General features: G+C 70.5%; 59 protein-coding genes (1 of these 59 only partly in view). 33 read left to right on the forward strand and 26 right to left on the reverse strand.

Annotation, left to right across the window (positions count from 1 at the left end; genetic code table 11):
• Together flhB and cckA are read left to right on the forward strand one after the other, a co-directional pair.
• Positions 1-920, forward strand: partial view of a flagellar biosynthesis protein FlhB gene (gene flhB, locus D8I30_RS08150; protein WP_121482304.1) — the 3' portion only. The gene continues 157 nt to the left of window position 1, outside the view; the window shows 920 of its 1077 coding nt (coding positions 158-1077); the start codon falls outside the window, past its left edge; the stop codon is at positions 918-920.
• Positions 921-1142: 222 nt separating this feature from the next.
• Entirely contained in the window at positions 1143-3227 is a 2085-nt protein-coding gene (cckA, locus tag D8I30_RS08155; RefSeq protein ID WP_205570678.1) for a cell cycle histidine kinase CckA, read from the forward strand.
• A gap of 194 nt (positions 3228-3421) precedes the next feature.
• Here the strand turns inward: cckA and D8I30_RS08160 are convergent, their stop codons facing one another.
• Positions 3422-3610: a hypothetical protein gene (locus tag D8I30_RS08160; protein ID WP_121482305.1), complete on the reverse strand. Its 189-nt coding sequence runs from the start codon at positions 3608-3610 to the stop codon at positions 3422-3424.
• 182 nt (positions 3611-3792) lie between these two features.
• On the opposite strand from D8I30_RS08160, the gene D8I30_RS08165 reads away from it, so the two are divergent.
• The gene (locus D8I30_RS08165; protein WP_121482306.1) at positions 3793-4404 is read left to right on the forward strand and encodes a superoxide dismutase; all 612 of its coding nucleotides are present in this window, start codon (positions 3793-3795) and stop codon (positions 4402-4404) included.
• A 245-nt stretch (positions 4405-4649) separates the two neighbouring features.
• Here D8I30_RS08165 and D8I30_RS08170 read toward each other — a convergent pair whose 3' ends face one another.
• Positions 4650-6134, reverse strand: a complete 1485-nt coding sequence (locus D8I30_RS08170) for an amidohydrolase family protein (RefSeq protein WP_121482307.1) — start codon at positions 6132-6134, stop codon at positions 4650-4652.
• Positions 6135-6408: 274 nt separating this feature from the next.
• Between D8I30_RS08170 and rpsD the strand changes: the two genes are divergently transcribed.
• Both rpsD and D8I30_RS08180 read left to right on the forward strand, forming a co-directional pair.
• Positions 6409-7026: a 30S ribosomal protein S4 gene (rpsD, locus tag D8I30_RS08175; RefSeq protein WP_121482308.1), complete on the forward strand. Its 618-nt coding sequence runs from the start codon at positions 6409-6411 to the stop codon at positions 7024-7026.
• Positions 7027-7165: 139 nt separating this feature from the next.
• A complete protein-coding gene (locus D8I30_RS08180; RefSeq protein WP_162938836.1) occupies positions 7166-7561 on the forward strand; it encodes a hypothetical protein in 396 nt (131 codons plus the stop codon).
• Between the two features lie 18 nt (positions 7562-7579).
• Here the strand turns inward: D8I30_RS08180 and D8I30_RS08185 are convergent, their stop codons facing one another.
• Entirely contained in the window at positions 7580-8695 is a 1116-nt protein-coding gene (locus tag D8I30_RS08185) for an oxidoreductase (RefSeq protein ID WP_121482310.1), read from the reverse strand.
• A gap of 149 nt (positions 8696-8844) precedes the next feature.
• Between D8I30_RS08185 and D8I30_RS14935 the strand changes: the two genes are divergently transcribed.
• Entirely contained in the window at positions 8845-8976 is a 132-nt protein-coding gene (locus D8I30_RS14935; RefSeq protein ID WP_276118556.1) for a hypothetical protein, read from the forward strand.
• Positions 8976-9359, forward strand: a complete 384-nt coding sequence (locus tag D8I30_RS08190) for a hypothetical protein (RefSeq protein ID WP_121482311.1) — start codon at positions 8976-8978, stop codon at positions 9357-9359. Before D8I30_RS14935 ends, D8I30_RS08190 begins: the two co-directional genes overlap by 1 nt.
• A gap of 176 nt (positions 9360-9535) precedes the next feature.
• Here the strand turns inward: D8I30_RS08190 and D8I30_RS08195 are convergent, their stop codons facing one another.
• The 5 genes from D8I30_RS08195 to D8I30_RS08215 all read right to left on the reverse strand — a co-directional run bounded on the left by D8I30_RS08195 (position 9536) and on the right by D8I30_RS08215 (position 13163).
• On the reverse strand, positions 9536-9961 hold the full coding sequence (locus D8I30_RS08195; protein ID WP_121482312.1) for an acyl-CoA thioesterase: 426 nt from the start codon (positions 9959-9961) through the stop codon (positions 9536-9538).
• Positions 9962-9967: 6 nt separating this feature from the next.
• Positions 9968-10318, reverse strand: coding sequence for a Grx4 family monothiol glutaredoxin (gene grxD, locus D8I30_RS08200; RefSeq protein ID WP_121482313.1), 351 nt, complete (start codon positions 10316-10318; stop codon positions 9968-9970).
• Positions 10319-10403: 85 nt separating this feature from the next.
• Entirely contained in the window at positions 10404-11651 is a 1248-nt protein-coding gene (locus tag D8I30_RS08205; RefSeq protein ID WP_121483453.1) for a hypothetical protein, read from the reverse strand.
• A gap of 150 nt (positions 11652-11801) precedes the next feature.
• A complete protein-coding gene (locus tag D8I30_RS08210; RefSeq protein ID WP_121482314.1) occupies positions 11802-12140 on the reverse strand; it encodes a hypothetical protein in 339 nt (112 codons plus the stop codon).
• A 120-nt stretch (positions 12141-12260) separates the two neighbouring features.
• Complete coding sequence (locus D8I30_RS08215) at positions 12261-13163, reverse strand: LysR family transcriptional regulator (protein WP_121482315.1); 903 nt, start codon at positions 13161-13163, stop codon at positions 12261-12263.
• A gap of 54 nt (positions 13164-13217) precedes the next feature.
• On the opposite strand from D8I30_RS08215, the gene D8I30_RS08220 reads away from it, so the two are divergent.
• The 3 genes from D8I30_RS08220 (at position 13218) to D8I30_RS08230 (ending at position 15846) form a co-directional block, all read left to right on the forward strand.
• A complete protein-coding gene (locus D8I30_RS08220) occupies positions 13218-14369 on the forward strand; it encodes an MFS transporter (RefSeq protein WP_121482316.1) in 1152 nt (383 codons plus the stop codon).
• Positions 14370-14404: 35 nt separating this feature from the next.
• Positions 14405-15004, forward strand: coding sequence for a YczE/YyaS/YitT family protein (locus tag D8I30_RS08225; protein WP_240387184.1), 600 nt, complete (start codon positions 14405-14407; stop codon positions 15002-15004).
• A 77-nt stretch (positions 15005-15081) separates the two neighbouring features.
• On the forward strand, positions 15082-15846 hold the full coding sequence (locus D8I30_RS08230) for an SDR family oxidoreductase (protein ID WP_121482318.1): 765 nt from the start codon (positions 15082-15084) through the stop codon (positions 15844-15846).
• Between the two features lie 3 nt (positions 15847-15849).
• Here the strand turns inward: D8I30_RS08230 and D8I30_RS08235 are convergent, their stop codons facing one another.
• On the reverse strand, positions 15850-17478 hold the full coding sequence (locus tag D8I30_RS08235; RefSeq protein WP_121482319.1) for a peptide chain release factor 3: 1629 nt from the start codon (positions 17476-17478) through the stop codon (positions 15850-15852).
• A 158-nt stretch (positions 17479-17636) separates the two neighbouring features.
• Between D8I30_RS08235 and D8I30_RS14940 the strand changes: the two genes are divergently transcribed.
• Positions 17637-17768 carry a hypothetical protein gene (locus D8I30_RS14940; RefSeq protein WP_276118559.1) on the forward strand — a complete coding sequence of 44 codons (132 nt, stop codon included), beginning with the start codon at positions 17637-17639 and terminating at the stop codon, positions 17766-17768.
• Here the strand turns inward: D8I30_RS14940 and D8I30_RS08240 are convergent.
• The 4 genes from D8I30_RS08240 to D8I30_RS08255 all read right to left on the reverse strand — a co-directional run bounded on the left by D8I30_RS08240 (position 17765) and on the right by D8I30_RS08255 (position 20961).
• On the reverse strand, positions 17765-18121 hold the full coding sequence (locus tag D8I30_RS08240; protein ID WP_162938837.1) for a hypothetical protein: 357 nt from the start codon (positions 18119-18121) through the stop codon (positions 17765-17767). The genes D8I30_RS14940 and D8I30_RS08240 overlap by 4 nt on opposite strands.
• Positions 18122-18242: 121 nt before the next feature.
• Positions 18243-19802, reverse strand: coding sequence for a tetratricopeptide repeat protein (locus D8I30_RS08245; protein ID WP_162938838.1), 1560 nt, complete (start codon positions 19800-19802; stop codon positions 18243-18245).
• Positions 19803-19872: 70 nt separating this feature from the next.
• A complete protein-coding gene (locus D8I30_RS08250; protein ID WP_121482322.1) occupies positions 19873-20253 on the reverse strand; it encodes a hypothetical protein in 381 nt (126 codons plus the stop codon).
• 378 nt (positions 20254-20631) lie between these two features.
• Complete coding sequence (locus D8I30_RS08255) at positions 20632-20961, reverse strand: DUF1491 family protein (RefSeq protein ID WP_121482323.1); 330 nt, start codon at positions 20959-20961, stop codon at positions 20632-20634.
• Between the two features lie 55 nt (positions 20962-21016).
• On the opposite strand from D8I30_RS08255, the gene D8I30_RS08260 reads away from it, so the two are divergent.
• Positions 21017-21904, forward strand: a complete 888-nt coding sequence (locus D8I30_RS08260) for a hypothetical protein (protein WP_121482324.1) — start codon at positions 21017-21019, stop codon at positions 21902-21904.
• On the opposite strand, the gene D8I30_RS08265 is transcribed toward D8I30_RS08260, so the two are convergent.
• Positions 21901-23574: a sensor histidine kinase gene (locus tag D8I30_RS08265; RefSeq protein ID WP_240387185.1), complete on the reverse strand. Its 1674-nt coding sequence runs from the start codon at positions 23572-23574 to the stop codon at positions 21901-21903. The genes D8I30_RS08260 and D8I30_RS08265 overlap by 4 nt on opposite strands.
• A gap of 141 nt (positions 23575-23715) precedes the next feature.
• Between D8I30_RS08265 and D8I30_RS08270 the strand changes: the two genes are divergently transcribed.
• The 3 genes from D8I30_RS08270 (at position 23716) to D8I30_RS08280 (ending at position 26098) form a co-directional block, all read left to right on the forward strand.
• Positions 23716-24168 (forward strand): SufE family protein, encoded by a 453-nt coding sequence (locus D8I30_RS08270; RefSeq protein ID WP_121482325.1) that lies wholly within the window; start codon positions 23716-23718, stop codon positions 24166-24168.
• A 62-nt stretch (positions 24169-24230) separates the two neighbouring features.
• Complete coding sequence (gene dsdA, locus D8I30_RS08275) at positions 24231-25598, forward strand: D-serine ammonia-lyase (protein WP_205570679.1); 1368 nt, start codon at positions 24231-24233, stop codon at positions 25596-25598.
• A 206-nt stretch (positions 25599-25804) separates the two neighbouring features.
• A complete protein-coding gene (locus D8I30_RS08280) occupies positions 25805-26098 on the forward strand; it encodes a hypothetical protein (protein WP_121482326.1) in 294 nt (97 codons plus the stop codon).
• A 4-nt stretch (positions 26099-26102) separates the two neighbouring features.
• On the opposite strand, the gene D8I30_RS08285 is transcribed toward D8I30_RS08280, so the two are convergent.
• Together D8I30_RS08285 and D8I30_RS08290 are read right to left on the reverse strand one after the other, a co-directional pair.
• Positions 26103-26819 carry a DUF6456 domain-containing protein gene (locus D8I30_RS08285; RefSeq protein WP_121482327.1) on the reverse strand — a complete coding sequence of 239 codons (717 nt, stop codon included), beginning with the start codon at positions 26817-26819 and terminating at the stop codon, positions 26103-26105.
• Entirely contained in the window at positions 26816-27187 is a 372-nt protein-coding gene (locus D8I30_RS08290; RefSeq protein ID WP_121482328.1) for a chromosomal replication initiator DnaA, read from the reverse strand. Before D8I30_RS08290 ends, D8I30_RS08285 begins: the two co-directional genes overlap by 4 nt.
• Positions 27188-27560: 373 nt before the next feature.
• On the opposite strand from D8I30_RS08290, the gene ctrA reads away from it, so the two are divergent.
• Positions 27561-28262 carry a response regulator transcription factor CtrA gene (ctrA, locus tag D8I30_RS08295; protein WP_121482329.1) on the forward strand — a complete coding sequence of 234 codons (702 nt, stop codon included), beginning with the start codon at positions 27561-27563 and terminating at the stop codon, positions 28260-28262.
• A gap of 227 nt (positions 28263-28489) precedes the next feature.
• On the opposite strand, the gene D8I30_RS08300 is transcribed toward ctrA, so the two are convergent.
• The 4 genes from D8I30_RS08300 to D8I30_RS08315 form a co-directional block, all read right to left on the reverse strand.
• Positions 28490-29557, reverse strand: coding sequence for an endo-1,4-beta-xylanase (locus D8I30_RS08300; RefSeq protein WP_121482330.1), 1068 nt, complete (start codon positions 29555-29557; stop codon positions 28490-28492).
• A gap of 49 nt (positions 29558-29606) precedes the next feature.
• Positions 29607-30014, reverse strand: a complete 408-nt coding sequence (locus tag D8I30_RS08305; RefSeq protein ID WP_121482331.1) for a flagellar export protein FliJ — start codon at positions 30012-30014, stop codon at positions 29607-29609.
• 123 nt (positions 30015-30137) lie between these two features.
• Positions 30138-31481 carry a flagellar protein export ATPase FliI gene (gene fliI / locus D8I30_RS08310; protein ID WP_121482332.1) on the reverse strand — a complete coding sequence of 448 codons (1344 nt, stop codon included), beginning with the start codon at positions 31479-31481 and terminating at the stop codon, positions 30138-30140.
• 75 nt (positions 31482-31556) lie between these two features.
• Positions 31557-32480 carry an EamA family transporter gene (locus D8I30_RS08315; RefSeq protein ID WP_240387186.1) on the reverse strand — a complete coding sequence of 308 codons (924 nt, stop codon included), beginning with the start codon at positions 32478-32480 and terminating at the stop codon, positions 31557-31559.
• Positions 32481-32664: 184 nt separating this feature from the next.
• Between D8I30_RS08315 and cysK the strand changes: the two genes are divergently transcribed.
• From cysK to D8I30_RS08330, 3 genes are all read left to right on the forward strand, one after another.
• Positions 32665-33657 carry a cysteine synthase A gene (gene cysK / locus D8I30_RS08320; RefSeq protein ID WP_121482333.1) on the forward strand — a complete coding sequence of 331 codons (993 nt, stop codon included), beginning with the start codon at positions 32665-32667 and terminating at the stop codon, positions 33655-33657.
• A 49-nt stretch (positions 33658-33706) separates the two neighbouring features.
• A complete protein-coding gene (locus tag D8I30_RS08325) occupies positions 33707-34921 on the forward strand; it encodes a DUF2336 domain-containing protein (protein ID WP_121482334.1) in 1215 nt (404 codons plus the stop codon).
• 185 nt (positions 34922-35106) lie between these two features.
• Positions 35107-35529, forward strand: a complete 423-nt coding sequence (locus D8I30_RS08330) for a MucR family transcriptional regulator (RefSeq protein WP_121483457.1) — start codon at positions 35107-35109, stop codon at positions 35527-35529.
• Between the two features lie 85 nt (positions 35530-35614).
• On the opposite strand, the gene D8I30_RS08335 is transcribed toward D8I30_RS08330, so the two are convergent.
• The 5 genes from D8I30_RS08335 to D8I30_RS08355 all read right to left on the reverse strand — a co-directional run bounded on the left by D8I30_RS08335 (position 35615) and on the right by D8I30_RS08355 (position 39760).
• A complete protein-coding gene (locus tag D8I30_RS08335; protein WP_121482335.1) occupies positions 35615-36757 on the reverse strand; it encodes a DUF2336 domain-containing protein in 1143 nt (380 codons plus the stop codon).
• Positions 36754-37482, reverse strand: coding sequence for a hypothetical protein (locus tag D8I30_RS14945; RefSeq protein WP_121482336.1), 729 nt, complete (start codon positions 37480-37482; stop codon positions 36754-36756). Before D8I30_RS14945 ends, D8I30_RS08335 begins: the two co-directional genes overlap by 4 nt.
• An 80-nt stretch (positions 37483-37562) precedes the next feature.
• Complete coding sequence (locus tag D8I30_RS08345) at positions 37563-38558, reverse strand: ABC transporter substrate-binding protein (protein ID WP_121482337.1); 996 nt, start codon at positions 38556-38558, stop codon at positions 37563-37565.
• A 187-nt stretch (positions 38559-38745) separates the two neighbouring features.
• The gene (locus D8I30_RS08350; protein ID WP_121482338.1) at positions 38746-38937 is read right to left on the reverse strand and encodes a hypothetical protein; all 192 of its coding nucleotides are present in this window, start codon (positions 38935-38937) and stop codon (positions 38746-38748) included.
• Positions 38938-39082: 145 nt separating this feature from the next.
• A complete protein-coding gene (locus tag D8I30_RS08355) occupies positions 39083-39760 on the reverse strand; it encodes a DUF6624 domain-containing protein (protein WP_162938839.1) in 678 nt (225 codons plus the stop codon).
• A 165-nt stretch (positions 39761-39925) separates the two neighbouring features.
• Between D8I30_RS08355 and D8I30_RS08360 the strand changes: the two genes are divergently transcribed.
• The 8 genes from D8I30_RS08360 (at position 39926) to D8I30_RS08390 (ending at position 45119) form a co-directional block, all read left to right on the forward strand.
• Positions 39926-40471 carry a hypothetical protein gene (locus tag D8I30_RS08360; protein ID WP_121482340.1) on the forward strand — a complete coding sequence of 182 codons (546 nt, stop codon included), beginning with the start codon at positions 39926-39928 and terminating at the stop codon, positions 40469-40471.
• A 27-nt stretch (positions 40472-40498) separates the two neighbouring features.
• Positions 40499-41293, forward strand: a complete 795-nt coding sequence (locus D8I30_RS08365; RefSeq protein WP_121482341.1) for a YgfZ/GcvT domain-containing protein — start codon at positions 40499-40501, stop codon at positions 41291-41293.
• Between the two features lie 105 nt (positions 41294-41398).
• On the forward strand, positions 41399-41851 hold the full coding sequence (locus D8I30_RS08370) for a hypothetical protein (protein ID WP_121482342.1): 453 nt from the start codon (positions 41399-41401) through the stop codon (positions 41849-41851).
• Positions 41848-42048, forward strand: coding sequence for a helix-turn-helix transcriptional regulator (locus tag D8I30_RS08375; protein ID WP_121483458.1), 201 nt, complete (start codon positions 41848-41850; stop codon positions 42046-42048). The genes D8I30_RS08370 and D8I30_RS08375 overlap by 4 nt, the downstream gene beginning before the upstream one ends.
• A gap of 32 nt (positions 42049-42080) precedes the next feature.
• Positions 42081-42230 (forward strand): hypothetical protein, encoded by a 150-nt coding sequence (locus tag D8I30_RS14405; protein ID WP_162938840.1) that lies wholly within the window; start codon positions 42081-42083, stop codon positions 42228-42230.
• Between the two features lie 104 nt (positions 42231-42334).
• Positions 42335-43303 (forward strand): TraB/GumN family protein, encoded by a 969-nt coding sequence (locus tag D8I30_RS08380; protein WP_121482343.1) that lies wholly within the window; start codon positions 42335-42337, stop codon positions 43301-43303.
• Positions 43304-43455: 152 nt separating this feature from the next.
• A complete protein-coding gene (locus D8I30_RS08385; protein ID WP_121482344.1) occupies positions 43456-44073 on the forward strand; it encodes a DNA-3-methyladenine glycosylase I in 618 nt (205 codons plus the stop codon).
• 716 nt (positions 44074-44789) lie between these two features.
• Positions 44790-45119, forward strand: a complete 330-nt coding sequence (locus D8I30_RS08390) for a hypothetical protein (RefSeq protein ID WP_121482345.1) — start codon at positions 44790-44792, stop codon at positions 45117-45119.
• A gap of 234 nt (positions 45120-45353) precedes the next feature.
• On the opposite strand, the gene D8I30_RS08395 is transcribed toward D8I30_RS08390, so the two are convergent.
• Positions 45354-47171 (reverse strand): ABC-F family ATP-binding cassette domain-containing protein, encoded by a 1818-nt coding sequence (locus D8I30_RS08395; RefSeq protein ID WP_240387187.1) that lies wholly within the window; start codon positions 47169-47171, stop codon positions 45354-45356.
• A gap of 115 nt (positions 47172-47286) precedes the next feature.
• Between D8I30_RS08395 and D8I30_RS08400 the strand changes: the two genes are divergently transcribed.
• The 6 genes from D8I30_RS08400 to D8I30_RS08420 all read left to right on the forward strand — a co-directional run bounded on the left by D8I30_RS08400 (position 47287) and on the right by D8I30_RS08420 (position 53725).
• Positions 47287-47769, forward strand: coding sequence for a YcgN family cysteine cluster protein (locus tag D8I30_RS08400; protein WP_121482347.1), 483 nt, complete (start codon positions 47287-47289; stop codon positions 47767-47769).
• Between the two features lie 43 nt (positions 47770-47812).
• A complete protein-coding gene (locus D8I30_RS08405) occupies positions 47813-50221 on the forward strand; it encodes a PAS domain-containing protein (RefSeq protein WP_162938841.1) in 2409 nt (802 codons plus the stop codon).
• A gap of 273 nt (positions 50222-50494) precedes the next feature.
• Positions 50495-50671, forward strand: coding sequence for a hypothetical protein (locus D8I30_RS14410; protein WP_162938842.1), 177 nt, complete (start codon positions 50495-50497; stop codon positions 50669-50671).
• Positions 50672-50739: 68 nt separating this feature from the next.
• Positions 50740-51999, forward strand: coding sequence for a DNA-packaging protein (locus tag D8I30_RS08410; RefSeq protein ID WP_240387188.1), 1260 nt, complete (start codon positions 50740-50742; stop codon positions 51997-51999).
• 166 nt (positions 52000-52165) lie between these two features.
• On the forward strand, positions 52166-53332 hold the full coding sequence (locus tag D8I30_RS08415) for a phage portal protein (RefSeq protein WP_240387189.1): 1167 nt from the start codon (positions 52166-52168) through the stop codon (positions 53330-53332).
• Between the two features lie 165 nt (positions 53333-53497).
• Positions 53498-53725 (forward strand): hypothetical protein, encoded by a 228-nt coding sequence (locus D8I30_RS08420; protein ID WP_346426475.1) that lies wholly within the window; start codon positions 53498-53500, stop codon positions 53723-53725.
• The last annotated feature ends 14 nt before the right edge of the window (positions 53726-53739 follow it).

Consider the following 53739-nt stretch of genomic DNA (forward strand, 5'->3'; position numbering starts at 1 on the left):
GGTTCTCGACGCAGATCGCGGAGCAACTGACCCCCTTCCTGGCCCAGCCGCACGCCATGATCGGCGGGCTGGAGGCGGGGGCGGGGGTCGAGATCGCCATGCGCGCCGTCTGGGCGGCGGCGCCCTTCCTGGCGGCGCTGATGTTCGCGGTCATCCTGGGCGGGGTGGGCGGCAACCTGGCCCAGTCGGGCCTCATCTTCACCGTCGAGAAGATCAAGCCCAAGTGGTCCAAGGTGAACCCGCTGGAGGGGGTCAAGCGCATCTACGGCCCGGACGGCCTGGTGCAGTTCCTCAAGACCTTCATCAAGCTGGTGGCCATCGGCGCCGTCTGCTGGTGGGTGCTGAAGCCGCACACGCGCGAGCTGGAGAACCTGGCCGCCATGAGCCCGGCCGCCATCCTGCCCTTCGCCCGCGACCTGGCCCTGGCGCTGATGATGTCGGCCCTGGTCTTCCTGGGGCTGACGGCGGGGGCGGACTATCTGTGGCAGAAGATGCGCTTCGCCAAGCGGATGCGGATGACCAAGGAAGAGCTGAAGGAAGACTTCAAACAGTCCGAAGGCGACCCGCACGTGAAGGCCAAGCTGCGCCAGATCCGCATGCAGCGCGGCCGTCAGCGCATGATGCAGGCCGTGCCCGACGCCACCGTCATCGTCACCAACCCGACCCACTATTCGGTCGCCCTGCGCTATGAGCCGGACCAGGGCGACGGCGCCCCGGTCTGCGTCGCCAAGGGCGTCGACGCCCTGGCCCTGCGCATCCGCGAGGTGGCCAGGGAGCACGATGTGCCCATCGTCGAGAACGTCCCCCTGGCCCGCGCCCTCTATGCGGCGGTGGAGGTCGACGACATCATTCCGCGCGAACATTTCGAGGCGGCGGCCAAGATCATCGGCTTCGTCATGCAGCAGCGGAAGCGGCGGTGAGGGGAGAGAGGCGCGGCGCCTCTCCCTCCCCGTCCCGGGGAGGGTGGTCGCGCAGCGACCGGGTGGGGGCGGCTTGGCTGATCAAGCGCCGCGCTCCCCATCGCCCGGCCCTCCCCACCCGGCTTCGGCCTGACGGCCGCAGCCACCCTCCCCGGGACGGGGAGGGAGAGGCGTCGTGCTAGAACTATGCTGACGAACCCTGATTCGCGCGGGCGAGGCGCCATGACCATTTCCCGACCGCAAGACCGGTTGAAGGCGCGGACCACGCGCCGTCCGACGTTCGACCCCCTGCTGGTGCTGATGGCCCTGGGCTTCGCCCTGGCGACCGCGGCCATCGCCTATCCGGCGTTCCGGGCCAGCGCCTTCACCGCGCCGGGACTGATCCTGATCTTCGCGGCGGGGGCGACGGCGCTGATCTGGCTGTTCGCCTTCGGCCGGGCCGAGGTGCGGCGCGCCAGCGGCGACACGGCGGTCGAGATGCTGGACGCCATGGCCGAGCCCGCCGCCCTGGTGTGGCCGTCGGGCCAGGTGCTGGCCTACAACGCCGCCTGGGCCGAGGAGAACGGCGCCGTCACCACCCTGCCCCGGGCGGGCAAGGGCGGCGGCAAGTCGGCCCAGGCCCTCTACATGGCCTTCGCCCAGGCGCGCGAAGGGCATCAGGGCCGCGCCATCGTCCAGATCGGCGCGCGCGAGAAGGAGGTGCTGATCGGCCAGGCGGGGCAGGGGCGCTTCCTCGTTCGTGCCGCGCCCGACGCCTTCCTGCCCCTGGCTCCGCCGCCGCCCGCCGCGCCCCAGGCCGCCGCCCCGACCGGCGAGGCCCGCGCCATGGCCGCCGGCGCCCCCTTCGGCTCGGCCGTGATCGGCGGCGAGGACCTGTTCGCCGGCCGGGTGGAGGAGCCGAACGCGGCCCTGTCCCTGCTGACCGGCCCGGCCGCCTCGGGCGACGCCGCCTTCGGCCATCTGTTCGACCCGGCGGGCGTCGCCGAGGCCAAGACCAAGCTGGAGGCCGGATCGTCCGGCCCGATCGAGCTGATCGCTCGCGCCCACCCGGACCGCCACCTGCACCTCTATGTCGCGCCCGAGGGCGACAAGCGCCGCATCTGGCTGTTCGACGTGGCGGCGCAGAAGTCGATGGAGCTGCAGCTGTCGCAGGCCCAGAAGATGCAGGCCGTCGGCCAGCTGGCGGGCGGGGTGGCGCACGACTTCAACAACCTGCTGACGGCGATTCAGCTGCAGCTTTCCGGCCTGCTGGAGCGCCACCCGGTCGGCGATCCCTCCTACGAAGGGCTGAACGAAATCCGCCAGACGGCCATCCGCGCCGCCGATCTGGTGCGCAAGCTGCTGGCCTTCTCGCGCAAGTCGACGGTGCGGCGCGAGCGGCTGGACCTGGGCGAACTGGTCGGGGAGTTCGCCGTGTTGCTGCGCCGTCTGCTGCGTGAGGACGTGCGGCTGGAGACCGACTACGGCCGCGACCTGCCGCTGGTGCTGGCCGACAAGAGTCAGCTGGAGACGGCGGTGATGAACCTGGCCGTCAACGCCCGCGACGCCATGCGCGGCGTGGTCGAGCCGGGCGCGGGCGTCGTCACCATCCGCACCCGCCGCCTGACCGGCGCCGAGGCGCGCGGCCTGGGCTGGCGTGAGGCCCCTGAGCAGGTCGCCCTGATCGAGGTCTCGGACACCGGCCCCGGCGTGCCGCCGGCGCTGCTGGACAAGATCTTCGAGCCCTTCTTCACCACCAAGGCGGTGAACGAGGGAACGGGCATGGGTCTGGCCACCGTCTATGGCATCGCCCAGCAGGCGGGCGGCCACATCACCGTCGCCAATCTTGAGAATGCGGGCGCCGCCTTCCGCATCTTCCTGCCCGCCGCCACGGCCGAGGAGCTGGTCGAGGCCCCGGTGGTCGAGAAGGTCGTCAAGGCGCCGCGCGACCTGTCGGGCGCCGGCCGCATCCTGTTCGTCGAGGACGAGGCCGCCGTGCGCGGCATCGCCGCCCGCCTGCTGCGCCAGCGCGGCTATGAAGTGATCGAGGCCGCCGACGGCGAGGAGGCCCTGATCCTGGCCGAGGAATGGGCGGGACAGATCGACATGCTGATCTCGGACGTCATCATGCCGGGGCTGGACGGCCCCTCGCTGCTCAGGAAAGCACGGCCCTTCCTGGGCGACGCCCCGGTGATGTTCATCTCGGGCTATGCCGAGAGCGACTTCTCGGACCTGCTGCAGGACGAGGTCGGGGTCTCCTTCCTGCCCAAGCCGCTGGACATCAAGACCCTGGCCGAACGGGTGAAGCAGCAGCTCCACGCGGTCTGACGCTGCCTTTCCTCCCCATGGAATGGGAGGTGGACCGCGTAGCGGTGGAGGGGCGAGGACGGCGGAACCAAGCCGCCCCTCCGTCTCGTCGGCTGACGCCGCCGATCCACCTCCCCATGTCATGGGGAGGAGAAGAAACGCCCCCTCTCCCTCCCCGTCCCGGGGAGGGAGAAAGCAGCGCTGCGCCTTTCCCCCTACGCCCTCAGATCCGGCCGTTCAGCAGGCGTCCAGCGCCGCTCGCGGGCGGCCTGGTGCAGGGTGTCGGCGAGGTCGAGTAGGTGATGGCGCCGCAAGCGAGGGACGACCTCCAGCAACTGCAGGCGCAGGCTCTCGGCCTCCGCGTCCGAGAGCGGGGTGGCGCGAGAAGTGACGCGATGGGGCATGGCGGCTTCCCTTTCTGGCGATCGTTCCAGCGATCATGGGAAACGGCCGTTTCGCCCGTCGAGTTCCGAAAATCGGCCGCGCGGCGAGAAATATGAACAAAGGCGCCGCTCAAGGCTTGGGTATGACGCGCGCGGCCCTAGATAGGGGCCAGAGGAATCACACGCCTAAAAGGAGTCTCCCCATGGCCTTCACCCTGCCTCCGCTGCCCTACGCCCATGACGCGCTGGAGCCGGCCATCGACAAGGAGACGATGGGCTACCACTACGACAAGCACCACCAGACCTACGTCGACAACCTGAACAAGGCCGTGGCCGCCGCGGGCGTCGAGGGCCAGTCGTTCGAAGAGCTGTTCGCCAAGATGTCGACCCTGCCGGTCGCGGTGCGCAACAACGCCGGCGGCGTGTGGAACCACACCTTCTTCTGGGAAGGCCTGGCTCCGGTCGGCACGGGCGGCGAACCGTCGGCTGAGCTGGCCGCCGCCATCGACGCCGACCTGGGCGGCATGGACGCCTTCAAGGAGGCCTTCAACACCGCGGGCCTGGGCCGCTTCGGTTCGGGCTGGGCCTGGCTGATCGTGCAGGACGGCAAGCTGAAGATCATCTCGACGCCGAACCAGGACAACTCCCTGATGGACTTCGCCGAGGAGAAGGGCGCGCCCCTGCTCGTCGCCGACGTGTGGGAGCACGCCTACTACCTCAAGTACCAGAACCGCCGCGCCGAGTTCCTGGCCGCCTTCTGGTCGATCGTGAACTGGAACAAGGTCAACGAACTGTACGCTGCCGCCAAGGCCTGAGCCTCCGGCGGGCCGAGCGTCTGACGGCCTGATCGACGGCCGCCGTCCCCGACCGGGGCGGCGGCCGTTTTTCTTGGGGCGCTCTCCCTTCCCCCTCGATGGGGGAAGGGCGGGGATGGGGGTGGGGGCGCGACAGGTCAGGAGAGGCGCATGAGGCGTCGGCGTCTCCTCGCTTCCCGATGAGAACGTCCTGCCTTCACCCCCACCCAACCCTCCCCATCGAGGGGGAGGGCTTCGCGGAAATTCTATTCCGGGTTGGCGGCCATCAGGGCGGCCAGGCGCGCGTCGCCGTCGACCAGGGTCTCGTCACGCAGCACGGTCGGGTCCAGGACCTCGCCCGCCCGGATCACCTGGCGCAGGCGGCGGGTGTCGCGGATGTCGCGCGAGGGGTCGCCCTCGACGATCACCAGGTCGGCGCGACGGCCCGCCTCGATCCGGCCGATGTCGTCGCGCTGCAGGATGTCCGCCGCCGTCCCGGTGGCGGCCGACAGGGCCTGCAACGGGGTCAGCCCTGCGCGGGTCAGCAGCTCCATCTCCAGGTGCACCCCGCCGCCGGGCAGGGTGTAGGACCCGGCGGGCGTGTCCGATCCGGCGCCGACGCGGCCGCCCAGTTCGACCAGCCGACGCGCCACGGCCATGCCTATGCGGGTGTCCAGCCGGGCCTTCTCCAGGTTGACGGGGTTGCCGTGGTGGTGCTGGCGCACGCCCGCCCAGTGCTGCATCAGGTCGTCATGGACGGCGCCCCCCGCGTCGGCGAAGGGCACGCCCTTGAGGCCCGCCTCGGGCGTTTCTTCGCTGCCGTTGAAGTGGAAGACCGACAGGGTGGGCACCAGGGCGATGTTGGCCTCCAGCAGCGCCCGGGCCAGGCGGTCGACCAGGACGGGGTCCAGGGTCTCGGCGCTCAGGTCGCCGCCCAGCCGCTGATAGGCCAGGGCGCCGCCACTGGCGTGTTCCAGGGTGTCCAGCCCCATGGCGGCGGCCTGCAGCAGGTCGACCTCCGCCGGGCCCAGGCCGCGCGTCGAGGCCATGCCCAGGTCGGCCATGATCGGCAGGCCCTTCTCCCGCGCGCGGTTCGCGGCGGCGGCATAGGCCTCGGGCGGCAGTTGTTCGTACAGCTTGACCCAGTGGGCGCCGCCCGCGACCAGGGCGTCGATGGCGGCCACGGCCTGTTCGGGCGTCTGGGCGACCAGCAGCTCTATCCCCTCCAGCGAGGGGCCGTCGGCCGGGCGCGCGGGCGAGGGGGCGCCGTCCTCGCCGGCCGGATAGAAGCGCTTGAGGATGCTCTTCTCGCCGTCGACCAGCGGCCCGGCCCAGACCAGTTCGGCGCGCGGGGCGGGCAGGGCGTCCAGCGCCCGCGCCATTTCCAGCGAGGTGTTGGCCGAGCGCACCGTGGTCACGCCCGAAGCCAGGAACCAGCCGTAGTAGTGCGGACGCGGATGAGAATGCAGGTCGATCAGGCCGGGAATGACACTGCCGCCTCCGGCGTCGAGCCGCCGCGCGCCGGGCGGCGGCGGACAGGCGGGCAGGGCCCCGACGCAGGCGACCACCCCGTCCTTGACCAGGATGCGCCCGTTCTCTATCGGCGCGCCGCCCGTCCCGTCCAGGATGCGTCCGGTGATGGACAGAAACTCCGCCTGACCTTGGGCCTGGGCCGTTCCGGCGTTCGCCAGGGCCGCCGCCGCCGCCAGGGTCGCGACGCGCGCGAGGGTTGCCGTCAGGGACTGCGCCATGGGTCGTCGCTCCTGTCTCGCCACAATTTGGACAAGCTTGGCCGGAAGCGGAGAGGGCGCAAGTTTCCTTTTTGTCACGAAGCGCCGCCGGACGTCCGCGCCGCGCGGGGCCGGGCGTCATTGACTCCGCCGCCCGCGCCCGCCATAAGCCCGGCCTTCTCGCATCGGGTCCAGCCCGAGGCGCGATGTCCATTACGGACGATGCGTGGACCGCCGTTGAGATCGCCGCTCCAATCGGGGAGGGGCCGGGCCGCATCATGATGAAGAGTGACACATGTCCAAGCGCCATAGCGCCAAGTACAAACTCGACCGGGCCATGGGTGAAAACCTGTGGGGTCGTTCGAAGTCCCCCGTCAACAAGCGCTCCTACGGCCCCGGCCAGCACGGTCAGCGCCGCAAGTCGAAGGTCTCTGACTTTGGCCTGCAGCTGAAGGCCAAGCAGAAGCTCAAGGGCTACTACGGCAACATCACCGAGAAGCAATTCGCGGCGACCTACGCCGAAGCCGCCCGCCGCAAGGGCAACACCTCGGAAAACCTGATCGGTCTGCTGGAATCGCGCCTGGACGCCATCGTCTATCGCGCCAAGTTCGTGCCGACCGTCTGGGCCGCCCGTCAGTTCGTCAGCCACGGCCACGTGACCGTCAACGGCAAGAAGGTCGACATCGCCTCTTACCGCGTGAAGGCCGGCGACGTGGTCGAGGTCAAGGAAAAGTCGCGCAACATGGCCCTGGTGCTGGAAGCCCAGCAGTCGGCCGAGCGTGACGTCCCCGACTACCTGGAACAGGGCGACCGCGGTTTCTCGATCCGCTACGTCCGCGTTCCGGAACTGGCCGACGTGCCCTATCCGGTGAAGATGGAGCCGAACCTGGTCGTCGAATACTACTCTTCGTAAGAGCGACGACCCATCAAGGGTTCAGAGGGAGGTCCCGGTTCGCCGGGACCTCTTTTCTTTATGGGAGCCGCGCCGGTTCCCTTTTGGGCCGAAGCAAGGCATGGTGGCCAGGCTGTCAGGAGCCTGCAGGAGGCGGGAGATGAGCCGTCGGATCGCTTTCTGCGCCGTCGTGGCGACAGTCGCCGCGGTGCTGACGGGCTGCGCCCAGGGGCCGAAGGCGGCGCTGGTGTCGACTGAAGGCATGCCCGGTCAGCTGGAGCCTATTCACGCCGTCGCCTTCACGCGCGACCTGGCCGTGTTCCGCGTCAGCTCCAACGGCTGCACCGACAAGAGCGACGTGAAGCCCTTCATCACCCGGCTCAAGGATTCGGCGGTGATCACCCTGCGCCGCCTGGACGAGGACCGCTGCACCCGCCCGGTGAAGGACGGGGTGCAGATCGAATGGACCTTCGAGGAGTTGGGCCTGCCGTCGGGCGCCCACGTCGTGGTCAACAATCCCTATCTGTTCAACGACGCGACCGCGGTCAGCCAGTAGGGCGACGCACGTCCCGCTTCAGCGCCCTGCGGCGTGGGCCGTCGCATAGCCTGGCCAAAGCTCGGTCCCGGCTCGCTGATACTGGACCGGCAGCGCTTCCGGCTCGCCCAGGGCCACGGCCGCATGATGAGCCCAGTTGGGATCGTCCAGCACCGCCCGCGCCAGGGCGATCAGGTCGGCGCGGCCCTCGGCCACCAGCGCCTCGGCCTGCTGCGGCGTGACGATCATGCCCACGGCCATGACGTTGGCCTGGGGGGCGGCGGCCTTGACCGCCTCGGCGAAGGCGACCTGATAGTTCAGCTGATCGCCCGGAATGCGGGCCGTGGCGACGTTGCCGCCGCTGCTCAGGTGCAGATAGTCGTAGCCCATGGCGTGCAGGGCGGCGCCGAAGGCCTGGGCCTCCTCGACCGTGATCCCGCCTTCGGTCCAGTCCGAGCCGTTGAAGCGGACGCCCAGCGCCTTCGTCCGCGGCCAGGCGTCGCGCAGGGCCTGGGCCACCCTGAGCGGGAAGCGCATCCGGTTCTCCAGGGCGCCGCCGTAGTCGTCGGTCCGCGCGTTCGACAGCGGCGACAGGAACTGGTTCAGCAGATAGCCGTGGGCCGCGTGCAGCTCGATCAGGTCGAACCCGGCGCGGTCGGCGCGGCGGGCCGCATCGGCGAAGGCCGCGACCACGCGGTCCATGCCCGCGGCGTCCAGCGCCGTGGGGGCCTGCCAGTCAGGCTTGAAGGGCTGGGCCGAGGCGGAGAATGTCTCCCAGGCCTTGTCGGCGGGGGCGGGCCCGCCGCGCTCGATCCACGGCGGATTGGTCGAGGCCTTGCGCCCCGCGTGGGCGAGCTGGATGCCGACCGGGGTGTCGGAATAGGTGCGCAGGTCGCGGATCAGCCTGGCGAAGGCGGCTTCCTGGACGTCGTTCCACAGGCCGGTGTCGGCCCAGGAGATGCGGCCCGCCGCCTCGACGCCCGTGGCCTCCAGCACCACCAGCCCCGCGCCCGACAGGGCCAGGCGCCCGATGTGCTGGGCGTGCCAGGGCTGGGGCACGCCGTCGACGGCCGAATACTGGCACATGGGGGCGACCACGATGCGGTTCTTCAGCGTCAGCGGCCCGACGGCGCGAGGGGTGAACAGCAGACTCATTGGACGTCTTCCCGACGGCGGATTGGAGGGGAGGGGTGCACAGTAGCTATGACTGTGGCGATTGGGTTCAAGCCCCGCCTTTCCGATTATTCACGTGAATGCCCACGGCGACGCTGGCAGGGTGCGGCCAAGCAAGAAGGGAAACTCCTATGCGTCGCATCATCATCGCCCTGGCCATCGCCGCTGTCGCCGCGCCCGCACTGTCGGGCTGCGTCATCATCGCCACTGAAAAGCCGAGCAGCACCCGCGTGATCCACTCCGGCCCGGCGGAACGCGACTGATGCGCGGGGCCGCCCTCGTCGCTGTCGCCCTGCTGCCGCTGCTGGGCGGCTGCGTCATCTATTCCAACGAAGGCGGGAAGAAGGTCTCGATCCAGGCCGGGGACCACGCCTCGATCCAGTCCGAACCGCTGGAGGCCGTCCGTCGGGTGGACTTCGACGGACAGCGGCTGAACGTCGTCGTCGGCTCCAACGGCTGCACCGAGGCGTCCAGCTTCGAGGTGCGGATCCGGGACGCCGACCCGACCGAACTGACCCTGGTGCGCCGCGCGCCCGACCTGTGCCGCGCCATCGTGCGCGAAGGCGTGACCGTCAGCTGGACCTACGCCGAACTGGGCCTGGAAGCCGGCGAGCCGGTCCGGGTGATGAACCCGATCAGCCTGTAATCACCCTTCTATCCTGGTGGGAGAAGGTGGACCCGAAGGGCTCGGATGAGGGGTGGCGGCGGGATGATCGACCGTCTGTCACAAGGCGGCGGGCTTCGTCGGGTAGGGCGTGCAGGCACCCCTCATCCGTCAGGCTCCGCCTGCCACCTTCTCCCACAAAGGGAGAAGGAAGAAGGTCACGCCTGGAACGGCCCCAGCATCTCCGCGGGGATGCGGGCGGGGCGCAGGGTCCTGGCGTCGACCAGGCACCATTCGGACACGCCCTGGGCGCACAGGCGGCCCTCGCCGTCCTCGATGCGGACATAGCGGCTGAAGCGGGCGCCCTGGGGGTCGCCGACCCAGGTGCGGGCGGTCACGCCCGTCGCGTCGGGCGCGATCGGGCGCAGGTAGTCGATCTCGTGCCGCAGGGCCAGCCAGGCCCATCTGGCGCGCGTTTCCTCGTCGAAGCGGGCGTTCCAGTGGGCCGTGCCCACGTCCTGAAGCCAGCCGACATAGACGACGTTGTTGACGTGGTCGTTCTCGTCGATGTGCTCCGGCCGCACCTCCAGAGGCACGATGAAGACCTCGCGGTCCTCGCGCGGCGTCAGCTGCGGCCGGGCCATCGGGCTTTAGGCCTCGCCGAGGGCGACGCCCTTTTCGGACATCAGGGCGGCCAGTTCGCCCGACTGGAACATCTCGCGCACGATGTCCGAGCCGCCGATGAACTCGCCCTTCACATAGAGCTGGGGAATGGTCGGCCAGTCCGTGAAGACCTTAATGCCCTCGCGCAGGGCCTCGTCCTGCAGCACGTCGACGCCGACGAAGGGCGCCCCCACATGGTCCAGGATCTGGACCGTGACCGAGGAGAAGCCGCAGCGCGGCGAATCCGGCGTGCCCTTCATGAAGAGCACCACGTCATGCTCGGCCACCGTCTGTGCGATGAAGGCGTGGACGGGATCGGCGGCGGTTTGTTCGGTCACTGTGTCAGAACCTTTCTGCGAAGCCCGTGAGCTAGGCGCCCAAGGGGGCCGGGTCAAGGCCGGGCGTGGCGCGGAGGCGCCCCGCTCAGGCCACCTGCGGGCGCGGCGTCAGGCGTTCGGCCCGTTCGGCCAGGGCCGAGGCGCCGTGCTCGCGGGCCGTCAGCGCGGCCTCGGCCAGCATCAGGCCGACGGCGCGCGGCGGCTCGCCGGTCCAGCGGGCGCGGGCCAGGGCGACGCGGGCCAGGCCGATCTGCTCGGCCGCCCAGTCCAGGGGCGTGGCCGAGACCGAGGGCCGCATCAGGCGTCGCCGCAGGGAGCCCTCGATCTCGAACAGGGCGGACAGGTCGCCGACGGCGCCGGCGCGCGCCGCCTCCTGGGCGATGCGCTGTTCATGGGCCAGGGCGCCCAGAACCAGGCCGCCGCCCTCGGTCAAGGCCTCGGCCTGGGCCAGGACGAGCGGGGGCAGGGTCTCGCGCTCGGCCCGCATCACCTGGATGGCGGCCCAGTCCAGCGGGCTGTGGTCGGGGGTGAACAGTTGGGCGGCGGCGTCGAACAGGGCCTGGGCCTGGTCGCGCGCGGCGGCGTCCCCGGCCACCGCGGCCAGGGCGGCCATGCCCGTCGCGCACAGGGCCAGGGCGCGGGCGCGGCTCAGGGGACGCTGCTCCGGCGAGGCGGCCTCGACCAGGGCGCGCAGGTCACGGCCCGCCTGGTCCAGCAGGCGCGGGTCGCGCGCGATCAGCCCGGCCTCCAGCGTCACGGCGGCGCGGTCCATGCGCAGGTCGTCCTCGGCCGTGCGCCCGCCTTTGGCGTGGGACAGGGCCGCGTCCAGCAGGGCGGCCGCCTCGGTCAGTTCGGACAGGCGCCCCGACAGCAGGCCCTGGCGCGTGCGCAGGCGGGCGTGCAGGGCGGCCCTGGCGGCGACCGTGTCGGCGCGCCGGGCGGGCGGCAGGCCGGCCAGCAGCGCCAGCGCCGCCGTCAGCCGCTCGGGCCCGCCGTGCAGGTCGAAGGCCAGCATGGCCGTCTGCGCCAGATCGAGGGCGGCGCGACCGGCCTGGTCGTCGTTGACGGCGCCCGTGGCCGCGTCACGGCCCGCGGCCTCGGCCCGCTCGATGCTGGAGGCCGAGCCGCAACGACGCGCGTGCTCGCGCCACAGGGCGGCGGCGCGCAGGGCCGCGTCATGAGGCCGGGCGCAGGAGACTCGGCCCGCGTCGGTCGACTGCTGCCGCGCTTCGACCTCGACGAGCCCTGCGCCGATCAGCTCCAGCCAGCCGAGATCGTCGCTGTCGCGGGCCTTCTCGAACAGCCGCCTCAGATCTCTGCCAAATTCGAACATGGCGCTCTCGTCGTCCCGCTTCGGGATCACGAAGGTGATCCGGGGGTCGACCAAGCAAACGCAGCGCCGTTCGATGGGTTCGCCTTAACCATGGGGCGTCGGCGTCGATGAGGGCTCTTTCGCCGACGACCGGGCGCGAGGGCGCCAGGCTCAGTCCAGGCGGGGGGCCTTCTGGCGGCAGCGTTGCAGGGCCGAGCGCGCCTCGGCGTCTCCGGCCGACAGGCGGCGCACGGACTGGAGCCGGGCGCGGGTCTGGTCGTCCTCGGCCGCCGTCGGGTCGCGCCCGGCCGTCGTCGCCGCCTGCATGGCGGCCAGGGACCAGTAGAGGGCGGCGTCATACAGCTGGCGGCCGTAGCGGCTCTCCCCGCCTTCGAGCTCTGACGCCGCCTGGGTCAGCCCGGCGCACCGCACCGCCTCGTCATAGGAGACGAGCCGGTTGGCCTGGGCAGGGCCCAGCGCCAGAGCGGCGGTGAAGGCGACGAGCAGCATCTGAACTCCACAGAGGTCCGTAACCTCGGCGTCCTTGAATCATGGTGCGGCGGACGCCGACGTGCGGCTTCTTAGAGAACCACGTCCCTGCGGCGGATGAAAGAGATGTTCAGCTAAGCTTCAGGTTGCATCCGGGGCGGGCGGCATGGCGCGCGCCTGGTCGGCCAGCCAATGCAGGAACAGGCGGCGGCTGCGCGACGCCTCGCCCGCGCCGGGGATGGCGGCCACGGCCCCGCCGTCGCGGGCGAAGCCGAAGGGCGCCAGCAGCCGCCCGTCGGCCACCGCCTCGGCCGTCAGGGCCCAGGGCAGGACCGCCGCGCCCCAGCCGGCCAGGGCGCCGTCCAGGGCGAAATGCAGATGGGCGACGGCGCGTTCGGGCGCGGGCGCGAGCCGCCGTCCGGTCAGGGCCGCCCAGTCCTTCCAGGCCGAGGCGTGGGTGCGGGCGGCCAGGCGCGGCGCCGTCAGCACGGCCGCGCGGGCGTCCTCCCCGGCCAGCATGGGGGCGATCACCGGCCCGACGGCGTTGGGAATGACGGGCGTCGCGCCCAGGGTCTCGATCCGGGACGCGTCCAGCAGGCGCAGCAGCACGTCGGCGCCGCGGCGGCTGACCGCCTGGGGGGCCAGTTCGACCAGGTGGACGCGCACCTGGGGGTGCAGGCGGCTGAAGTCGGCCAGGCGCGGGATCAGCCATTTGACCGCCAGGCTGGCGTTGACGGCGACGTGCAGGTCGCGGCCCGTCCCGCGCGCCCCGGCCACGGCGGCGGCGATCTGGTCGAAGGCGGCGGTCAGGCCCGGGGCCATGTCGCGGCCGGCAGGGGTCAGGGCCAGGGCGTGGCGCGGCCCCTCGAACAGGCGCAGCCCCAGCTGCGCCTCCAGCGCCTTGACCTGTCGGCTGACCGCGCTGTGGGTCACGTTCAGCTCGGCCGCCGCGCGGGTCGCGCTGCCGGTGCGGGCCATGGCCTCGAAGGCGCGCAGGGCGTTCAGCGAGGGGAGCGGGCCTGAGCCTGTGAGGTTTTCGAACATCTCCCGTTCGATAGGTCGCTTTCGCCGCGCGGGCAAATCCGCTCAGAGCGGGCCATGTCGAGCGCCGCCGTTTCCCGCCTGATCATTCCCGTGCTGGGCCTGGGGATGATCGTCTCCTTCGCCTCCAGCTATTATCTGCTCGGCGTCCTGGCCGACCCGCTGGCGGCGGGGGCGGGAACGACGCCGAGAATGGTGTTCACGGCCCTGTCGGGAGCCTTCCTCGTCTCGGCGGCCCTCAGCCCCTTCGGCGGACACTGGATCGACCGGCGCGGCGGGCGCGAGGTGCTGTCGGCGGCGGCTATGATCTTCGCCCTGGCCCTGACCCTGCTGGGCCTGGCGCGCGAGCCCGTCGCCATGGTCGCGGGAATCCTGCTGCTGGGCGCGGGCATGGGGGTGGGGCTCTACGGCCCGGCCTACGCCGTCCTGGTGGCGCTGCATGGCGAGGCGGCGAAGAAGCCGATCACCGCCGTCTCCCTGCTGGGGGCGTTCGGCGGGGCGCTGGGCTGGCCGCTGACCTTGGTGATGATCGAGACCCTGGGCTGGCGCGGCGCCTGCTTCGTCTGGGCCGGGGCCCATGTGCTGCTGTGCCTGCCCCTCTATTGGGCCGTGCTGCCCGACGGGCGCGCCGGGGGGCGGCCGCCCGCGTCCGGCCGGGTGCGCTGGGACGGGACCATGATCCGCCTGGCCGTCCTGTTCGCCGGGGCCTGGTGGGTGGCGACGGCCATGAGCGCCCACCTGCCGCGCCTGCTGACCCGGCTGGGCCTGACGCCGGCCGAGGCGGCGCTCGCGGCCGGGCTCATGGCGGGCGCGGCCATCGCCGTGCGCCTGATCGTCCTGGCGGCGCCGGGGCGAGGCTCGCCGGTCGTCGCCGCCCGCGCCGCGACCCTGCTGCACCCGGCGGGCGCGCTGGTGGCCTTCGTCGGCGGCAAGGCGACGGCGGGGGCGGTCGCTCTGGGCCAGGGGGCGGGCAACGGCCTGCTGGCCGTGGCCTCGGGCGTCCTGCCGCTGCATCTGTTCGGGCGCGAGAACTACGGCGCGCGCCAGGCCCTGGTGCTGACCCCGGCGCGCTTCGTCCAGGCGGGGGCGCCGGTCCTCTATGGCATGGTGCTGGACCGGTCGGCGGGGCTGGCCCTGCTGGCCTCCAGCGGCATCTGCCTGGTGATGTTCGCCATGACTTTCGGCCTGCGACCTAAGCCGGGCCTGTAATTGGCCGCCTGATCGGGCAGAAGGGGGCCATGTTCATGCGTCGCTTCATTCAGTTGCAACTGGGCTTGTGCCTCTTCGGCTTCGGCGCCGCCCTGATGGTGCGCTCGAACCTCGGGCTGGACCCGTGGAACGTCTTTCACCAGGGCCTGTCGCTGCGGACGGGGATGAGCCTGGGCGTCGTCTCCATCCTGATGGGCGTCGCGGTGATGCTGATGTGGATTCCACTGCGGCAGAAGCCGGGCCTGGGCACCCTGTTCAACATCGTCGTCATCGGTCTGGCGCTGGACGCGTCCCTGGTGGTCCTGCCCGAGGTCTCGGCCCTGGCGGCGCGGGCCGGCCTGTTGGCGGCGGGCGTCGTCCTGACCGCCGCGGGGTGCGCCGCCTATATCGGCGCGGGCATGGGGACGGGGCCGCGCGACGGCCTGATGATCGGCCTCAACCAGCGCCTGGGCTGGTCGATCCGCGTGTCGCGCCTGCTGATCGAGCTCGGCGTCCTGGCCGGAGGCTGGCTGCTGGGCGGTTCGGTCGGCCTGGGCACCGTCGTCTTCGCCGTCGGGATCGGCCCGCTGGTCCAGATCTTCCTGCCGTGGTTCCAGGCGCTGGGACGCGAGACCCGTGTGGCGCCGTCGACCTGAACGCCGAGTCCGAACCTCGCCAGACCACGCCGTGAAGGCATGAAAGGAAGACGGCCTCTTTCACGCACGAGGTCGCCATGCCCGCACTGTCCGACAAGGTCGCCATCATTACCGGAGCCAGCTCCGGCATCGGCGCCGCCGCCGCCCGTCTGTTCGCCTGCGAAGGCGCGGCGGTGGTCGTCACCGCCCGGCGCGAGGCCGAGCTTCTGGCCCTGGTCGCCGCCATCGAGGCCGAGGGCGGTCGCGCCGTCGCCGTGCCGGGCGACATCCGCGACGAGGCTCTGGCCGAGCGGCTGGCGAACACGGCGGTCGAGCGCTTCGGCGGGCTGGACATCGCCCTGAACAACGCCGGGGCCATCGGCGCCAATGAACCGACGCCAGAGATCGCGCTGGACCGCTGGCGCGACACCCTGGATATCAACCTGACGGCCGCCTTCCTGGGCGCCAAGCATCAGATTCCGGCCATGCTGGCGCGCGGCGGCGGCTCGCTGATCTTCACCTCGACCTTTGTCGGCCACGCCATCGGCATGCCGGGCATGGCGGCCTATGGGGCGGCCAAGGCGGGTCTGATCGGCCTGTCGCGGGTCATCGCCGCCGAGTTCGGGGCGCAGGGGCTGCGCAGCAACTGCCTGCTGCCCGGCGGCACCGACACTGAGGCGGGGCGCGAGTTCGCCCACACGCCCGAGATCATTGCCTTCGTCGAGGGGATGCACGCCCTGAAGCGGATGGCGACGCCGGACGAGATCGCCCGCGCCGCCCTGTTCCTGGCCTCCGACGCCTCCAGCTTCATGACCGGGACGGCCATGCTGGTCGACGGCGGGGTGTCGATCAGCAAGACCTGAGGGTCAGCCGCGTTCCTTGGTCTTGGTGAAGGCCACCTTGGGGAAGCGTTCGGAGACGTAGCCGGTCTCCCAGCTCGACTTGGCCAGGAAGACGGGGTTCTGGTCGATGTCGGCGGCCATCTGGGGGCGGTATTTGCCGGCGAAGTCGTCCAGGTCGGCCTTGGCGCCGTCGACCCAGCGGGCCTCGGCGTAAGGCGACGGCTCGAAGATGACGTCCAGGCCGTATTCCTCGCCCAGGCGGTCGGCCATGACCTCGAACTGCAGCTGGCCGACGGCGCCGACGATGAAGTCCGCGCCCAGTTCCGGGCGGAACAGCTGGGTCACGCCTTCCTCGGCTAGACCTTCCAGCGCCTTCTTCAAGTGCTTGGCCTTCAGCGGGTCCTTGACGCGGACGCGCTGCAGGATTTCCGGGGCGAAGTTGGGCAGGCCCTGGAAGCGCACCAGGCCGCTCTCCGACAGGCTGTCGCCGACGCGCAGCACGCCGTGGTTCGGAATGCCGATGACGTCGCCGGCATAGGCCTCCTCGGCCAGTTCGCGGTCCGAGGCGAAGAACATGATGGGAGCGTTCACCGACAGCTGCTTGCCGGTGTTCTGCACCTTCAGCTTCATGCCGCGCTTGAAGCTGCCCGAGGCCATGCGGAACATGGCGATACGGTCGCGGTGGTTCGGGTCCATGTTGGCCTGGACCTTGAAGACGAAGCCGGTGACCTCGTCCTTGCCCGGCTCGACCGTGATGTCCTCGGGCGCGGGGGCGTTGCGGGTCTCGGGCGGAGCCTCCTTGCGGGCCTGCATGGTCTTGGGCGGCGGGGCCCATTCGCCGATGGCCTTGAGCAGTTCCTCGATGCCGAAGTGGCGCAGGGCCGAGCCCCACAGCACGGGCGTCATATGGCCTTCGAGGAAGGCCTGGTGATCGAAGGGCTTGTAGCCCGCCTCGACCAGTTCCAGCGCATCGGCCATGTCGGCCTGCTCCGTGCCCTCAAAGAAGGACGCAGCCTCATCGAAAGGCAGGGGGGCGGGGTGTTCGCCGTCGTTGTCCGAGGTCTTGCGCGTATAGGGCTGGAACCGGCCCTGGCCGCCGACCTCGGCCAGGCCGCGCAGACGGTTGCCGCTCTCGGCCGGCCACCAGATCGGCGAGGGGTCGAGTTGCAGGCGGGACGCGATCTCGTCCAGCAGGGCCATCGGGTCCTGGGCCTCGCGGTCCAGCTTGTTGATGAAGGTGATGATCGGGATGTCGCGCAGGCGGCAGACCTCGAACAGCTTCAGCGTCTGCGGCTCGATGCCCTTGGCGGCGTCCAGCACCATGATGGCGCAGTCGGCGGCCGTCAGGGTGCGATAGGTGTCTTCCGAGAAGTCTTCGTGGCCCGGCGTGTCCAGCAGGTTGAACATCTTGCCGTCGTGCTCGAACGTCATGACCGAGGCGGTGACCGAGATGCCCCGCTCCTTCTCGATCTTCATCCAGTCCGAACGCGCCCGCCGGTTTTCGCCCCGCGCCTTGACCGCGCCGGCCGCCCGCACGGCGCCGCCCGCCAGCAGGATATGCTCGGTCAGGGTCGTCTTGCCGGCGTCCGGGTGGGCGATGATGGCGAAGGTCCTGCGGCGCAGGGCCTCTTCGGCGAGAGTCAGTTTGGACATGGAGCTTCCTTTAGGAGGCGCGACCTAGCGCGCCGGGGCGGAATTGTCGACGTTCACGATGGCGTGAGAGACCCTTCGCTCGCGAGGGTTATTCGAGGCATGGTCGTTTTCGGGAGACGGCGGGCGATGAGTCCGCCGCACGAGGGAAGGGAAACATCATGGCCCTGGTTCAGCCAGGCAAGTCCGCGCCCGCGCGCGAGGTTCATCCGGTGGTCTATTTTCTCGCCGGGTTCGCCCTGATCGTCATCGCCGCCGCCGTGGTGCACACGGCGTTCGGCGTGCTGCTCTAGACTTCTTCGTCCGCCTCATCGGCCGTCGCCTCGCCGGCGTCTTCGGCCGGCGTCTCCTTGCCGCGGGCCCGGGCCAGCAGGGCGCGCGCTGCGGCGGTGCTGCCGTGCGGATGGTTGACCAGGGGCTCCAGCAGGGCGATCGCCTCGGCGTTGCGCTCCTGGGACAGCAGCGCCTGGGCCACGTCGCCCGGCAGGCCCATGCGGAACCGCAGCACGCGGTCGTAGGATTCCAGGTCCTGGACGAAGTTGCGCAGCTGGCGCTCGCCGACGTCGCTATAGACGATGAAGCGGTCGCTTTCGGCCTTGCGCCACTCGGCGTGGGCTGGGGTGGCCGTCGTCAGGATTCCGGCCATGACGGAAGCCGCTGCGATCGCGGATATGTGCTTGAAAAACATGCCGAGTTTCCCCGGTCGGTCTGGCCGGGGGCTTAGCAAACGTCGTCAGGCAACAGAAGAGGCCGCGGCCAGGGCGTCGTTACAGGCCGTCAGCCTCGTCGTCTTCATCCTCGGCCAGGCTCGCCAGCGCGGCTTCCTGGGCGGCGGCCTCGTCCTCGGTCTGGCCCTTGGCGCGCAGCAGCAGGGTGCGGGCCGCCGGCGAGGGGCGGTGAGGGTCGTTGACCATGGGCTCCAGCAGGGCGATCGCCTCGTCGTTTCGGTCGCGGGACATCAGCACCTGGGCCAGGTTGATCCGCGCCGCACCCAATTGCGGGGCCAGAACGAAGGCCTGTTCCAGCACCGCCAGATCATTGTCGTTGGGATAGCCGGGCGCGCCGCTCCGATTCTCGGCGATGAGCAGAAGGGTGGCGTAATTTGCGTCATCGGCGCGATAGGCGCGTGCGAGGAAGCCTTGGGCTTCGCCTCTCAGGCGATCGGAGTCTTCAAGGTCATCCGCATCCTCGGCGGCCTCCATGCGGGCGCGCGCCAGATATTGCAGCGCCTCGACGTGGTTCGGGTCCAGCGCCAGCAGCCGCTGCAGCGGCGCCTCGGCGGCGGCGGGGTCGCCGAAATGCAGTTCGGCGTGGCCCAGAGCCAGCAGGGCCAGCGGATCATCGGGATGGCGGGCGGCGGCGCGACGGACTTCCTCGGTCGTGGCCGCGCGCTTTTCCGTGGGGACGCCTATCTTGAGCCGTTGGTTCAGCAACAGCAGGTCGTCGGCTGAGCGCGACAGCCGTGTCACGGTGATCGGCACGGGGGGATAGGTCACCATCACGCCCTGATAGGGGATGCGCCCGTTCATGTAGCGACGGAGCGTGCGGCGCAGTTCGGTCGGATCTAGCCCGGTGGCGCGCTGCATGGCCTCGACCGGGTCGCCGCCGGCGCCGACATCGCGCAGATAGGCGCTCAGGGCCTTTTGTCGGTCGGTGTCGCCCAGAAACCAGTGCGTCAGCAGCCAGGCCAGAGGGTAGTAGGTGTCCCGGCTGCGCGTCGATGGCGATGGGCGCTTGGACAGCAGTTCCGTCATCGGCATCCAGGACGCCGCCTGCAGCCAATAGGCGCGATTTTCATTGTACTTGCCGACCAGGATGCGGGATTTCTCGATCTCGACCGTGGCGTAGTATTCGGCGAACCCTTCCACGAACCATCCCGGATAGGGATACGAGAAGTTCTGCATCATGAAGTGATGCGCGTACTCGTGCTTGAGTGTGTCCACGGTCTGGTCGCGCAGGGCGATGCCGAAGATGTCTTCGTTGGTGGCTGTGTAGAAGCCGGCGATGTTCTCGTGCAGGTCGGGGCTGACCTTGAGAAGGCCGGATCTGGAATTCACGAGATAGATCGGCAACTTGCGCGGTGGCGCCTCGTCGACGGCCAGCCCCATGCGCAGCCTCAGGAAGCGGTCGTAACCCTCCAGTTCCTGCACGAACTGGCGCAGCTTGCTCTCCCCGCCGTCGCTGTAGACGATGAAGCGTTCGCTCTCTGCCTTAAGCCAATCGGCATGAGCGGGCGCGACCCCCGTTAAAGCGACCGTCAGGGCCGCGAGAGCGGACGCGGCGGCGCCGCGACGCAGGCCTTGCCTTAAACGGTCGAAAAATTTCACGCCGAACTCCCCCTGCCGCAGTGCCGCAAGGGTTAGCGAACGTTGTTGTCTAATAAAAGGGGGTGCGGCTTCAGGCCGCCATCCGGCCCCAGACGGCTTTGTCGGCGGCGACGGCGGACAGGCGGCCATGGGCGGCGCGGGCGTGAAGCTGACGCATGATCGGCTCGGGCAGGCCGCAGAAGCGCGGCTCGACCAGTTCGGGCGGGCAGCCGGCGTCCGGGGCGGCGAACAGGGCGGCGTTCACCCCCTCGGTCCGGTGCGCGATCAGCCAGGCCAGGCGCCGCGCCCGCGCCGGATCGTTCCGGTGCAGCAGCGGGTCTTCGGCGAACAGCTCGCAGCCCATCTCCAGCACATAGTCGAAGGACAGGGTCTCGAAGCGGCGCACGTCGTGGCTGGGGGCCGGGCAGGCCTCGTCCAGGTCGAAGACGACGTCGTTCAGGAGAAACAGCATGGACCGCGCCCGCTTGCAGGGCCGTTCTGGCCCGATGCTGCGGGTTGTAGGGCGCCGCCGCTTGCGGTCCGGTTCACGAACGCGGTGAACAGGGCGGTTACCATTATTAGCGGCCCTAACGGCCGTTCGGCCTGCTTGAGGGCATCTTTGTTTTCCCTCTCCCGGCGGGAGAGAGCTTGAGCTTCGGAGAGCCGAAGGCGATCCGCTAAGCGACCCGAAGGGCGGCGCGGAGCAGCCAAAGGGTGAGGGGCTAAGGTTTGACGTTCAGGCGTCGAGCGGCGGCTTGCGCCGACTTATGCCGCGAACCCTCACCCTTTCGCCTTGCCAATCGCTGACGCTCTTGGAGGCTCAAGCCCTCTCCCATCGGGAGAGGGGCGCTCAGCCCTGGGTCTTTTCGGTGATGAAGTGGCGGCCCTGGCGGTCCTCGACCTCGACGATCCACAGGTCGGGGTCGTAGCGGCGCTGGCGCTCAAGATAGGCGTCCAGTTCACCTTCGAATTCGCTGGCCACCGGCTGGATCCACAGGGGTTCGCCGTCCGCGCCGACGGCCTCGGTCCACAGGCGGGCGGTGCGGGTCGAGGTGTCGTAGGCCTTGACGATCACGGCGCCCGCGCGCGGGTCGCCCTTCTTCACCACCACGGCGTTGGCGCCCTCCAGCTCAGCGCGGCGGATCAGGGCGCCGACCCAGACGTCAGAGGACAGAAGCAATTGGTTCACCCTGTTTGGACACCGCCCCGGAACCGACGGCGGCTAGGGTGGGGCCATGAAGATAGCCTCGCCCGTCCGGTTCGTCAGCAGCGCGCTGGCCGTCCTCGCCCTGCTGATGGGCGCGGGCGAGGTCGAAGCCCGCTCCAGCGGTCAGGCGGGAAGCCCGGCGGGCGACATCTACTATGAGCGCGCCTTCGTCCTGGCGGCGCATGGCAAATGTCGCCTGTTCGAGCCGGGGCTGACGGCGGCGCTGGAGGCGGCGACCCTGCAGGCGCGCGGCGCGGCGCTGCGCGCGGGACGGTCCGGCCCGGACCTGGCCGCCGTCTCGGCGCGGGCCCGGGCGCGGGCGGACGTCACCGCCTGCGACGACGCCGGCCTGACGCGGGTCAAGGCGCGGGTGCGGACGGCCTTCGCCGGCTGGTCGCGCGCGGCGCTGATCGAATTCGCCGGCGGGGCGGCGCCCTGGAAGGCCGACCGCTTCTCGGCGCGCGAGCCCGGCTGGCGGCTGGCCCAGGACGGCGCCGTGGGCGCCTCTCCGGTGCGCTTCGGCCTCAGCGGCCTGGGGCCGACGGCGACCGAGGCGACGGCGGTGGTCTCCTTCGTCGGACGGCCCCGACCCTATGCGGCGCGGCTGGTGATGCGCGACGCGGCCAAGGCGCCCCGGCCCTGGTTGGCGGGCGAGGGCCTGCCGCCCGAGGCGGCCCGCCGCGCCGTCTTCGCCGCCCGCTCCGAGGCGGCGCCGCGCAGCTTGCTGGCCGAGGGGGCGCGCCGCGGCGAGGCCTGGATCTTCCCGGCCGAGGCGGCCGAGGCGCTGGCGGGGCTGGACCCGCGCGAGCCCTTCCTGATCGAATTCCTGTTCCGCGACGACAGCGTGGCGACCGCCCGCTTCACGACCGGCGACTTCGCCGCCGGGCGCGCCTTCCTGGCCATGGGGCCGCTTTAGGACGAAGGGGCGGCGACCAGGGGCAGGCGCACGCTGGCCGCCGTGCCGACGCCCAGGGTGCTGTCGATGGCCAGGGTCCCGCCGTGCAACTGGGCCAGGGCGCGCACCAGGGCGAGGCCCAGGCCTGTCCCCTGGGCGCGCTGGTCGGCGTCGCCCGCCTGTTCATAGGGGCGGCCCAGGCGGGCCAGGTCCGCCGGCGCGATGCCGACGCCGGTGTCGGCCACCGTGACTTCCAGCTCGCCGTCCGTCGCCTGGACCGAGACGGTGACCGTCCCGCCCGCCGGGGTGAACTTCACCGCATTGGCCAGCAGGTTCAGCGTGATCTGCTTCAGCGCCCGGCGGTCGGCCTCGACGATCAGCGGCTCGGGCGGCAGGACGGCGGCCAGCTCGACCCCCTTGTCGTCGGCCTGGATGCGCACCAGGGCCAGGGCCGCCGAAACCGCCTCGCGGGCGTCGAAGGACTCGAGGACCAGTTCATAGCGGTCGGCCTCGATGCGGCTGACGTCCAGCACGTCGTTGATCAGGGCCAGCAGATGGCCGCCCGCCTCGTGGATCGAGCGGGCGTAGTCGGCGTAGCGGGGCGGGACCGGCCCGAACATCTGCTGCCGCATGGCGTCGGAAAAGCCGATGATGGCGTTCAGCGGGGTGCGCAGTTCGTGGCTCATATGCGCCAGGAAACGGGACTTGCCGACGTTGCGGGCCTCGGCCTCGGCGCGTGCGGCGTCCAGTTCGGCCTCGCGCGCGTGCTGCAGGGTGACGTCCAGCGCCTGGACGATGAGGCGGCGGCGCGCCCCGTCCTCCAGCCGTCGCGCCACCAGCAGGATGCGGCGGTCCAGCGCCAGGCGCGGGGCGAAGCGGGCCTGGCCCTCGGTCCCGCCCCCGTTCCCCAATCGCGCGCGGGCCAGGGCGGCCAGGACGGCGGGCCGGTCGGGATCGTGGACGGCGGCCAGAAGCCCCTCCTGGAACAGAAGGTCGACCGGCAGGGCGGCGGGCGCGGCGCCATAGGCGGCCAGGGCGGGATAGGTCGGGGCGCGGCCGTCGGCGTCCAGCACCAGGGTCAGGCCCGGCTGGCCCGACAGGACGGCCTCGACCCGGGCCACGGCGGCCTCGGCCGCTTCCAGGCGCGCGCCGGCGCGGCGCGCGCCGATGGCCAGGGCCAGGGCCGTCGCCCCGGCCGTGATCAGGGCCGTCAGCGCCGCCAGGGCGCCGGGCGCCGGGGGCGGTCCGATCAGGGCGGCGGAGAGCAGGCCGACCCCGGCCGCGCCCGTCGCCGCCAGGGCGCTGATGAAGACGCGGCGGCGTCCGCCCAGCGCCAGCCCGGCCGCCAGGGGCGCGAAGACGAAGCCCGCCAGCGGCCCGGCCGCGCCGCCGGTCAGCGCCGCCGCCGCCAGCGCCGCCAGACTCCACAGCGTGATCAGGGCCGAGCGCGCCGCCGGCGTTTCGCGCGCCAGCAGGCCCAGGCCCGCCAGGCCCGGCGCCGCCATGACCGCCAGGGCCAGGGCTTCGGGCGCGGCGGGCGGCCGCCCCGCCCAGGCCGCGCCCAGCGCCGCCAGCCCCACCGCCGCCGCCCAGGCGGCGTGCCAGGCGGCCACGGCGGCGCCGTCCCCGGCGTCGACGGCCTCGGGGCGGCGGATGGGATCGAGCAGGGTCGTGCGGGGCGTCAAATCCACCAGGGGCGCGCGGGTTGAATCTCGGCCCGCCAGTCTAGGCCGCCGCCGCCGCGTCCCCTAGCGGGCTCGCCTGTGGGGGATTGCGCCCGGGAGCGCGGCGGGGGCGGTTGTCGAGGGCCGCCGGGGGCCTATGTCGCGCCCATGACCCGCGCGCGTTCCGTTCCGACCCTGACCCTCGACGAGACCCTGGCCGAACTGGTCGAGGAGTTCGACCTGCTGGGCGACTGGGAAGGACGCATCGAATACGTCATCGACCTGGGCAAGGCCCTGCCGCCCCTGCCCGAGGCGGCGCGCGTGGAGGCCAACAAGGTGCCGGGCTGCGCCGCTCAGGTCTGGCTGTCGACCGAGGCCGGGGACGGCCGCCTGTTCTTCGACGCGGACTCGGACAGCGCCCTGTCCAAGGGCAATATCGCCCTGCTGCTCAAGCTCTATTCCGGCCGCGCCCCGACCGAGATCCTGGCCTTCGACGCCAGGGCGGCGCTGGACCGCCTGGGCCTGCCCTCGGCCCTGACGCGCCAGAGGGCCAACGGCCTCAACAGCATGGTCGGCCGCATCCGCGAGGCGGCCCAGCTCGCGGCGCTGGCGGGGGGCTGACGCCGGAGTGAACCGTCGCGGCCGGACCCTGTTTATCCCGCGACGATTCCTGGGAGAGCGTGATGGACAAGACGGTGGTTCTGGGCCGGACGCTGGATGACTGGATTTCGCGCTATCCCCTGATCCGCGACCTGACGGCGCTGCGCGAGGTCGCCTGGTTCAACCCGGCCGTCGCCCCCGCGTCGGAGGCCCTCGGCGACGTGGGGCTGATCGCCGCCGACGTGGCCGACGCCAGCGCCCGCCTGACGCGCTTCGCCGCCTACATCCGGCGAGCCTTCCCCGAGACGGAGGGCAGCGGCGGGATCATCGAGTCCGACATCCAGCCCCTGCCACGGCTGCAGCAGGCGCTGGCCGAGCGTTACGGCCAGGACCTGCCGGGGGCGCTGTGGCTCAAACGGGACAGCCATCTGCCCATCTCCGGCTCCATCAAGGCGCGCGGCGGCATCTATGAGGTGCTCAAGCACGCCGAGGACCTGGCCCTGGCGGGCGGGCTGCTGACGCTGGACGACGACTACGCCCTGTTGGACAGCGACCGGGCGCGGGCCTTCTTCGGCCGCTACAGCATCGCCGTCGGCTCGACCGGCAACCTGGGTCTGTCCATCGGCGTCATGGGGGCGGCCCTGGGCTTCCAGGTGACGGTGCACATGTCCGCCGACGCCCGCCAGTGGAAGAAGGACAAGCTGCGTGCGCACGGGGTGACGGTGAAGGAGTACGCCTCGGATTACAGCGTGGCCGTCGCCGAGGGGCGAAGGCAGGCCGAAGCCGATCCCGCCTGCCATTTCGTCGACGACGAGAACTCGACCAGCCTGTTCCTTGGCTACGCCGTGGCGGCCGAGCGGCTGCAGAAACAGCTGGCGGCGGCCAGGATCGTCGTCGACGCCGATCATCCGCTGTTCGTCCATCTGCCCTGCGGCGTCGGCGGGGCGCCGGGTGGTGTGGCCTTCGGGCTGAAGCTGGCCTTCGGCGACGCGGTCCATTGTGTCTTCGCCGAGCCGACCCATTCGCCCTGCATGCTGCTGGGGGTCTATACGGGCCTGCATGACGCGGTGTCGGTGCAGGACTTCGGCATCGACAATGTGACGGCGGCCGACGGCTTGGCGGTCGGGCGCCCCTCGGGCTTCGTCGGCAAGGCCATGCAGCGGCTGGTGGACGGCTATTACACTGTCAGCGATGAGGAGCTGTACAGCCTGCTGGCCCTGATGGAGCGCGTCGAGGGCGTGCGGCTGGAGCCGTCGGCCCTGGCGGGCGTGCCGGGCATCGCCCGGGTCTGCGGCGAGCGGCAGGGCTATCGGACGCGCCTGGGCCTGAGCGCGGAAGCCATGGCGCGCGCCACCCACCTGGCCTGGGCCACCGGCGGCGGCATGGTCCCGACCGACGAGATGGAGGCCTATCTGGCCAAGGGCCGCAGCCTGCTGGCGGGAGGGGGCTGACGCCTGCTTTCCTCCCCATGGAATGGGGGCGACAAAGGGGTGCAGGGGCGGCTGTGGCGGAACCGAGCGGCCCCTCCGTCACGGCCGCTGGCGCGTCCGCGCCACCTCCCCATGGAATGGGGAGGAGAAGGCGACCCGCGTCCCGACTTCCGTCACGCCCGGATCGGGCGCATGATGCGGCGGTTCATCCTGTGCGGAGCGGTCCGATGTCGGTCCTGGCCAAGCGTCCTGCGTCCTTCTTCAACCCGGTTCGGGCGGCGGCCTGGGCGGCGGTCGGCCTGATCCTGCTGACGCCGCTGGTGGCGATGCAGTTCACCTCCGCGGTCGCCTGGGGGGCGGAGGACTTCCTGTTCGCGGGCCTGCTGCTGGTCGGCGCGGGCCTGCTGCTGGAGCTGATCCTGTGGAAGGTCCGCACGCACCGGACCCGGCTGGTCCTGGCCGGCTTGATCGTCCTGGCGGTGCTGGTGATCTGGGCCGACGCGGCGGTCGGGATTTTCTGACGCCTCAGTCGAGCCCGTAGTGCTCGGCCAGGGCCTGGAGGCCCTGTTTCAGCAGGGTCTTGCCCTGGCGACGGCGCAGGCTCAGCGCCTGTTCCGCCAGTTGCAGCGACGTGCCGTGGATGCACACCTGCTCGACCATGGCGCGCAGGCGCGGGCCGCAGGCGTCCAGCGCCGCCTTCACCCGGGCCGAGGCCGACAGGGCGCGGTCGGTCGGCTCGATCCGGGTCGCGCCGCCGCCGGAGCCGGCGCGGGGCAGGGCGTCCCAGCGCATGGTCAGCGACGGGCCCGACAGGGCGATCTCGGCCTCGGTGCGCAGGCGCTCGCCCGCCGCGACCTCCGCCGGGGTCAGCCAGGGGCGGCCTGACTGGTCCTTGCGCCGTGCCAGCCACAGGATCGGGCTCTCGCCCAGATTGGCGCGGCGGGTCGCCAGGCGGCCGTCGGCCTCCATCACCGGGCGCTCGCCCTCGATGACCCCGGGCTGGCCGGGCGGCGGCGCGACGGGGGCGTGGTCGTTGGCCGGGCGCGGCAGCCAGCCGCCGCCGGCGCGCACCCTCAGGCCCGGCCGTTCGATCACGGCGCGGAAGGCGGCCTCGTCCAGGGTCAGCACGACCCGGCTGCGCCGGTCGCCGCCGAGGCGCAAGGGATAGGCGCCGTTCGCCTGGTCCAGCCAGGCGCCGGGGCGTTTCAGCAGACTGCGCGCGCGCTCCAGTTGACGGCTCATCGGCGGCTTCCGGTCTCGGGGGCCAGGTCGACCAGGGGCAGCGCCATCACCGCCCGCAGCGCGCCCTCCAGCCCGTCCATCAGGGCGTCGTAGTCGGGCCGGTCGCGCTCGTCCTCGGCCCAGCGGCAGGCCGCGCCCGCCGTCGCCCGGTTCAGGCCGAAGGCGTGCCCCACCCGCTCCAGCGGCCAGCCATGGGAGACGTGGGCCAGATACATGGCCGACCAGCGCGCTCGACAGGCCCGGGGCCGCACCCGTTCGCGCCGGGTCATCTCGGCGATCGGCACGGCGAAGGCCAGGGCCGCCAGCGCCAGGGCTGCGTCCGCCCGGATGCGGTCGCCCTCCGTCACCGGCACGCGATAGGGTTCCATGATCTGCGCTTCCTCCCGTCATTCCTGTGGATGTCGCCATTATGAGATCGTTCGGCGACCGAGATAGGAATGTTGTCCTATAGGGCGTCAGAAGCGGACGTTTCGCCAGGCCGGGCACGGGATCGGCGCCGGCGGTTGTGCACGCCCCCTGTGGAAGACGCGGCAAAGGTCAACAGGGGAATGAGGGTGCGGTCCGAAATAAATTAACGAATCATTGACTCGGGACTCTGGACGCCGATTCGCAAATCACCCTAGGCGTTCCAGATCGGGACCCGTTAACCCTTCTTAAGGTTTTGGCCCGTTAACGTTGGAACAAGGTTACCCGGCCGTCTGGCTCAGCCGGTCATCCCAAGTTTTGCCTGGAGGGGCATGAATGCGCGTCCTGCTGATCGAAGACGACCACGCTACGGCCCAAAGCATCGAACTGATGCTGAAGTCGGAAGGGTTCAACGTCTATACCACCGACCTGGGTGAGGAAGGCATCGATCTGGGCAAGATCTATGACTACGACCTCATTCTGCTTGATCTGAACCTGCCGGACATGAGCGGCCTTGAGGTTCTGCGCCAGCTGCGCAACGGCAAGATCAATACGCCGGTGATGATCCTCTCGGGCAGCCATGAGATCGACACCAAGGTCAAGACCTTCGGCGGCGGCGCCGACGACTACCTGACCAAGCCCTTCCACAAGGACGAGCTGATCGCGCGCACCCACGCCGTGGTTCGCCGCTCCAAGGGCCACGCCCAGGCCATCATCCACACCGGCGAGATCGCGGTGAACCTCGACGCCAAGACGGTCGAGGTGAACAATCATCGCGTGCACCTGACCGGCAAGGAATACCAGATGCTGGAGCTGCTCTCCCTGCGCAAGGGCACGACCCTGACCAAGGAGATGTTCCTCAACCACCTGTACGGCGGCATGGACGAGCCGGAGCTGAAGATCATCGACGTCTTCATCTGCAAGCTGCGCAAGAAGCTGGCGACGGCCGCCGGCGGCAAGCACTACATCGAGACCGTCTGGGGCCGCGGCTATGTCCTGCGCGACCCGGCCGAAGGCGCGGCCACGGTCGCCGCCTGAAACGATCCGACCTGAGCCTCCACTCAGGGGATTGGAACGCCCGTCGGGACACCGGCGGGCGTTTTGCTATTCGCCTTCTCCCCTTGTGGGCGAAGGTGGCCGAGCGCAGCGAGGTCGGATGAGGGGTTTCTGATCCCTGGATAAAAGGCGATCGGATGGTTGCCGTCGTGCGACCCCTCATCCGTCAGGCTTCGTCTGCCACCTTCTCCCACAAGGGGAGAAGGGCCTTACTTCGCGAACGCCTCGGCCAGGACGCCGAACATCGGGTTCGGCCGGCCGGCGTCGTCAAACAGCAGGGGGCTGTCCTGGCCGTCGTCGTTCTCGGCCCGGCGCAGCCAGGAGTCGCTGTCGCGCACGCCCCAGACGGTGAAGGCGAAGCGCTGGGCGGGGGGCAGGTCCATGAAGGCCTCGGCCAGTTCGGCCACGCGCGCCGTCTGCTGCGTGCGCTTCTGGGCGCGGAGGCGCAGGTCGGGCAGGCGGCCGCCGCGTTTCAGCGAGGCGTCCAGCTCGGAGACATGGATGGGCAGGCCGAACTGCGCCGCCTCGCGCATGAAGGCGCCGATCCGGCCCCTGGGAATCTCGATGTCGAGGTGGGACTGGACGCCGATGCCCTGGATCGGGGCGCCCGCCTTCAGCAGCCGCTCGACCAGGCGCAGGAAGGCCGCGCCCTTCCTGGGCCTGTTCTCCAGGTCGTAGTCGTTGAGGAACAGGGTCGCCTCGGGCGCCGCCGCCTGCGCCTGCTCGAAGGCGCGGATGATGTAGGCGTCGATCCCGCCCAGGCCCCTGCTCCAGACGCAGTCGCGATAGCCGCTTCCGTCGTCCTCGACCGGTTCGTTGACCACGTCCCAGCCGACGATCTGGCCGCGCCAGCGCCCGGCCACGGCGGCGATGTAGCGGTCGTGCTCGGCGGCGAAGCGCGCCCGGTCGTCGACGAGGGCGGTGAACCACGGATGCTCCTGCGCGTACCAGATCAGGGCGTGGCCGAAGAGGCGGGCGCCGGCGTCGCGGGCGAAATCGGCGAGGCGGTCCGGCGCGTCGAAGCGCAGGGCGCCGTCGCGCTGGAGAATGTACTCCATCTTCATCTCCCACTCGGGCGTGAGCTGGGAGAAGTGGGTGGAGACCAGCCGGCGCCAGGCGGGGTCCGAGAGGTGGCCGGCCATGGCGACGGTCCCGACGGGGAAGGGGGCGACGGATTTCAGCGGCGGGAGCGGTCCGGCGGGGGCGGGCGGCGCCCCCTGCGCTCCACAGGCGGCCAGGGCGGCGGTCGAGGCCAGCAGTGCGCGGCGGTGGATCACCGGATTTCTCCCTCCCCATGAAGGGGAGGGAGAGGCGGCGGCGCCTGTTTCAGCCACGACGCCTGAGGCCCATTTCGTCATAGGCGGCGGCCTCGCGCTTGGCGGCGGCCATCAGCTTGTTCAGCCGGGTGGTCTCGGCGACGTGCTCGAACTTCTTCAGTTCCTCGAAGGCGCCGGTCAGGGCGTCGCGGGCGCCCTCTTCCTCGATCGAGACGGCGGCGACCTCGGCCTCGGCGTCGGCGCGGCGCTGCTTCCAGCCGGTCAGATAGGCCTGCAGCATCATGCCGGCGGACGGGTCGTGACGGGCGTTCTCGCGCTCGATCTCGGCCTCGGCGTCCAGGACGGCGACGCGCATCTCGGCCTCGGCCTTGCGGGCGCTGATCTCGGCCAGACGCTTCTGCAGCGTCTCGACCTCATAGTTGGAGATGCGGATCAGGGATTGGGCCCAGGCGGTCATGCGTTAGCCTCGAGTGGCGAGTGGATAGTGAAGAGCGACGAGTGAGGCTTGGCAAGGGTTTCTCCCTCCCCGGGACGGGGAGGGAGAGGCGCGGCGTCTGCGGCTCTGCTCGGCACTCATCACTCACTGCTCCACCATTCCCTGGTTCAGGATGGTTTCAAGCCGGTCGAAACTGTCGCCCAGGCGCGTCACGTCGTCCTTGTCCTGGGTCAGGAAGTCTTCGAGAGCCGGGTTCAAGGCGATGGCGCGGTCGACGATAGGGTCGGCGCCAGTGCGATAGGCGCCGATGCGGATCAGCTCTTCCATGTTGGAATAGGCGCTCAGGCACTGGCGCGCGCGGCGGTTCAGTTCGCGCTCGGGCGGGGACTGGTTGCCGGGCATGGTGCGGCTGACCGACTTCAGCACGTCGATGGCGGGGAAGCGGCCGCGCTCGGCGATCTTGCGGTCCATGACGATGTGGCCGTCCAGGATGCCGCGCACGGCGTCGGCGATCGGCTCGTCATGATCGCCGCCGTCGACAAGGACGGTGAACAGGGCGGTGATCGGTCCCGCCTCGGTCCCGTCGGGGCGGATCGGGCCGGGACCGGCGCGCTCCAGCAGCTTGGGCAGTTCGGTGAAGACAGTGGGGGTGTAGCCCTTGGTGGTCGGCGGCTCGCCTGCGGCCAGGCCGATCTCGCGCTGGGCCATGGCGAAGCGGGTGACGCTGTCCATCAGGCACAGCACCTCCAGCCCCTGATCGCGGAAGAACTCGGCCACGGCCATGGTCATATAGGCCGCCTGGCGCCGCTTCAGCGCCGGTTCGTCCGAGGTGGCGACCACGACGACGGCGCGCTTCAGCCCCTCTTCGCCCAGGGTCTCCTCGATGAACTCGCGGACCTCGCGGCCCCGCTCGCCGATCAGGCCGACGACCACGACGTCGCACGTCGCCTGGCGCGCCAGCATGGACAGAAGCACCGACTTGCCCACGCCCGAACCGGCGAAGATGCCCAGGCGCTGGCCTCGGCTGGTGGTGGTGAAGACGTCCATCGCCCGCACCCCCAGATCCAGCCGCTGGCCCACCCGGCCGCGCGAATGGGCGGGCGGCGGCGGGGCGCGCAAGGGATAGGGGACGAGGCCCGGCGTCAGCGGCCCCAGCCCGTCGATCGGCTCGCCGAAGGAATCGATGACGCGGCCCAGCCACGCCGTCGTCGGGCGCACGCTGGCGGCGGCGTTGATGATCCTGATGTCGGCGCCGGGCGCCACGCCCTCGACCGGGCCAAAGGGCATCAGCAGGGCCTTGGCCTCGCGGAAACCGACGACCTCGGCCGGCAGCGGCGGCTGGCCGCGCCGCTCGATCTCGGCCCGGGCGCCCACGGCCAGGCGCGACAGGCCACCACGCGACTCGATCAGCAGGCCGCTGACGCCCGCCACCTTGCCGGTGACGACCAGCGGGTCGATCGCTTCGACGGCGGCGACGAGATTGCGCAAGCGGGACCCCTGGGCCGCAGGACGCGCGGCCGTTCGGTCCAGCCATGTCGCAACATGGTTAACGGCCGGTGAAGGTCACGCCGGGGCGCCGGGCTCCTGAAGGGGCTGGTCCTCGCCCGGCGGCGAGGTCAGGACGGCGCCGACGGAGGCGGTGATGACGGCCGCGATGGCCAGCCATTGCAGGGTGCTGAGATGCTCGCCCAGGACCCACAGCCCGGCCAGGGCGCCGACCGCCGGATCGCCGCTGAGCAGGACGCCGAAGGTGCGCTTGGGAATGCCGCGCAGGGCCACCATGTCCAGGGTGTAGGGCAGGGCGCTGGACACCAGGGCGACGATCAGGCCCAGGCCCAGGATGGACGGCGACAGCAGGCTGAACCCGGCCGTGGCCGCGCCGAAGGGCACGACCGTCAGGGCCGCCGCCGACATGCCCACGGCCACCGTCGGGCCGCTGGGCAGGTGGCTGACCCGCTTGCCGAAGACGATGTACAGGGCCCAGCAGAAGGCGGCCATCGCGGCGAAGGCGCAGCCCAGGGGATCCAGCGCCTCCCCCGCTCCGTCCAGCGGCAGCAGCAGGACCAGGCCCAGGACGGCGAAGCCCACCCAGACGACGTGGATCAGGCGACGCGCGTTGAACAGGGCCACGGCCAGGGGGCCGGTGAACTCGATGGCCAGGGCCACGCCCAGGGGGATGGTGTTCAGCGACATGTAGAAGCTGAGGTTCATGAAGCCCATGACCACGCCGTAAAGGGCCAGGGCCTTGAGGTCGGACCGCGTGAAGCGCGCCCGCCACGGCCGCCAGACGGCCAGCAGCATCAGGGCCGACAGCCCCACGCGCAGGGCCGACGTCCCCGCCGGCCCGACCATGGGGTACAGGGACTTGGCGAAGGACGTCCCCGCCGTCAGGGAGATGATCGCCCCCAGCAGGGCCAGATAGGGCACGGCGGCCGCCAGGCGCGGCGCGCGGGATGAGGGCGTCAGGGAGGACATGGGCAAGGCCATAGCGAAAATCCGTCCGTGATTCTCGCGATTTTCGCGGCGGAGGCGCCCCCGCGACGCGCCCTCGAGCGTTTCCCCTGGCTGCTGCCAGCGCTGAAGCTCTCTTGAGAAATCCTGAAGGGCGCCGTTCTTGCCCGACGGGTATAAGCCCTGTCAGTTGAGTCGATCCTGAACCGGAGACCGTCCCATGTCCGACGCTTCCAAGCCCGCCGCCTATGACGCCAGCCGCCACAAGAAGGCGGGGCGGGGCCGGGTCTATGACAGCATCATCGACACCATCGGCGACACCCCCCTGGTGCGGCTGCCCAATCTGACGGCCGAGCTGAAGCCCCAGGCTACCGTCCTGGCCAAGCTGGAGTTCTTCAACCCGATCGCCTCGGTCAAGGACCGCATCGGCGTGGCCATGGTCGAGGCCCTGGAGCAGGCCGGCAAGATCAAGCCGGGCGCCACCCTGATCGAGCCGACCAGCGGCAACACCGGCATCGCCCTGGCCTTCGTGGCCGCGTCCAAGGGCTACAAGCTGGTCCTGGTCATGCCCGAGAGCATGTCGATCGAGCGCCGCAAGATGCTGGCCCTGCTGGGCGCGCGGCTGGAGCTGACGCCGGCCGAGAAGGGCATGAAGGGCGCCATCGCCCGCGCCGAGGAGCTGCTGGCCGAAATCCCCGGCTCGGTCAGTCCGGCCCAGTTCGACAACCCGGCCAACCCCGTCATCCATGAGGTCACCACCGCCGAGGAGATCTGGAACGACACCGCCGGGGCCGTCGACGTGGTCGTCGCGGGCGTCGGCACCGGCGGCACCATCACCGGCGTCGGCCATGCGCTGAAGAAGAAGAAGCCCTCGGTGCAGATGATCGCGGTCGAGCCGACCGCCTCGCCCGTGCTGTCGGGCGGCGCGCCGGGGCCGCACAAGATCCAGGGCATCGGCGCGGGCTTCATCCCCTCGGTGGTCGATCGGGCGGTGATCGACGGGGTCGAGCAGGTCACCAATGAGGACGCCTTCGACATGGCCCGCAAGGTCGCCCGCGTGGAGGGGATTCCGGTGGGCATCAGCTCGGGCGCGGCCCTGACGGCGGCCTTCCGCCTGGCGGCGCGCGACGACTACGCCGGCCGCACCATCGTCGCCATCATCCCCAGCTTCGCCGAGCGCTATCTGTCGACGGCGCTTTTCGAAGGGCTGTAAGGCGGTCGGCCTGCACCGGCGGTTAACCGCTGGCGGCTAGGATCGCGTCATGGGCGAAACCCAGGCCAGATTGGAAGACGTTCAGCCGCCTCCCCGCAAGGCGCGGCGGGCGCTGCTGCGGCGGCTGGCCGACGTCGTCAGCCTGCCCGCCAGCCGCATCAATGTGTTCGAGCGCTCGGTGGTCGGCGACCTGCTGGTCGACGTGCTGCGCCCGGCCCCGGTCGAGGAGCGGCGCCGGGTGGCCCAGCGCCTCGCCCCCCTGGGCGAACTGCCGGATGCGCTCAAACGCCTGCTGCTGCGCGACGAGCCGCAGGTGGCGGCGCCGCTGCTGGAGGACTGCGCCGCCCTGTCGGACGCCGATCTGATCGGCTGCGCCCGCGACGCCGCGATCGAGCACCGGCTGATGATCGCGGCGCGACGCGGCCTGTCCGAGGCCGTGACCGACGTCCTGCTGAGCTGGGGCGAGGAGGCGGTGATCGCGGCGGTCCTGGCCAATTCCTCGGCGCGGCTGAGCCAGACGACGCTGGAAGGGGTGATCGGCGTCAGCCGGGCTGCGAAGGCGCTGTGCCCGGCCCTGCTGAAACGGGCCGAGCTGAGGCCGTCGGGCGCCTATGTCATGTTCTGGTGGTGCGGGCCGGAAGAGCGGCGCGCCGTGCTCCAGCGCTTCGCCGTGTCGCGCGAGGTGATGCAGGACTGCGTCGAGGACGTCTTCGCCCTGGCCGCGGCCGAGGGCTGGGACGACCCGGTGGCGCGCAAGGCCCTGCAGTTCATCGAGCGGCGCCAGAGAAACCGCGCCGCCATCGAGAAGAGCCCCTACGCCGACCTGGAGGCCGCCGTGAGCGCGGCGGCGGCGAACGGCCTGTCGCGCGACCTGGTCGGCGAAATCGGCCATCTGTCGGGGATCAAGCCGCTGACCGCCGCCAAGATCATGGGCGACCCGGGCGGCGAGCCCGTGGCCATCCTGTGCAAGGCGACGGGGCTGACGCGCCAGAATCTGCTGGCCCTGTGGCGGTCGATGCGGCGGCCCGAGACGACGGCCGAGGGCGCCGTGCATCCGGACTGGAGCCGGGTGCAGCTGACCTATGAGATGCTGGCCGTCGACCGGGCGCAGACCGTGCTGCGTTACTGGAACTGGACCCTGTCTTCAGCGTTGACCCCCACGCTTCTACGCGCCATTCGCGAGGGCGAAGACGAGCTGATCGACGAATACTCAACGCCGGAACGCGCCGCGGCGCTGGCCCTGGCGGATAACTTCGGTCGTTGAAATGGCGATGCCTGTGCTCTGATGAATTCGCCTGACGTTTGCTGAATTCGAAAGTGAAGTTCGCGCCACGCGCGAGAAATCGACGCCGCATTGCTTTCAATACAAAACATACGTATGAAACCGTTCGACGGCAGGTCGATCCAGATCAGTCGAATGAAATTGGGGCATCCAAGAGGCTGATGCAGATGGAAGAAAAACCTGAACTGCTCGAGATGACGGCGGACATCGTGTCGGCCTATGTCAGCAACAACACCGTTTCGGCCGACGCCGTGCCGGGTCTGATCGCTCAAATTCACGCCGCTCTGTCGGGCGTGTCGGTCGGTCCGGTCGAAGCCGAACCCGAGCCCCAGGAACCGGCGGTCCCGGTGCGCAAGTCCATCACGCCCGACTTCCTGATCTGTCTGGAAGACGGCCGCAAGTTCAAGTCGCTGAAGCGTCACCTGCGCACCAAATACAATATGAGCCCCGAGGAATACCGCGCCAAGTGGGGCCTGCCCAAGGACTATCCCATGGTCGCCCCGAACTACGCCAAGGCGCGTTCGGAACTGGCCAAGCAGATGGGCCTGGGCCAGGGCGGCCGCAAACCCGCCCGCGCCACGCGCAAGTAATCCGGCCCCACGGCCGAGAGCAGAACGCCCGCCCTTCGATCGAGGGGCGGGCGTTTTGCTTTGGGAATATCGGCCGTCAGCGTCGTCAGGCCGCCTGCATGGCCTTGCGCGCGCGCCAGAAGCGCAGGGTGCGCAACGCCGCCTCGCGCGTCAGGTCGTTGTACAGGCCGGCGTAGGCGCGGGCCTTGCCCATGGCGTCGCCGTCGGTGTTGAGCAGGACCACGGCGTAGGTCAGGAACAGGGCCCGATCGAGGTCCGCCGCCTTGCAGACCACGGCCAGGGCGTCCAGCTCGCGCCGCTCGACGATCTGGCGGGCGGTGTGGAAGTCGATGTCGGCCAGCTGCGACAGGGCGATCAGGAAGGCCGTCCGCCCGCCCGAGCGCAGGAAGCGCGCCAGCATCTGCGGCGTCAGCTGGTTGGCGGCGCGCAGTTCCTCCACATAGGCTAGGCTCTCGGCGTAGTCGGGGGGCAGGGCGCCGTCGTCGGTAGCGACGCGGGCGCGCCCGGCCGCCAGGGCGCTTTCCAGCAGGGCCGGGTCCAGGCGGGCGTTCTGCTCCAGGATGCGCTGGCGCAGGCGGGCCTCGACCGCGAAATACATGTCGTTCAGCAGGTCGGGCGGCAGGCTGGCGCGCTCGACCGTGACCTCATGCAGGGCCGGGTTGACGCGGGCGCGTTCAACGGCCGCCTCGGAGGCCGCGCGCGACAGGCAGGCTCCCTGGTTGCCGAGCAGGACGCCCAGGGTCTCGTCGTCGCCGCGCTCGACGATGGCGTCGGACACGGCCTCGGACACCTCGGCGCGGCGGCTGACGGCGCGCATGTGCCCCTGGCCGCGCGAGCGGATGACGGCGATCAGGTCGGCCTCGGTCAGCACCGGCGAGGCGCTGAGCACCGGCGTGGCCACGGCCTCGGCCTCGTCGTTGGCCAGGCGGCGGATCAGCTGGCGCGGGGCGTCCGGCGAGCGGCAGAAGCGCTCGGCTAGCTCGGCGCGCACGGCCGTCTCCATGGCGTCGGTCAGGTCCGACAGGACGGCGCCGTAGAGGGCGGTCTCGGCCTCGGTCCGTTCGGGCGCGCCGAAGAAGCAGTCGGTCAGCTCGCGCAGCAGGGCGCGGCGCTTGGGGCTGGAGTCTTCCTGCGCCAGGGCGATCAGGTCCGGCAGGCGCGAGGCGATCTCGGCGGGCACCGGGGCTGCGCTGTCGGGGGCGGCGGTATCGAGGGCGGCGTCGCTCATGGGGTCAGGGGATCGTCGGCGGGAGGGGCGGCCTTGAGACGGCCGGCGGCGTCGCGGATCAGCGTCGGCGCCGCCGGGGGCTCGGCCAGGTCGGGCGAGGCGGGGGGCTGATCCAGTTCGACCGGCAGGGCGTCCAGATAGGCCGGAGCCGGGATCGGCGTCGCGTCGGGCCGGCGCCCCGCCTGGCGATGGACGGAATAGTAGCGGGCCCCGCCGGCGCCGTAGGCGGGAGCTCCTTGGGGCGCCGCTTCGACGGGGGCTGGGTGCGGCGCCGGGCGCTCGGCCGCAGCGGCGGTTTCGTGCTCGGCGGGCGGCGAGGCGGGGGGCGCGGGTGCGCGACCCTGCAACTGGAAGATGAGGGCGTCGCGGCGCGGGGCCATGGGGTCGGCCGCGGGCTCGACGGGGGCTGGGGCGGAGGGCGCGGGCGGCTGGAACGCGACGGCGGCGCGAGAGGACGCGGGGCTGAGGTCGGGCGCGGGCGTCAGAAGGTCGGCCGAGGGCGGCGGGGTCGGGATCGACGGCGGCGCCCCCCAGGACCGGGCGGGCGTCAGCTGGCGGCCGAACCCCGGCGTCCCGGCTCGCCAGGGATAGCCGCCGTGCGGGATGACGGGGGGGCGCGGGGCCGCGCCGTCCCGCACGGGCGCGGCGGCGCCGGCCTGGGCCCAGGCGGCCGTCGCCGCGCCGAGCGCGGGTAGAAGGACGGCGATGGTTAGGCTGCGCGGCACCGGGCGCCTCATGCGAGCGAAGAGGTTCAGCCCCCCAGCCTAGGCGGTTCGGCTTAATCCGCGCCTAACGCCGGGACGGTTCAGCCGCGCGACGGCAGATACTGGTTGGTGAAGGCCTCGCGCCAGTCGGGAGGGGAGGGGTAGGCGTCCAGGGTCTGTTCGGCGAAGGTCTGCCAGCGTTCCGGCGTCATGGCCCCCAGGCCGTAGAGGGCGGCGTCGCCCCCGTCGACCATGGCCTCGGCGCGCAGGGCGGCGCGGGCGGCGTCCAGCAGCCGTTGCGGCAGGGCCGGGTTGGCGCGGCGGATCAGGGCGTCGCCCTTGGTCCCGTCGCCGTGGACATAGTCGCGCCAGCCCTCGACCGAGGCGGCGATGAAGTCGCGCAGGGCCGCGGCGTTGTCGCGGGCGAAGGCGTTGGGCGCCAGCACCAGGCCGGAATAGGAGGGATAGCCGTCGTCGGCGGGCTTGAGGACCAGGGGCGCGAAGCCCGCCTGGCGCGCGGCCAGGGTCGGGTCGCCGTCGGTCAGCCGACCCACCAGCACCGCCTGATCGTCCCGCCGGAAGGCCTCCAGATTATCCTCCAGCGTCCCCGCCTGGGCCTGGTCGGGCGCCAGGTCGAAGCGCGCCCGCAGCCAGGTCCAGAACCCGGCCCGGTCGGCGGGGCTCATCAGGATGCGGCGGCCGCGCAGCACCGTCAGGTCCTCCAGCACCTGGCGGGGATGGGCCATCAGGACCACGGGGTCCTTCTGCAGGAAGGCGGCCACGGCCTTGACCGGCGCCCGCTCGGCGATCAGCCGCATGGGCAGGAAGCTGTCGACGCCCACGGCCAGTTCGACCGCGCTGGCGGCCAGCAGGGCGGGGATGTCGGCGCCCTCGGGGCCGGCCAGGATCTCGACGTTCAGGCCGCGCCGCTCATAGGCTCCCGTGGCGACGGCCTGATAGAAGCCGCCGTGCAGGGCCCCCGCCGGGCCGCCCGCCGCCAGGCGCAGGCGCACCCGCCCGGCCTCGTCCGTCGGCGCGGCCGAACGCCCGCAGGCCGACAGCGCCGAAAGGGCGGTCAGGCCGACGGCGCCGGCCATCAGGCGGCGGCGGGAATAAGGACGGGCGCTTGTCATTACGCTAGGGTGTAGGGGGGCGAGCGGGGGTTGGAAAGTCCGGCGCCCGCGCCGGAGGCCGAAACGCCGCCGAAATCGCGTGAGGCCCGGGGTCGTCGTCCGCCGGAGAAGGCGGGGCGTCGAGGCCGAGCCCCGACGCCCTTCAGGCCGATCAGCGCGCTTGCGCGACGCGACGCAGATGCCGTTCGATGGCGATGATCAGGAAGAAGAACATCACCAGGAAGAAGCCCGCGATGAGCGAGAAGGCCAGCTTCAGCAGCGGGCTGATCTTCGAACGGATTTCGATCCGTTCGCGGCGCTCGGCGGCGGCCGTCTCGGCCTTGGCGGCCCGCCGCCCCGCCACAGCAGAGCTTGCGGGCCAGGGGGGCAGGGCGGCGGTTCGTCAGGGCGGCCGCGACGTCCCTTTTGGCCGGAAGGCCAATGTGGGCTTTCGGCGCCGAAGCCCGGGTTGGAAATCGACCCGTTGCGGGCCTTCGTCGGCGAGCTGATCAGCAGGTCGGAGGAGCCCCCGTCTTGAAGCTGTCGACATATTCGGCAACCGGCCCAAGACCAACCGAAGCTCTAAATTCGTCGACGCGCTCCGCGTCTTCAAGTCGCCAAAGCGTCCACTGACCTGTGCCGTGAGGGCAGGTCATCTGTGTCCCGTATCTCTGCGGTTGATCCTTGGTCATCTGCAGGCGGTCATACATCATGGCGTACTCCGAACCGGCGACTTCCCCGCTAGGCACAAGGTCGGCGAGTACGGGTAGAAAGCGCTCCCAGAGCGCCTCATCGCCATGCTGCACAATGAGGAACGCCGACGCGGCTGCATTGTCGCCATAGCGACTTCTTCTGAACCATCCGTCCTCGGGCGCCATCGCCAACAACTGCTGTTGGTTTTCGATATCGACCGCCCGGACCTCGGGCCAGAGCGCGCGTCGAACCCGCCCGCGTTCAGCCGGCGCCACGTTCGCCATCGCCTTCCAAAGACCCTGCCGTGCGGCTTGATCGATAGCCCCCATGCGCTCCAGGCGTTCTCGATCCGTCTGTGCCGGAGGCAATGCGCTCTGTGCTTCTTTTGCTTCCGCGATGCTGGCACGCAGAGCGCTCAAGGCCGTTTCAGTTAGAGGATCAGGCGCCGTCGCTTGCGCAACCATCAGTGTAAGCGCTGCAATGTTGTGGATCATGACGCCCTCCCTAGAACACCCATCAGATGGTGCTCATGATGAGCAGTCAATGTTGGAAAAACGGCGTTTGGTAGCATTCGCCTCCCACCCCTGGCGCACGTCGTAGGCGTCCGCTCTTCGGACAGCCCCCGCGCATTTTCCATCGCCCTGCGCTAAACGCCCTCCATGTCCCTGCCCCTTCTTCCCGACCGGACCTGCGGCGGCTGCGTCGAGTGCTGCCGCGTCATTCCGCTGGACCTGCCCGAACTGGCCAAGCCGACGGGCCAGCTGTGCGGCTATTGCGTCGACGGGGCGGGGTGTTCGGTGCATGAGATCCGGCCCCAGACCTGCCGGGTCTGGTTCTGCCTGTGGCGCGTGGTCGAACTGTCGGACGACTGGCGGCCCGACCGCAGCGGGGTGATCGTGCGGCCCGACGGCGTCGAGCGCGGCGAGATCACCCTCTATGTCGTGCGCCGTTCCGATTTCCTGGCGGACATGGATTTCTTCGCGACGATCGCCGGCTGGATCGCCGAAGGGGTCGAGGTGGCGCTGAGCGTGCCCGGCCCGGTCGGGACCTATCCGGCGCGCGCCGTCGTCACCGACTGGCTGCGCCCCGCCGTCGAGGAGGGCGATCCCCAGGACTTTCTCGCCCGCGTCCTCGCCTCTCTGGACCGGCTGGCCGAGCACGACTTCCAGCCGGACGGGGTGACGGCGCGGTATGCGGTGGTGTAGCCGCCCGCCTCTCCCTATCTTGGCGGCATGTCCATCGCCCGTCTCGACAGTCGCGCCCTGATCCGCGTCAGCGGCCCCGACGCCCGCCCCTTCCTGCACAACCTGCTGACCCAGGACGTGGAGACGCTGGCGCCGGGCGAGCTTCGCTTCGGCGCCCTGCTGTCGCCGCCCGGGCGGCTGCTGTTCGACCTGTTCATCTGGGGCGAGGAAGGCGGCCTCGTGCTGGACGTCGCGGCCGAGCGGCGCGACGCCCTGGTGCAGCGGCTGGCGATGTATCGGCTGCGCTCCAACATCGAGATCATGCCCCTGGCCGACGCGGTCTTCGTCGCCTGGGGGGCGGACGTCCCCGAGGGCTTCGTCCCCGATCCGCGTCTGGCCGACCTGGGCGGGCGCCGCTGGGGCGACGAGTGCGAGACCGACGCGGCCGAGGCCGACTGGCAGGCGCACCGCCTGGCCCTGGGCGTGCCCGACCCGACGGCGGATACGCTGGCCGACAAGACCTATCCGATCGAGGCGGACTTCGACCTGCTGAACGGCATCGACTTCCACAAGGGCTGCTTCATCGGCCAGGAGACGACCTCGCGCATGAAGCGGCGCGGCACGATCAAGAACCGCATGATGGCCATCGCCTTCGACGGTCCCGCCCCCGCGCGCGGCGCCGAGGTGCTGAACGGCGAACTGCGGGCCGGAGAGGTCATGACCGGCGCCGACGGCCGCGCCATCGCCCTGATGCGGCTGGACCGTCTGGACGGCGACCTGACGGTCGACGGCCGCCCCGTGCGCGTCGAGCGGCCCGCCTGGCTGCCTGATTTGCAAGGCTAGGTCCGACAAAAACGGAAAATCTGCTTGTCGTCGTGTAAAAGTCGCTTGACGTAAACGCGGCCTCGTTGGTAAAGCTCCCTTGTCAACACGACAGGGGAGCTTGTCATGAAAACCGAAATCACCGCCGCCGCCGCCAACAAGAAGACGCTGGACGACCTGGCCGTGGGCCTGTGCGCCCTGACCGTGGTCGGCGTCAGCGCCACCGCCGCCACGCCCTTCTGGCCCACAGCCTGGGGCCAGGCCCCGTCCATCGGCGTGGTCGTCCTGGCCGCCGGCCTGGCCGTCTTCATCGCCCTGCACAGCCTCTACTGGTGGCGCAGCCTGGATGAGGCCGCCAGGGAAGCCCACAAATGGGCCTGGTGGTGGGGCGGCAATCTGGGCTTCGTCGCCGGCGGCGCGGCCGTCGTCCTCGCCGCCGTGGCCGGGGTCGACCTGCTGCCGGCCCGCGTGCCCCACACCGAGGCGGCCCTGATCGCCCTGGGCGTCGTCGCCGCCTTCGCCGCCCAGGCCGTCGGCTACGGCCTCGCCTGGTGCGCCTGGTGGATCGCGCGCCGATGACCAGCGAATTCGTCAACCGCCTCAAGGTCTTCCGCGCCGAGCGCGACTGGACCCAGGCCGACCTGGCCGACCGCCTCGGCGTCTCGCGCCAGACCGTCCAGGCGCTGGAGAAGGGCCGCTACGACCCGTCCCTGCCTCTGGCCTTCCGCATCTCCCGCCTCTTCGGCCAGCCGATCGAAGCCATCTTCATCGCCTGAACCGCCCCTCTCAAAGCCAAAGGACCCTCGCCATGTTCACCCTCTTCTCGACCGCCGCCGACCGCGTTTCCGGCTTCGCCCTGGGCCTGTGCGGCGCCCTGCTGATCAGCCTGGCCGTCCAGGCCGCGCCGACCTTCGGCCAAGCGACCGAAGCGCCCGCCGCCAGGATCGCCGCGCGCTGATCCCCTCCACGCCTCGCCTGCCCGCTCCCAGCCCCCGCTGACGAGCCTTCCGCCGACCTTCGTCGGCGACGACCTGAAACCCCAGACAATCCAAGGACTTTGCAATGACCCTCGCTCACCGCATGGGCCAGTCGGCCGATCGTGTCTCGCGCTTCGCCTTCGGCCTTCTGGCCGCCCTGGCCGCCTCCGCCGTCCTGGCCGCCGCGCCCGGCGCGGCCCACGCCGAAACCCCCGCCTCGGTTTCCGCCGCCCCCATCCCCCGCGCCGACGGCGCCGGCCCGCCGCTGTGGGTGGTCAAGGACGCGGACTCCACCGTCTATCTGTACGGCACGGTCCACGTGCTGCGCCCCGGCACGGCCTGGGGCTCGGACAAGGTGGACGCCGCCTTCGCCGCCGCCTCGGACATCTGGGTCGAGATCGCCGACCAGGACGACCAGGCCGTCGTCATGCCGGTGATCCAGCAGCACGGCGTCGATCCGTCCCGCCCCCTGTCGTCCCTGCTGTCGGCCGACGACCTGGCCGCCTTCGACACTGTGGCCCGGGCCAACGGCGCCAGCGCGGCGGCCCTCGATCCCTATCGTCCCTGGCTGGCGGCCTTCATGATCTCCATGTCCGGCCCGACCAACGCCGGCTATCGCTCGGAGGCGGGCGTCGACAAGACGCTGATGGATCGCGCGAGGGCGCAGGGCAAGGCGCTGCGCGGCTTCGAGACCGCCGACATCCAGGTGCGCCTGATCGCCGGCATGAGCGAGGAGGCCCAGGTGGCCTATCTGAACCACTATGTCCGCAACGCCGACCGCATCGTCGCCAACCTGGACGAGACCGTCGCCGCCTGGCTGAAGGGCGACGCCGCCGAGGTCGGCCGCCTGAACCGCGTCAGCACCCGCGACGTGCACGAGGACATCCACCGCGCCGCCCTGATCGTGCGTAACGCCGACTGGACCGATCAGATCGAGATGATGATGCAGGGCTCCGGCACGGCCTTCGTCGCCGTGGGGGCCGCCCACCTGATGGACCAGGACAGCGTCATCGACATGCTGAGGGCCAAAGGCTTCACGGTCGAGCGGCTGTAGGGTTCGCGTTCGACGCGTCGAGGGGCCCGGCGCCGACGTCGGGCCTTTTTCGTGCGTCCTGCTCGCCCTGCCTTCGGCTTCGCGGCTTGCCGGAGGATGACGGAGCGATTGTTCGCCCTTGCGCCACCACAACATTCCCGCAACCTCGCCCCATGACCGAATCCGAGAAAGCCGAAGGCCGCTGCGGCTGGTGCGGGACGACTGATCCCCTCTACATCGCCTATCACGACACCGAATGGGGCGTGCCCGAGTACGACCCCCGCGCCCTGTGGGAGAAGCTGGTGCTGGACGGCTTCCAGGCCGGGCTGGCCTGGATCACCATCCTGAGAAAGCGCGAGGGGATGCGCGAGGCCTTCGACGGCTTCGATCCCGAGATCATCGCCCGCTACGGCGAGGCGGACCGGGCGCGGCTGCTGGCCGACCCGTGCATCATCCGCTCCGGCGCCAAGATCGACGCGGCCATCGGCGGCGCCCGCCTCTGGCTGGAGATGCGGGACCGGGGCGAGGACTTCTCGGCCTGGCTGTGGTCCTTCGTCGGCGGCGAGCCGCGGGTGAACCAGTGGAGCCATTTCCGCGAGGCCCCGACCCAGACCGCTGAAAGCCTCGCCATGGCCAAGGCGCTGAAGGCGCGCGGCTTCAAATTCTGCGGCCCGGTCATCACCTACGCCTTCATGCAGGCGGTCGGCATGGTCAATGACCACCAGACGACCTGCTTCCGGCATGGGGAAGTTCGCGCGGCGGGCGGCTCAGACGCCGTCGCCAAAGTCTGATTGCGTCGTTGAGCATGGGTCCGCTTCCGACCCATTGCGGACATTGGTAAGTGTGCGAAGAGTTTGTGGAATCTAGCCAATTTCTAGGATGCCGATGCTGCGCATTCTGCCTTCAGAAGAGATATCCATATGGCGTTCAAGCAAATATATAGCGTCTCAAAATCTCTCAATTAGAAACAATGAAACTTTCTATGAAATTTCTCTTTAGCTGCTTACTTATAGTTCCGCTTATATCGTCATGCTCGAGCAAATCCGATCACGGCAAAAATCTGATCCCCGATTCCATCGTGACCTTAAATGCCAACATCACAAAATTGGATGCTGAACAGGTTAGAGAGAGTATAATTTTTAGCGTTCTAAATGGAGATATTATAATCCCATTTACTCTAGTAGAAGATGACATGAGCTCACAAACCTTTGTTTTCCTTCTTGGTGGCGGGTGCGAGCAATCGGTTAGAGATGTAGATCGTATATTCATGTTGGCGGCAGAAAGTAATGGCGTGCAAATTTACCCAGATACTCTAGAGTATAAATGCGACCAATACGCTGATAATTAATAGTTTTAGAGACTGGCATAGGATCGGTTGCGTAACTAATCCTCTTTGGAATCCAAAGCTGGGGATTCAACAGTCACAGTGAACGCTTATTTCTAGCCTAGCGCTGAATTTCCGCTAACCACCCGTTGCGGACATTGGGCTGAGGTATAAAGATGACGCATGGCAAGCAATACGAAGATAAAACTGGTGGTGGCGGCTGATGAGCCCGCTCTGTTTTATTCGTCAGTCCAGAAAGCCGAAACGGACCTTGAAGCCATCGATGTGCGGAATGGCGTCTATCCCATAGCCTACGGCCCCGACGGCCAAGTCTTCAAACTGGAAGCCATAGGAGACCGGGTGCGCATTGCACAGGCGGAGGGGCTACCGCCCAAGCCCGACGATCTTCGCGCGCTGCTACTTCGCTACCTGTCCGCCACTGGCGTCTATGACGTCGGAGAGGCGGAGCCGCTTGGGAGCCTGCTGGCGCGGTGCGATGCGGCAGTGGACTAGCGTCTGTTACCCACCCTTGTCGGACGAAGGCGACGTCTGCGCTCTGGCCGGGAGGCTGATGCCGTTTCGGCGGCGGTGCAGATGACCCGGCGCGGACGCTGAGGGGCCGATCCAAAGCGCAGCCGACGCCGATACGAATACGGTTGCAGGGATGATCGGGCGCTTCTCATGTCGAGCGCGCCCCAGGCCTCCTGCGGTGTCCGCTTTCCATTCCTGGCGCGGGGGTCTTCGCCGTCAGCCCCCCAGGGCGGCCTTCTTCTCTTCCAGCTCAAGCCAGTCCAGTTCGGCGGCCTCGAGGTCGGCGCGGGCCTTTTCGGCGGCCTTCATGGCGCGGTCGAAGGCGGCGGGGTCGCGCGAATAGAGGTCGGGGTCGGCCAGGAGGGCGTCCTGTCGGGCGATCTCGACCGGCAGGGTCTCCATCAGCTTTTCGACCTCTTCCAGACGGCGGGCGTCCTTGTAGGAGAGCTTGACGGTCTTTTTGGGGGCGCGGTCAGAAGGCTCCGCCTTCTCGACCCGACGCGCCCCTGGGGCCTCGGCGTGGGTGGGGGGCGGGGCGAGGAAGCCGGGGTTCTGGCGCAGGAAGTCCTGCCAGCCGCCGGGGGTTTCGACCACGTCGCCGCGACCGTTCAGGGCGATGGTGGAGGTGGCCAGGCGGTCGACGAAATCACGGTCGTGCGACACCAGGATCAGGGTGCCGTCGTAGGATTCGAGCAGCTCCTCCAGCTTCTCCAGCGTGTCCATGTCGAGGTCGTTGGTCGGCTCGTCGAGGATCAGCAGGTTGGCGGGCTGGGCCAGGGCCCTTGCCAGAAGCAGGCGGTTGCGCTCGCCGCCCGACAGGGTGGAGATGGGCTGCTTCAGCTGGGCCTCCTGGAACAGGAAGTCCTTGGCGTAGGCGGCGACGTGCATGGAGCGGCCGCGCACCAGGATGGAGTCGCCGCCGCCCGGCGTCAGGGCGTCCCACAGGGTCATGTCCGACTTCAGCCCCTCGCGCGACTGGTCGAGGTAGAGGGGCTCCAGGTTGGCGCCCATGCGGACCGTGCCTTCGTCCGGGGCCAGTTCGCCCAGCAGCACCTTGACCAGGGTGGTCTTGCCCGCGCCGTTGGGGCCGACGATGGCCAGGCGGTCGCCGCGGATGATGCGGGTGGTCAGGTTCTTGAAGATGGTCCGGTCGCCGAACGCCTTGCTGACGCCCTTGATGTCGGCGACCAGCTTGCCCGAGGCGGCCCCGGAATCGACGCCCAGGTTCAACTCGCGCGGCAGGTCCTTGACCCGCTCGGCGCGGTCCAGACGCATCTGCTGCAGGGCGCGGGCGCGGCCTTCGTTGCGGGTGCGCTGGGCGGTGATGGAGCGGTAGAAGGTGTAGGTCTCGGCCTCGATGCGCTTGGTCAGGCGGCGCAGGGACTCGGCCTCCTCCTCCATGACCTTGGCGGCCCAGTCGTCGAACTCGACGAAGCCCTTGTTGAGGGTGCGCACCTTGCGGCCTTCCAGCCAGTGGACGGTGTCGGTGACGCGGTTCAGGAAGGCGCGGTCGTGGCTGACGACCAGCAGGGCGAAACGGGCCTGGATCAGCTCGTTTTCCAGCAGTTCGATGGCCAGGATGTCGAGGTGGTTGGTCGGCTCGTCCAGCAGCAGCAGGTCGGGCTCTTCGGCGAAGGCCTTGGCGAGGGCGGCGCGGCGGATCTCGCCGCCCGACAGGCCCTGCGTCGACTTGATCGGGTTGAGGCCGAAGGTCTCCAGCCAGCTTTCGGCGGTCCAGCGCTCGGCCTCGCCCGAGGCGGCGTAGTCGGCCAGGGTCTCGCCGGTGATGACCGGCTCTTGCGGGACATAGGCGAAGCGGGTGCCGGCCTGGAACGAGCGGTCGCCCGAGTCCGGCTCGATCAGGCCCATGACCACCTTCATCAGGGTGGACTTGCCCGCCCCGTTGCGGCCGACCAGGGCGGCGCGGCTGCGCGGCTCCATCGCCATGTCGACGCCGTCGAACAGCGGGCGGGGGCCGTCCTGCAGGCGGACGTCCTTGAGAGCGACGAGAGGGGGGCGAGCGGCCATAGACACCAGTCCGAGAAGGGAGGCGACGCCTATAGCGCGTCGAGGGGGGCGAGGGCCACAGGCGCCGGGACGAGCGCCGATCGGAGGCGACAGGAGCGGCGCGGGGGCGTATAGCGCGCCCATGAATTCCTCGCCCTCCAAACCCTTCTGGGAAACCAAGACCCTGGCGGAGATGTCGCCGAGCGAATGGGAAAGCCTGTGCGACGGCTGCGGCCTGTGCTGCGTCATCCGCTTCGAGGACGAGGACACGGGCGAGATCACGCCGACGCGCGTCCACTGCCAGCTGTTCGACCCGGAGCGGTGCACCTGCACCGACTACGCCGCCCGGCAGGAGCAGGTGCCGGACTGCGTGCAACTGACGCCCGGCAACATCGAGCAGCTGAAGTGGATGCCGCTGTCCTGCGCCTATCGCCGGCTGCATGAGGGGCGGCCTCTGGCCTGGTGGCATCCGCTGGTGTCGGGCGACCCGGAGACGGTGCACGCGGCCGGGGTGTCGGTGCGCGGCCAGACGGTGTCGGAGCTGGCGCTGAAGGAGGCGGAGGACGCCCTGGACTTCGAGGCGCCCGAATGGGCGCTGGAGCGCGGCCTCGACAGTAACGGATAATTCGCCGTTGTCCGTGCAAACGGAGATGATGGCGAATGTAATCGTGAATTCCCCGATCAGCGAGGAGGCAGGCCAGGCGGCGTTCGACCGGCTGCTGGCGCTGGCGTGCACGGCCTTCGAGGCGCCCCATGCCATGGTCGCCGTGCTGGACCCTGAACACGCCGTCCTGCGGGCCAGCGTCGGCCTGTCGAAGGCCAGCCTGCCGCGCCTGGCCAGCGTCAGCCACCGCCTGGCCCAGGCGGGGCCGGGCGCGGTGCTGATCATCGAGGACGCGCTGGCCGACCCTGACTTCAGCCGCCATCCCTTCGTCAAGGGCGCGCCCGGCGTGCGCTTCTTCGCCGGCGCCACCGTCTGCAACCGGGCCGGGGAGCCCATCGGGGCGCTGGGGGTGATGGACGTGTCGCCGCGCGCCCCGCCCAGCGAAGGCCAGACGGCGATCCTGCGCCATCTGGCGGCGCTGGCGTCGGAATTGCTGGCCCATGCCGACGTGATGCGCCAGGAGACGGCGCGGCTGGAAACGCTGCGCCTGGCCGAGGCCATGGTCGGCGTCGGTCGCTGGCGCTACGACTGCGACGCCGGCCGGGTCGCCTGGTCGGACCAGATCTATCGCATCCACGGGGTCGAGCCGCACGCCTTCGATCCTGATCTGGAGGATGTGTTCCGCCACTATCATCCCGACGACCAGCCCGAGATCCGCCGCCTGGTCGAACGGGCGCTGCGGACTGGCGAGGGCTATCGCTTCAAGCTGCGGCTGATCGGCCGCGACGGGGTGGAGCGCCTGGTCGCGGCCGAGGCGGCGACCCAGAGGGACGCGGCGGGCCGGGTGGTCGCCATGTTCGGCGTGCTGCAGGACGTGACGGACGCGGAAAAGCTGCTGCGCTCGGCCCAGAAGAACGAGCGGCGCTATCGGTTGCTGGCCGAGAACATCGGCGACGTCATCACCCGCGTGAAGATGGACGGGTCCAGCAAATACATCTCGCCGGCCATCCAGCAGTTGCTGGGGTGGACCTATGAGGAGATGAGCGGCCAGTCCACCGACTATGTCCACCCCGAGGATCGGCATCTGGTCCTGAAGGCCATCGGCGAGGCGGTGAAGACGGGCGCGCCCACGCGCCTGGAGCACCGGGCGGTGCACCGCGCCGGCCATACGGTCTGGGTCGAATGCACCTTCAAGGCCTTGAAGGACGAGCACGGCCACGTCGACGACGTGGTGGTGGTGATCCGCGACGTGACCCAGCGCAAGCTGCTGGAGGACGAGGTCATCGAGGCCAAGGAGCGCGCCGAGAAGGCGGCCCAGGCCAAGAGCGAATTCCTGGCCAACATGAGCCATGAGCTGCGCACGCCGCTGACCAGCGTGATCGGTTTTTCGGGCCTGCTGCAGGCGTCCGAGCACCTGCCGCCGGAAGAGCGCATCTATGTCGAGCGCATCGCCACGGCGAGCGACGCCCTGCTGGGCGTGATCAACGACATCCTCGACTATTCCAAGCTCGAGGCCGACGCCATCGAGATGGACCCCGAGCCCTTCGACGTCCGGGCCCTGGTCGACGGCGCCGCCGCCATCATCGAGAGCCAATGCTCGGCCAAGGGGCTGATCCTGCGGGTGGTGGTCGCCGCCGATGCGCCCGAGCGCCTGACCGGCGACAAGGGACGGCTGCGCCAGGTGGTGCTGAACTTTCTGTCCAACGCCGTGAAGTTCACGGCGCGCGGCGAGGTGAGGCTGACGGTCGGCGGCCGGGTCGACGCGGACGGCCGGTGGCGGCTGCGCGTCGCGGTCAGCGACACCGGCATCGGCATTCCGGCCGAGAAGGTCGGCGAACTGTTCCACCGCTTCACCCAGGCCGACGCCTCGACGACGCGGGTCTATGGCGGGACCGGGCTGGGCCTGGCCATCTCGCGCCGCCTGGTCGAACTGATGGGCGGGGAGATCGGGGTCGACAGCGCGCCGGGCCAGGGCTCGACCTTCTGGTTCGAGGCGCCGCTGGCCCTGGCCGGCGACGTCTGCAAGCCGGGCGAGGTCGACCCGGCGAGGGCCGCGGCGGGCGCCGTCACCGGCCGGGTGCTGATGGCCGACGACGCGGCGGCCAACCGTGAGCTGGTCAGCGCCATCCTGCGCAACCTGGGGCTGGCGGTCGACACGGTCAGCGACGGCGCCGAGGCGGTCCATGCCGTGCAGTCGGGCGTCTATGATCTGGTGCTGATGGACGTGCATATGCCGGTCATGGACGGGCTGACGGCGACGCGGGAAATCCGCCGGATGCAGGCCGGGACCGGCCGTCGCACGCCCATCCTGGCCCTGACCGCCAACGTCCAGGCCGAGCAGGCGGCGCGCTGCCTGGAGGCGGGCATGGACGGCCACCTGGCCAAGCCGATCCAGATCGCGGAGCTGGCCGGCGCCCTGACGCGGTGGCTGACGGGCGGGGACGAGGCGCGAGGGCTGGCCTCGGCGCCCTAGGAAAGCCGCGTCCTTTTCCCTCCCCGTCCCGGGGAGGGCGGCTGGGGCCGTCAGGCCGAAGGCGGGTGGGGGCGGCGAGGTTGATCATACGCCGAGCCCAGGATCGTCTGGCCCTCCCCACCCGGTCGCTGCGCGACCACCCTCCCCGGGACGGGGAGGGAGAAGCGCGTCGGCTATCGCAGCGGGCGCGCCCAATCCCTGAAAATTCCCGGTCTTGAGACGATCTCGCGGCGGTTTGCGCGCCTGAGGACGCTGCTCGGCTATGGTTCAGGCATGGCGGGACAAGGGGATGAGGCGGCGGACTGGCTGGACCAGGTGTTCGAGCAGTTGCGGGGGCTGACCGACCAGGCGATCGCCGTGGTCGCGGCCGCCGCGCCGCCGACTGACGTAGCCGAGGCCGAGAAGCGGGCGCGCGCCAGAAGAGGATGGAATGAGCGAAGACGATCGTGAACTCAGCGACGACGAAGAACGGGCCGTGCGAGCCGAGCTCGAGTCTCGTATCGATCATCTTGTCGGGATTGCCGAACGCAAGGGATTCAGCCCTGCAGCTTCTGGCGGAGACGCCGCGCGAGGAGCTGCTGCGGCTGCAAAGAGCGACGCCGAGACTGACGCAGGACCAGGTCTGGCCGTCTGACGCCGACTGGCGCACCTGGGTGCTGCTGGGCGGGCGCGGGTCGGGCAAGACCTTCGCCGGCGGGTTCTGGATGAACCGGCTGGCCGAGACGAAGGACTGGACCTTCGCCCTGGTCGGGCCGGCCCTGCACGACGTGCGCGAGGTCATGGTCGAGGGGCCGTCGGGGCTGAAGGCCCAGGCGCCGGGCCGCAACCGGCCGCGCTGGGAGGCGGGGCGCAGGCGGCTGATCTGGCCGAGCGGCGCGGCGGCCTATGCGTTCTCGGCGGAGGACCCGGACAGCCTGCGCGGGCCGCAGTTTCACGCCGCCTGGGCGGACGAATTCTGCGCCTGGCGCAACATCGAGACGACGCTGTCGAACCTGAGGTTCGGGCTGCGGCTAGGGGTCGATCCCAAGCTGGCGATCACCACGACGCCGCGGCCCATTCCGGCGTTGCGGCGGCTGCTGGCCGAGCCGGGGGTGGTCAAGGCGCGGCTGGCCACGCAGGCCAATGCGGCCAATCTGGCGCCGGGGTTCCTGGGGCATCTGCGAGCGCTCTACGCCGGGACGCGGCTGGAGGCGCAGGAGATGGAGGGGCTGGTCATCGAGGCCGACGGCGCCCTGTTCCGCGCCGAGGACCTGGCGCGGGCGCGGGGCAGCCAGCCGGCGAAGTTTGAGCGAGTGGTGGTGGCGGTCGATCCGCCCGCCAGCGCCCACGGCGACGCCTGCGGGATCGTGGTCGCGGGGCGCTGGGACAAGACGGGCTATGTGCTGGCCGACCGCTCGGCGCGCGGCCTGTCGCCCGCCGGGTGGGCGCGGCGCGTGGCCGAGACCGCGCGAGAGTTCGACGCCGATCTGGTGCTGGCCGAGGCCAATCAGGGCGGGGAGATGGTGCGCACCCTGCTGGGCCAGGCGGACTGTCCGGCGCAGGTGCGGCTGGTGCACGCCAGCCGGAGCAAGAAGGCGCGGGCCGAGCCGGTGGCGGCCCTTTATGAACAGGGGCGGGTGGTCCACTGCGACGCCTTCCCGGCGCTGGAGGAAGAGATGATGGCGCTGGGGAGCGAGACGTCGGGGGGGCGGAGCCCCGACCGGGCGGATGCGCTGGTGTGGGCGCTGACGCACCTGCTGCTGGCCGGGAAGACCCAGCCGAGGCTGCGGGCGTTGTGATCTGATCCTTCTCCCCTTGTGGGAGAAGGTGGCCCGCCAGGGCCGGATGAGGGGTTTTGCGACGTCGACCGTGGGGGAGGGCAAGCTTGGCGCTACCCCTCATCCGTCAGGCTTCGCCTGCCACCTTCTCCCACAAGGGGAGAAGGGATTTGAAATGGAGAACCACATGGATTGGCGACGACCGTTCGGTCGGCGGCGCGTTGCTGCGCCCGAGATCAAGGACAGCCGGGCGGGGCCGCTGATCGCCCTGACCGGGGCGGGCCGGGCGCGGTGGACGCCGCGCGACTATGCGCACCTGGCCGAGGAGGGGTTCGCCAGGAACGCCGTGGCCTATCGCTGCGTGCGGATGATCGCCGAGGCGGCGGCCTCGACCCCGCTGATGGTGATGGTCGGGGGCGTGCGAACAGCGGAGCATCCGCTGGCGCGGCTGCTGGCCAAGCCCAATCCGGAGCAGTCGGGCGGGGAGCTGATGGAGGCGATCTACGGCGCGCTGCAGACGGCGGGCAACGCCTATGTCGAGGCGTCGGGGGACGCGGACGGCGACGGGGCGCCGGATGAATTATGGGCGTTGCGGCCGGACCGGGTGAAGGTGGTTCCGGGGCGGGCGGGCTGGCCCGAGGCCTATGAGTATGCGGTCGGCGGGCAGGCGGTGCGGATCGCCCGGCACGGCGACGGCTGGTCGCCGGTCATGCACCTGAAACTGTTTCACCCGACGGACGATCATTACGGCTTTTCGCCGCTCGAGGCCGCGGCCTTCGCCATCGACGTGCACAACGCCTCGGGGGCCTGGAACAAGGCGCTGCTGGACAATGCGGCGCGGCCGAGCGGGGCTCTGGTCTATGGGGCGAAGGACGGCGAGCGGCTGACGGCGGATCAGTTCGAGGCGCTGAAGGCGGAGCTGGGCGAGGCCCATGCGGGGGCGCGCAACGCCGGGCGGCCGCTGCTGCTGGAGGGCGGGCTGGACTGGAAGCCGATGAGCCTGACGCCGCACGACATGGATTTCATCGCCGGCAAGCACGCGGCGGCGCGCGAGATCGCCCTGGCCTTCGGGGTGCCGCCGCAGCTGCTGGGGATTCCGGGCGACGCGACCTACGCCAACTATCGCGAGGCCAACGCCGCCTTCTGGCGCGCGACGGTGATCCCGCTGGTGAGGAAGGCGGCGGGGGCGATGACGGGCTGGCTGGGCGGGCGGTTCAGCGACTGCCGCATCGAGCCGGACCTGGACGCGGTTCCGGCCCTGCAGGTCGAGCGCGACGCCCTGTGGGCGCGGCTGAACGCGGCGGGTTTCCTGACGGACGAGGAGCGTCGGCGCATGGCGGGGGTGGGGGAATAGGGCGCGACCCTCTCCCTCCCCTTCATGGGGAGGGTGGTCGCGATAGTGACCGGGTGGGGCGGGCGCGGTGATGCAGGGCGCGCCCGAATAACCTTGCCGCCCCCACCCGGCCTCGCCCTTTGGGCTCAGCCACCCTCCCCGGGACGGGGAGGGAGAAAGGTGGTGATGATGACTGAGTTGCGAAAAATTCCCGTCGCCCTGGTCGCGGCGCTGCTGGTGCAGACCCTCGGCGGGCTGGTCTGGGCCGGCGGGGCGGCGGCGCGGATCGCGACGCTGGAGCAGAGGGTCGGCGAGCAGAGGCTGGTCGCCGAGCGGCTGGCGCGGCTGGAGGCCCAGGGCGAGGCCACGCGCGCGGCGGTCGAGCGGATCGAGCGACGACTGGAGGAGAAGTGATGGGGCATGACACG

This window comes from Brevundimonas naejangsanensis, from assembly GCF_003627995.1.
Lineage (GTDB): Bacteria > Pseudomonadota > Alphaproteobacteria > Caulobacterales > Caulobacteraceae > Brevundimonas > Brevundimonas naejangsanensis_B.

Excerpts from the sequence above, each read along its gene's own strand:
- cckA (WP_205570678.1), top strand. The coding sequence starts at position 1,143 with ATGACCATTTCCCGACCGCAAGACCGGTTGAAGGCGCGGACCACGCGC.
- D8I30_RS08160 (WP_121482305.1), bottom strand. The coding sequence starts at position 3,610 with ATGCCCCATCGCGTCACTTCTCGCGCCACCCCGCTCTCGGACGCGGAG.
- D8I30_RS08165 (WP_121482306.1), top strand. The coding sequence starts at position 3,793 with ATGGCCTTCACCCTGCCTCCGCTGCCCTACGCCCATGACGCGCTGGAG.
- D8I30_RS08170 (WP_121482307.1), bottom strand. The coding sequence starts at position 6,134 with ATGGCGCAGTCCCTGACGGCAACCCTCGCGCGCGTCGCGACCCTGGCG.
- rpsD (WP_121482308.1), top strand. The coding sequence starts at position 6,409 with ATGTCCAAGCGCCATAGCGCCAAGTACAAACTCGACCGGGCCATGGGT.
- D8I30_RS08180 (WP_162938836.1), top strand. The coding sequence starts at position 7,166 with ATGAGCCGTCGGATCGCTTTCTGCGCCGTCGTGGCGACAGTCGCCGCG.
- D8I30_RS08185 (WP_121482310.1), bottom strand. The coding sequence starts at position 8,695 with ATGAGTCTGCTGTTCACCCCTCGCGCCGTCGGGCCGCTGACGCTGAAG.
- D8I30_RS14935 (WP_276118556.1), top strand. The coding sequence starts at position 8,845 with ATGCGTCGCATCATCATCGCCCTGGCCATCGCCGCTGTCGCCGCGCCC.
- D8I30_RS08190 (WP_121482311.1), top strand. The coding sequence starts at position 8,976 with ATGCGCGGGGCCGCCCTCGTCGCTGTCGCCCTGCTGCCGCTGCTGGGC.
- D8I30_RS08195 (WP_121482312.1), bottom strand. The coding sequence starts at position 9,961 with ATGGCCCGGCCGCAGCTGACGCCGCGCGAGGACCGCGAGGTCTTCATC.
- D8I30_RS08205 (WP_121483453.1), bottom strand. The coding sequence starts at position 11,651 with ATGTTCGAATTTGGCAGAGATCTGAGGCGGCTGTTCGAGAAGGCCCGC.
- D8I30_RS08210 (WP_121482314.1), bottom strand. The coding sequence starts at position 12,140 with ATGCTGCTCGTCGCCTTCACCGCCGCTCTGGCGCTGGGCCCTGCCCAG.
- D8I30_RS08215 (WP_121482315.1), bottom strand. The coding sequence starts at position 13,163 with ATGTTCGAAAACCTCACAGGCTCAGGCCCGCTCCCCTCGCTGAACGCC.
- D8I30_RS08220 (WP_121482316.1), top strand. The coding sequence starts at position 13,218 with ATGTCGAGCGCCGCCGTTTCCCGCCTGATCATTCCCGTGCTGGGCCTG.
- D8I30_RS08225 (WP_240387184.1), top strand. The coding sequence starts at position 14,405 with ATGCGTCGCTTCATTCAGTTGCAACTGGGCTTGTGCCTCTTCGGCTTC.
- D8I30_RS08230 (WP_121482318.1), top strand. The coding sequence starts at position 15,082 with ATGCCCGCACTGTCCGACAAGGTCGCCATCATTACCGGAGCCAGCTCC.
- D8I30_RS08235 (WP_121482319.1), bottom strand. The coding sequence starts at position 17,478 with ATGTCCAAACTGACTCTCGCCGAAGAGGCCCTGCGCCGCAGGACCTTC.
- D8I30_RS14940 (WP_276118559.1), top strand. The coding sequence starts at position 17,637 with ATGGCCCTGGTTCAGCCAGGCAAGTCCGCGCCCGCGCGCGAGGTTCAT.
- D8I30_RS08240 (WP_162938837.1), bottom strand. The coding sequence starts at position 18,121 with ATGGCCGGAATCCTGACGACGGCCACCCCAGCCCACGCCGAGTGGCGC.
- D8I30_RS08250 (WP_121482322.1), bottom strand. The coding sequence starts at position 20,253 with ATGCTGTTTCTCCTGAACGACGTCGTCTTCGACCTGGACGAGGCCTGC.
- D8I30_RS08260 (WP_121482324.1), top strand. The coding sequence starts at position 21,017 with ATGAAGATAGCCTCGCCCGTCCGGTTCGTCAGCAGCGCGCTGGCCGTC.
- D8I30_RS08270 (WP_121482325.1), top strand. The coding sequence starts at position 23,716 with ATGACCCGCGCGCGTTCCGTTCCGACCCTGACCCTCGACGAGACCCTG.
- dsdA (WP_205570679.1), top strand. The coding sequence starts at position 24,231 with ATGGACAAGACGGTGGTTCTGGGCCGGACGCTGGATGACTGGATTTCG.
- D8I30_RS08280 (WP_121482326.1), top strand. The coding sequence starts at position 25,805 with ATGTCGGTCCTGGCCAAGCGTCCTGCGTCCTTCTTCAACCCGGTTCGG.
- D8I30_RS08285 (WP_121482327.1), bottom strand. The coding sequence starts at position 26,819 with ATGAGCCGTCAACTGGAGCGCGCGCGCAGTCTGCTGAAACGCCCCGGC.
- D8I30_RS08290 (WP_121482328.1), bottom strand. The coding sequence starts at position 27,187 with ATGGAACCCTATCGCGTGCCGGTGACGGAGGGCGACCGCATCCGGGCG.
- ctrA (WP_121482329.1), top strand. The coding sequence starts at position 27,561 with ATGCGCGTCCTGCTGATCGAAGACGACCACGCTACGGCCCAAAGCATC.
- D8I30_RS08305 (WP_121482331.1), bottom strand. The coding sequence starts at position 30,014 with ATGACCGCCTGGGCCCAATCCCTGATCCGCATCTCCAACTATGAGGTC.
- D8I30_RS08315 (WP_240387186.1), bottom strand. The coding sequence starts at position 32,480 with ATGGCCTTGCCCATGTCCTCCCTGACGCCCTCATCCCGCGCGCCGCGC.
- cysK (WP_121482333.1), top strand. The coding sequence starts at position 32,665 with ATGTCCGACGCTTCCAAGCCCGCCGCCTATGACGCCAGCCGCCACAAG.
- D8I30_RS08325 (WP_121482334.1), top strand. The coding sequence starts at position 33,707 with ATGGGCGAAACCCAGGCCAGATTGGAAGACGTTCAGCCGCCTCCCCGC.
- D8I30_RS08330 (WP_121483457.1), top strand. The coding sequence starts at position 35,107 with ATGGAAGAAAAACCTGAACTGCTCGAGATGACGGCGGACATCGTGTCG.
- D8I30_RS08335 (WP_121482335.1), bottom strand. The coding sequence starts at position 36,757 with ATGAGCGACGCCGCCCTCGATACCGCCGCCCCCGACAGCGCAGCCCCG.
- D8I30_RS08345 (WP_121482337.1), bottom strand. The coding sequence starts at position 38,558 with ATGGCCGGCGCCGTCGGCCTGACCGCCCTTTCGGCGCTGTCGGCCTGC.
- D8I30_RS08355 (WP_162938839.1), bottom strand. The coding sequence starts at position 39,760 with ATGATCCACAACATTGCAGCGCTTACACTGATGGTTGCGCAAGCGACG.
- D8I30_RS08360 (WP_121482340.1), top strand. The coding sequence starts at position 39,926 with ATGTCCCTGCCCCTTCTTCCCGACCGGACCTGCGGCGGCTGCGTCGAG.
- D8I30_RS08365 (WP_121482341.1), top strand. The coding sequence starts at position 40,499 with ATGTCCATCGCCCGTCTCGACAGTCGCGCCCTGATCCGCGTCAGCGGC.
- D8I30_RS08370 (WP_121482342.1), top strand. The coding sequence starts at position 41,399 with ATGAAAACCGAAATCACCGCCGCCGCCGCCAACAAGAAGACGCTGGAC.
- D8I30_RS08375 (WP_121483458.1), top strand. The coding sequence starts at position 41,848 with ATGACCAGCGAATTCGTCAACCGCCTCAAGGTCTTCCGCGCCGAGCGC.
- D8I30_RS14405 (WP_162938840.1), top strand. The coding sequence starts at position 42,081 with ATGTTCACCCTCTTCTCGACCGCCGCCGACCGCGTTTCCGGCTTCGCC.
- D8I30_RS08380 (WP_121482343.1), top strand. The coding sequence starts at position 42,335 with ATGACCCTCGCTCACCGCATGGGCCAGTCGGCCGATCGTGTCTCGCGC.
- D8I30_RS08385 (WP_121482344.1), top strand. The coding sequence starts at position 43,456 with ATGACCGAATCCGAGAAAGCCGAAGGCCGCTGCGGCTGGTGCGGGACG.
- D8I30_RS08390 (WP_121482345.1), top strand. The coding sequence starts at position 44,790 with ATGGCAAGCAATACGAAGATAAAACTGGTGGTGGCGGCTGATGAGCCC.
- D8I30_RS08400 (WP_121482347.1), top strand. The coding sequence starts at position 47,287 with ATGAATTCCTCGCCCTCCAAACCCTTCTGGGAAACCAAGACCCTGGCG.
- D8I30_RS14410 (WP_162938842.1), top strand. The coding sequence starts at position 50,495 with ATGGCGGGACAAGGGGATGAGGCGGCGGACTGGCTGGACCAGGTGTTC.
- D8I30_RS08415 (WP_240387189.1), top strand. The coding sequence starts at position 52,166 with ATGGATTGGCGACGACCGTTCGGTCGGCGGCGCGTTGCTGCGCCCGAG.
- D8I30_RS08420 (WP_346426475.1), top strand. The coding sequence starts at position 53,498 with ATGATGACTGAGTTGCGAAAAATTCCCGTCGCCCTGGTCGCGGCGCTG.